Below are 57,126 nucleotides of genomic sequence, written 5' to 3' on the forward strand. Positions count from 1 at the left end.
CATCGGCCGCTCCTTCCAACTCAGGAGCCACCTTCAGAATCGATTTCTGCCCAATTCGCAATGCCTTACAGAGAACGCTCACATGCGATTCCCCTGCCCTGGAGGGGGAGGGTCGCTATGCATGAAGCGCAGCGCAATGCGTAGCGGGGTGGGGTGACAGTCTCTCATCTCGCACACTGCCCGAGTGGAAGGATCACCCCACCCCGCTCGCGCTTCGCGCAATCGACCCTCCCCCTCCAGGGGAGGTTAAGGAAGAACAGCTACTCGATCTTTTGTCCCGCGGTAGATCCGTCGCGCTCCTGCCATTTGACCGCGAAACGGGCAAAACCGGCAAAATCGCTGCGAAGTTGAGCGGAATTCAGCGAAATGCCGATGTGGTTTGAGCTACCAAGCCTGCCACATTCCGCGTATCCTGTTAGGACCGAACCGGCCGGTTGGCGGGGACTGGCGATTCGAGATCTCGGAGGAAGACCCGCGGAGAAGTCGTGATGGCTAAAGGTACGGTCAAGTGGTTCAACCCGACGAAGGGTTATGGATTTATCCAGCCTGCGTCGGGTGGCAAGGATGTGTTCGTGCATATCTCGGCAGTGCAGAAGGCCGGTCTGTCCACCCTCAACGAGGGACAGACGGTGGAATACGAAGAGATCGCAAACCGGGGCAAGACCTCCGCAGAGAACCTCAAAGTATAAGCCCGCGCCAGCCTTTGCTGCCTCCCGGATCCGTCCGGGAGCTGGGCCAAGAAAATTTCAGAAGACGGCCAGTGCATTCGACGACAGGCGTTGCGACTGCACAAGGATAGCTATTTTTCCCGTGAAGACCGCGCATCCAACGCCACAGCACTGACAATCGCGACGGCATTTCGTCAGCCCACCGGCAACGGTGCGTCGCGCTTGATCTCCTCCATCACCGCATAGGTCCGCGTCTCGCGCACGCCCGGCATCGACAGCAGAGTCTCGCCGAGGAACCGTCGATAGGCGGTCATGTCTGCCAGCCGCGCCTTGACAAGATAGTCGAAGCCGCCGGCAACCATGTGACATTCCAGCACCTCGGGCGCCAGCTTCACTGCGCGCGCAAAACGCTCGAAATTATCGGGCGTGGTCTTGTCGAGCAGCACCTCGACGAACACCAAGAGACCGAGGCCAAGCCGGTGCGGGTTGAGGCGGGCGCCGTAGCCTTCGACAAACCCCTCGCGCTGCAAGCGCTTCAGTCGCTCGCCGATCGAGGTCGGCGACAGCCCGATGCGCTCGGCGAGCTCGACATTGGCAATGCGCCCATCCTCCTGCAAGATCGAGAGGATTTTCCGGTCGATTCGGTCAAGTTCCATATCTTACGGGGCCAAATAGCCAATGATCTTCATTTTCTAAGGCAACTTGGCTAAATTGTCTATCGAGCTACGGTAACGCGGGCCTTATCCTGGATTTCAGCCACAGGACACGCCATGCCGAACATCCCACCGCCCTTCTCCGCGCCCTACGCGGCCGATGATAGCGAGATTGCCGGCCGCCTCTTGCCGGCGTCGCATCTCAGCCCGCCGCAGGAGGCGCGGATCGACCGCACCGCGACGCGGCTGATCGAGGCGATCCGCAAGCGCGACGACCGGCTCGGCGGGGTCGAGGACATGCTGCGGGAATTCGCGCTCTCGACCAAGGAGGGGCTCGCTTTGATGGTGCTGGCCGAGGCGCTGCTGCGCGTGCCGGACGCGCGCACCGCCGACCAGTTCATTGAGGACAAGCTCGGCGAGGGCGACTTCATCCATCACGAAACCAAGTCCACCGCCTTCCTGGTCAATGCCTCGGCCTGGGCGCTCGGCCTCTCGGCACGGGTGATCCAGCCCGGCGAGACGCCTGACGGCACCATCGGCCGGCTGGTGAAGCGGCTGGGGGCGCCCGCCGTGCGCACCGCCACGCGCCAGGCGATGCGGCTGATGGGCAATCATTTCGTGCTGGGGGAGACGATCGAGCAGGCCCTCGAGCGCGGCCGGCCGCGCTCCGGCCAGAAGCCGCGCTATTCCTTCGACATGCTCGGCGAAGGCGCACGCACGGCGGCGGACGCCAAGCGCTATTTCGACGCCTATGCGCGCGCGATCGAGACCATCGGCAAGACCGCGGACAACCATCCCCTGCCCGATCGGCCCGGCATCTCGGTCAAGCTCTCGGCATTGCATCCGCGCTTTGAGGCGATCAGCCGCGAACGTGTGATGCGCGAACTGGTGCCGCTGCTGCTGGACCTCGCGCAGCGCGCCAAAGCCCATGACTTGAACTTCACCGTCGATGCCGAGGAAGCCGACCGGCTGGAGCTGTCGCTCGACGTGATCGCGGCAACACTCGCCGATGGCTCGCTGAGCGGCTGGGACGGATTTGGCCTGGCGATTCAGGCCTATCAGAAGCGCGCGAGCGCGGTGATCGACTATGTCGATGCGCTGGCCCGCGCGCACGACGGTAAGCTGATGGTGCGGCTGGTGAAGGGCGCCTATTGGGACACCGAGATCAAGCGTGCACAGGAGCGCGGGCTCGACGGTTATCCCGTGTTCACGCGCAAGGCGATGACGGACCTGAACTACATCGCCTGCGCTTCGAAGCTGCTGGCTTTGAGGCCGCGCATCTTCCCGCAATTCGCCACCCACAACGCGCTAACCGTCGCGACTGTGCTCGAGCTTGCGCAAGGCAGTGGCGGCTTCGAATTCCAGCGCCTGCATGGCATGGGCGAAGCGCTGTACGAGCAGCTTGCCAAGGACTATGCTGACATCGCCTACCGCACCTATGCGCCCGTCGGCAGCCATCGCGACCTGCTCGCTTATCTGGTGCGGCGGCTGCTCGAGAACGGCGCCAATTCCTCCTTCGTGGCGCAGGCCGCTGATTATCGCGTGCCGGTGTCGGCGCTGTTGCAGCGCCCGGCCGGTGCCATCGAACGTCCGCAACAAGCGGTTCATCCCAGGATTCCGCTGCCCCGCGATCTCTTTGCACCGGAGCGCCGCAATTCGCGCGGGGTCGAGTTCGGTGAGCGTGCCGCACTCGACCAGCTGCTGGCCGACGTCAGGGCTGAGGCGATCGATCTCAAGCCCATCCCAGATGCGACACCGGATCGGGCCAACGCAGCGGTGACTGCTACGCGCGCCAGCTTTGTCGCCTGGAGCCGGACGCCGGCGGCTGCGCGCGCGGCGGCGCTGGAACAGGCTGCGCATCTTTTGGAGAGCCGCAGGGCCCATTTCATCGCGCTGCTACAAGCGGAGGGCGGCAAGACGCTGGACGACGCGCTGTCGGAGCTGCGCGAGGCCGCCGATTTCTGCCGCTATTATGCCGCGCAGGGCCGCAAATTGTTCGGCGTTGACGCGGCCATGCCCGGTCCGACCGGCGAGAGCAATGCGCTCGCCATGCGCGGCCGCGGCGTCTTCGTCGCGATCTCGCCGTGGAATTTTCCGCTCGCGATCTTCCTCGGCCAGGTCACAGCGGCGCTGATGGCCGGCAACAGCGTTGTCGCAAAGCCTGCCGAGCAGACGCCGCGCATCGCGCGCGAGGCCGTAGCCCTGCTGCACGAGGCTGGCATCCCCAAGAGCGCGCTGCATCTCGTCACCGGCGACGGCCGCATCGGTGCCGCGCTGACCGCGCATGCCGACATCGCGGGAATTGTCTTTACCGGCTCGACCGAGGTTGCTCGCAGCATCAACCGCGCGCTCGCCGCCAAGGACGGACCGATCGTGCCGCTGATCGCGGAGACCGGCGGCATCAACGCCATGATTGCGGACGCGACCGCGCTGCCCGAACAGGTCGCCGACGATGTCGTGACCTCTGCCTTCCGTTCCGCCGGCCAGCGCTGTTCGGCGCTGCGGCTCTTGTTCGTGCAGGAGGACGTCGCCGACCGCATGATCGAGATGATCGCGGGCGCGGCGCGCGAGCTCAGAATCGGCGACCCAAGCGATGTCGCGACCCATGTCGGGCCGGTGATCGATCGTGAGGCCAAGCAGCGTCTCGATGCACACATCGCGCGAATGAAGGGCGAGGCGCGGCTGCACTTTGCAGGGCACGCACCGGAGGGCTGCTTCGTCGCGCCGCACATCTTCGAGCTCAAAGAAGCCAGCCAGCTCACCGAGGAGGTGTTTGGGCCGATCCTGCATGTCGTACGCTACCGCGCCGAGAATCTGGGACGTGTCCTGCAAGCGATCGAGCGCACCGGCTACGGCCTCACCCTCGGCGTCCACTCCCGCATCGACGACACCATCGAGGCCATTATCGATCGAGTCCAGGTCGGCAACATCTACGTCAACCGCAACATGATCGGCGCCGTTGTCGGCGTGCAGCCGTTTGGCGGCAATGGCCTGTCCGGAACTGGCCCCAAGGCCGGCGGCCCGCACTATCTCGCGCGCTTTGCCACCGAGCAGACCGTGACCATCAACACCGCGGCGGCCGGCGGCAACGCTGCGTTGCTTGCGGGGGAGGAGTGAGGCCCTGCAGCGGGCGCCGTTGCATCCTGCCGAAACATCGGTCTAATGCTCCCACGAGGCGCCCGCGCCAATTCCAGCGCGCGGGAAACGACAAGAGCGAGGGAGCAACGCCGCGATGGAAAAGGGCATCTTTGCCGGGCTGAAGGTTCTGGACTGCGCGAGCTTCATCGCAGCGCCCGCGGCCGCGACCGTGCTGTCGGATTTCGGCGCCGACGTCGTCAAGATCGAGCCGCCCGGCACCGGGGATCCCTACCGCAATCTGCCGAACCTTCCGGGCTATCCGACCGGTGAGCACAATTTCGCCTGGCTGCTGGAAGCCCGCAACAAGAAGAGCATCGCGCTCGACCTCTCCAAGCCGGAAGCGCAGGCCGTGCTCTATAAGCTGGTGGCGGAGGCCGACGTCTTCATCACCAATATGCCGCCGCCGGTGCGCGCCAAGCTCGGCATCACCTATGACCACCTCGCCCATCTCAACGACCGGCTGATCTACGCCTCCTTCACCGGCTATGGCGAGAAGGGCGAGGAAGCCAACAAGCCCGGCTTCGACAGCAATGCCTATTGGGCGCGCTCCGGCCTGATGGACCTCGTCCGCGCCGATACCGACACGACACCGGCCCGCTCCGTCGCCGGCATGGGCGACCATCCCTGCGCCATGGCCTTCTACGGCGCCATCGTCACCGCGCTCTATCAGCGCGAGAAGACCGGCAAGGGCTCGCATGTCGCTTCCAATCTGATGGCCAATGGCGTCTGGGCCGCGAGCGTGCTGGCACAGGCAAAACTCTGCGGCGCCAAGTTCGGCGAGCGGCGCCCGCGCGAGCGCGCGCTGAACGCGGTGGCCAACCACTACCAGTGCAAGGACGGCCGCTGGCTGATCCTGTCCCTGCTCAACGAGGAGCGGCAGTGGCCGACGCTGGCGCGCTGCCTCGGGCGCGAGGACTTGATCGACGATCCACGCTTCGCCACCAAGGCCGACCGTCACGCCCGTTCGGTCGAGCTGATCAAGATTCTGGACGACACCTTCGCCACCAAGGATCTCGCCGAATGGCGCAGGATCCTCGACGGCAACGGCCTCGTGTTCGGCGTCGTTGCCATTCTCGACGACATCCCCAACGACAAGCAAATGCTCGACAATGAGGTTCTGGTGCCGTTCGAGAACGACACCATGCTCACCATCAACAGCCCGATCTGGATCGACGGCGCCAGGAAGGTGCAGCCGCGCAAGCCGCCCGCTGTTGGCGAGCACAGTGACGAGATTTTGCGTGGGGCGGGATACGACGAGGCGGCGATCAAGCAGCTGCGGGGTACGGGGGCGGTGGGTTAGGAGCCGCGCTCGCACGGCATCGTCATCGCGAGCGCTGCGAAGCAATCCAGAATCCCTCCGCGGATGCATTGCTGGATTGCTTCGCTATGCTCGCAATGACGGTGTGAGACCGTCTCGGTATAATGATCGGCAGCGCATCCCGTCCGCCTGCGAGGTCCCATGCCCAGCTACCGCCTGCACTACTTCCCCGAATCCGGCAACAGCTACAAGCTGGCGCTGATGCTGACGCTTTGCGGCGAAAAATTCGAGCCGGTCTGGACCGATTTCGGCGGCGGCGTCACGCGCACCGCGGAATGGCGCAGGGCGGTGAACCCGATGGGTGAGATCCCCGTGCTCGAAATCGACGGCGTGAAGATGACGCAGACCGCGCCGCTCCTGCTCAAGCTTGCCGATCAGTACGGGCGCTTTGGCGCTGATACGGACGAGGAAAAATTCGAGCTGTTGCGCTGGCTGTTCTGGGACAACCACAAGCTCACCGGCTACATGGCGACCTATCGCTTCATGCGCGCCTTCACCGCGAAAAACGATCCGCAGGTACTGAAGCATTTTCGCCGACGGCTCGAGGACTTCCTCGGCATCCTCGATGGACACCTCCAGCACAATGAATTCGCGATCGGCGCAAAGCCGACGGTCGCCGATATCTCGATGATGGCCTATCTGCATTATCCGAGTGACGAGCACGGCTTCGACTTCGCGGCGAGCCATCCGGCGATCCACGCCTGGCTCGGCCGCATGGCCGCACTGCCCGGCTGGAAGCCGGCCTATGAACTGCTGCCAGGAAAGCGGATGACGAATTACGCCAAGTGAGGGCGCCGACTACCGCAAGGCCAGCCAGCCGAGCGTAAACAGGATCCCGCCGATGATGACCACCATCGCGACCGCCCAGGTGCTAACGCGGATGCTGCCGGTGACCTGCTTGGCTTCCTCGTTGTGCGCAATCTTGCGATTGCGCTCCTTGTTGGCTTCGCTCGGATCCGTCATGGGTCATCCAAATCGGTTTAGCGCGTCTTGATGAAGCACATGCCGATGCGGCGCGAGGCCGCGGCAGCCTGACAGGTGAGGCCTTTAGCACAGCTCCATGACGTAAAACTCTTGTCCGTCGTTCCCGATCCCGCATTTTGCAGGGAACAATGCGCCCCCCAGCCGTCCTGATATTCGCTCCCGGCCAGCTCGCGGCCACCGCGGGTCTGTGGCCGGCTGGCAAATCCGCGTGAGAAATCGGGACGTTTGCCCGCGGCGAATGCAGTCAGGATGTCGCGGCGGCGGAGCTGGTCACCGAAGAAATGCGGCGATGCCGGCACGTTGGCGGAGTTCGAGGACTTGTCCGCAAGCCAATCCATGCCCGGGAAATGGAAGCCGCCGATGCCGCGGGTCTGGTGGCAGCCGGCACAAGTGACGTCGTTGAGACGGCGCTGAAAGCCCGCGACCGAGCGGACGTTCTGCAGATCGATGCCGCGCGCGGCAGCCTGGTTCAAGGCACCGACCACGTCGTCATCGCCGAAGACGGGAACGTCGCCGCCCTCCCCTCTTCCTTCTCCTTGCATCATGCCGAACTCTGGCTGCAACGCTGAGGCATCGAGGCCGGCAGGTGTCGGCACCACCGCAGACGTCGCCAGGAATCTTTCCGGAATCAGCACCGTGCCGCGATCGAACTTTCGCAGATTTTCGGGCGCGAGCAGCCAATCCCTGAACTCGCGCCGAAGCGCATCGTCGGCAAGGATTCGGTCGCGGTCGATTTGGTTCTCCAGCGTCGCTTCCTCGAACGTTTTCCTCGCAGCGTCGTACTTGAACACCTTGAGTAGATAGTCCGAGCTAAAATCGTGCAGCGCCGATTTCGGCGCGACGGAGACCTGGATGTTGGTCTCGATGCGGTCGAGCATGGCATCGTGAGGCGAGGAGCGACTGCCGATCAACTCCTGCCAGTCGCCATTGTCGAGCCAGCGCCGCGCGATCTCGGCGCAGCTGACCGGCTTGTTTCCGTCCGTCTGGCCCGCGTCGCGCGCCTTCATCACCAGATTGAGCGTCATCGGCAGGCGCGTTGCGGTCTTGCCGCCCTCCGGCCTGCTTTCGTAACGCGCGAGACGGTAGATCAGCCGGATCTCACCGCAGGACTCTTCCGAGACATAGGCGCGGTCCATACGGTTGACGATGCCGGCCAGCACGAAACGCGTGTCGCGCGATCTCAGATTGGCTCGGTCGAACAATTGCACGTCAAAGCCTTCGCCGACGCCGATGGTCTCGCCCGGATAGGTCGCCTTGTACCGAGAAATGTAGCGGTCAAACTCCGCATCGATCGCCGGCGGAATCGCTTTGAGCTGCGGCAACGACGAGAACAGCAGGTCGGTCGTGAGCGGGATGTCGGCGTTCCGCTCCGGCCTTAGCAGGCTCGCGATCGTGAGAGCATCGCTCTGATCGAGCCGGCGCAACAGATCAGGATCGGTGATCGCCGTGCCGCGCGCCAATTGCACGTTCTCCGCCGCAGAAAGCGAGACGACACCGCCAAACAATGCGGCGGCAGCAACGACAATTCGCAAGGCGCGGCTCATGCCCCAAGTAACACCGCGGCGACCAGCCTATTCAAGCAAAAAGGCGCCTCACGCAGTGGTGAAGCGCCTTTTCGAAGGCCGGATATGAGGGCTCAACGCGCGACGATCAGGCCCTTGCTGGTGACAACCACCCAGCGGCCGTCCTGGCGGCGGATCGCATCGACGCGGCCGACGCCGGGGATGGGATCGCCGGGATATACCTCGTAGAGGCCGTCGCGGCCTTCGATCAGCGCGCCGCCATTGGCGGCGTTGCGCAGCCTCCAGCCTTCGATCGTCGGCAGGCGGCCGACCTCGGTCTTGGGCGCGGCGGGTGCGGGCGCAGCGGCGGCGGTGGCAACCTGGGTCGGCGCGATCGAGCCGGTGGTCTCCTTGGCGGACGCGGCGGCTGCGGCCGGCGCGAGGGCCGCCGGCGGCGCGGCGCGGAGTTTGTCGACGGCCTCCGACAGTTTTGCGATCTTGGCCAACGGCTCGGCCTGCGCCTTCTCGAGCTTGTCGAGGCGGTCGTTGGTCCGGTTGAACTGGCTCACGTCGGTCTTGGAGGAGCGCTCGACATTGGCCTTCAGCGCGACGAGGTCGGCATCGATCCGCGCGACGGAAGCGTCCAGCGCGCTGGTATCGGCGACCTGTACCGGCGCCGGGGCCGTGGCGGCAAAGTGCATCATCCCTGCGGTCGCGAGCGTGCCGCTGATCGCGCCGACGCAAGCAGCGATCGCCACCACCGCAGCCATCGCCGACAGGCGGCGCTTGCCGCCGACTTCGCGCGGCTCCTCCGCCTTCACATGCGGGGCAAAGTCCTCGCGATCCCAGGAGCGTTCCGATGGCGCCATCACGATCAGCTTGCCGGGCTCCGGCTCGGGCTTGGATTCAGCCCTGGACTCCGCCTTGGACTGAGCCTTGGGTTCAGTCTTGGATTCGAACTTCGGCACCTCGATCCTTGATGTCTCGATTTTTGGCGGCTCGATCTTGACCGGGTCGGGCTTCGGCGGCGCCTCGTGGTCAGGGGCGATCGAGGGGGCGTCGATCCCGGCAGCCTCGACCGTCTGCGAGGCGCTTGCTGCGGCTTCGACGGCGCCATGATCCAGGGAGGCCTGCTCGGGCATTGGTTCGCTCACGGCTCAAATACTCCAGTCTAGGTTGACCTTTTGGTAACTTTCATTGCTTGCGAAATCCTTACCTGGGACCCGCTTACCGAAATTTTAGGAACTCGTCCGAGGCCGAATTTGGCCGGGAAAGTGGAACCGGCGTGGCGACGTGCAACAAATTGTCAGCGGAGGCGGCATTGGGGCGCATTGCGCCCGTAGAATTCACTCGCGAGGCAGGGCGCCTCTCCGACGTGGTTCTGGCCTTGGCCAGTACCGGCGAGATCACATCACCACGGGCGCATCCGGCAGCTCGTTCGAATGCGGTCTTTGCGGCGGGAAATGCCGCGCCAGTTCGCGCGACACGGCCTCGATGCCAGCGATCACGCCGCGCTCGAACTGGCCCGCCCTGAACTCGGTCTCCATCGCGCGGCAGATGCTCTCCCAGCGCTCGGCTCCAACCTTCGCGTCGATGCCGCGGTCGGCGACGATCTCGACGTCGCGGTCGGCGAGCAGGAGATATATGAGAACGCCGTTGTTGTGCTCGGTGTCCCAGATGCGCAGATGCGAGAACATGTCGAGCGCGCGCGCGCGCGCCGGCTGGTTGCGGAACAGCGGCGCACCGTCGAGCGCGCCTTCGACGACGAAGCGGACCTGGCCGGAATGGATGGCTTCGCCCCGCTTGATCGCCTGCTCGATGCGGTCGAGCACGGCCTGCGGAAAAATCCGTTTCGCCCGCCAATGATGCTGCACGAGGTGTCTGGTGATGCGCTTGATGCTCATGACCTACCAACTCCCCGAGGCGCCGCCGCCGCCAAAACTGCCCCCGCCGCCGCTAAAGCTGCCGCTATCGCTGTCGCTCGATGAGCCGCTGCTCCAGCCGCCCGATGAGGAGCCACTCGACCAAGAGCCGCCACGCGGCGACCCCGTGCTTGGTCCCATCGCCGAAAACAGATCGGCGATGAACCCGATGATGAAGCCGAGAACGCCGACCGCCAGGGCGAGGGTGAAAGAGCCGAGAATGAGCCAGGTCAGCGCTGCGATGATGCCGCCGGTCGCCAACGATCCGAGCAGCCGGCCCAGCATGGCCCGGAAGACCCCGCCGACCCCGATCGAGGCGAACAGCGTCACAAGGAAGACCGGCGCGAGGTCGTCCAGATGGCCGAAGCTGACAGTCGGCGATGGAACCGGCAGCGGTTCGCCATCGATGACCCGCATCATGCGATCGACACCGTCCGAGATGCCACCGCTGAAATTGCCGGTCCTGAATTTCGGCGTGATGACTTCATCGATGATCCGCCTCGACGTGACGTCGGTGAGCGCGCCTTCGAGGCCATAGCCGACTTCGATGCGCAAATGCCGGTCGTTCTTGGCGACGATGAGGATGGCGCCGTCGTCGACCTTCTTGCGTCCGATCTTCCAGGCCTCGGCAACGCGGATCGAGAACTGCTCGATCGTCTCCGGCTGTGTGGTCGGCACGATCAGGACAGCGAGCTGGCTTCCCTTCCGATTCTCGAAGTCGCGCAGCTTTTGCGACAGCGTAGCGATCTCGGCGCTCGAGAGCGTGCCGGTCTGGTCAACCACGCGGCCGGTGAGTTGGGGCACGGCGACGTCGGCGTGGACGGGGAGCGCGAAGGCGAAGAGAAGTGCGACGGCGAGAACAAACGAGGAGAAGACCGAAAGGGCCCACCACACCCTCGCTGTCATCGCCCGGCTTGCCGTCTTCGCTGACGCTTCGCCGGCCCAATACCGAGGTGCCCGGCGAAGCCCTTGGAGCCGGGACCGGGCGATCCAGTATTCCAGAGATGGCGGCGAGATACGGAGAGGCCGCGGCGAGCTGGATTCCCCGATTTCGCGGGGAATGACGGCGGTGATTGGGGCTTGGCGCATTCGCGAATCGACGCGCCTACTTCGACGGCGCTGGAGCCGGGTTGAAGTCCACCTTCGGCGCGGTCGAGATCTCTTTCTCGTTCTCGACCGAGAAATTCGGCTTCTCCTTGTAGCCGAATGCCATCGCGGTGAGGTTGGTCGGGAACGATCGGACCGTGATGTTGTACTCCTGCACGGCCTTGATGTAGCGGTTTCGCGCCACCGTGATGCGGTTCTCGGTGCCTTCGAGCTGCGACATCAGATCCTTGAACAGGGCATCCGATTTGAGCTGCGGATAGTTCTCTGTGACGACGAGGAGCCGCGACAGCGCGCTGGAGAGCTCGCTTTGGGCGGCCTGGAATTTCTGGAAGGCGGCGGGATCGTTCAGCACCTCCGGCGTTGCCTGGATGCTGCCGACCTTGGCGCGCGCATTGGTGACGCCGAGCAGCACGTCCTTTTCCTGCTGGGCAAAACCCTTCACCGAATTGACCAGATTGGGGACGAGATCGGCGCGGCGCTGATACTGGTTCACGACTTCGGACCAATTGGCCTTGATCTGCTGGTCCTCGCTCTGGATCGCGTTGTAGCCGCAATTGGCCAAGCTCAGCGAGGCCAGCGCTGCCAGCACGGTCAGGATCTTGCGCATCAAATTTCTCCCGGTGGAATCTGGCGCAAACTACCAGATTGGGCGCGTGAGAAAAGCAGCCGACTGACGCAAGCCTCTTGCCTATCCCCCGACGACATAGTCAACTCGGATAAAACAAGAACGGAAACGGCAAGGGGAAAGCGATGAGCTCGTTCGAGACCATCCTCGTGGAGCGACCGGAGCCGCCGATTGCCCGGATCGTGATGAACCGGCCCGACGCGCGCAACGCGCAAAACCTGCAAATGACCTACGACCTCAACGGCGCCTTCGATGCGGCCGTGCAGGACGACGCGGTCAAGGTGATCATCCTCGCCGGCAACGGTCCGCACTTTTCGTCCGGGCATGATCTGCGTCCCGGGGCTAAGAATGCCGCGGGCGTCGATTTTCCGCCGATCGGAAATTGGGGTGGCTTTGCCGAGCCCAATGCTCACGGCCGCTTCGCTCGCGAGCAGGAAATCTATCTCCAGATCACGCGGCGCTGGCGCAACCTCGCCAAGCCGACTATCGCCGAAGTGCACGGCAAGTGCATCGCCGGCGGGCTGATGCTGGCCTGGGCCTGCGACCTCATTATCGCCAGCGACGATGCGCAGTTCTGCGACCCCGTCGTCACCATGGGCGTCTGCGGCGTCGAATGGTTCGTCCATCCCTGGGAGCTCGGCCCACGCAAGGCCAAGGAGTTCCTGTTCACCGCTGATAGCTGGAGCGCCCAGGAGGCGCATCAGCTCGGTATGGTCAATCAGGTCGTGCCACGCGCGGAGCTGTCAGCAAGCGTGCTGGCGCTGGCGCGCCGGATCGCGACGAAACCGTCCTTCGCGCTGAAGCTGACCAAGGAGGCCGTCAACCGCTCGATGGACGTGATGGGCCAGCCCGCCGCGATCGACCAGGCCTTTGCGCTGCATCAGCTCTGCCATGCCCACAATCTCCAGGAGTACGGCATGATCGTCGATCCCTCCGGCCTGCATCCCTCGGTGCGCAAGCCGCCGGCGGCGGAGTAGACACATGGACCTCAATCTCAGCGACGAGCAGCGCCTGCTGCGCGAGAGCGCGGAACGCTTCGTAGCCGAAAGCTACGATGCCGCTCACCGCCGCACGATGGCAAGCGATCCGCTCGGCTTCAGCCTGGCCGTCTGGAGGCAGTTCGCCGAGCTCGGCTGGCTGGCGTTGCCGCTTCCTGAAGAGTTCGGTGGGCTTGGCGGCGGCGCGATCGATGTCGGCATCCTGATGGAAGCTTTTGGCCGCGGGCTGGTGTCGGAGCCCTATGTCGCAACCGTGGTGCTAGGGGCCGCGCTGATCGCTAGATGCGGCACCACGGCGCAAAAGCAGGCGAGCCTGCCCAAGGTCGGGGACGGATCACTGAAGCTCACCTTGGCGCATTCCGAGCGCACGGCGCGGTTCGATCTCGCTAAGGTCGCAACCAGCGCCAACAAGACGTCGCAGGGCTGGCATCTGGCCGGCAAAAAGATCGCGGTGCTCGACGGGCATGCTGCCGACGAGATCATCGTCTCCGCACTCATGCATGACCATCACGGACCTTCCGGGCGGATCGGCCTGTTCGTGGTGCCGGCGGCGGCACCGGGCCTCACAATCTCCGACTACGCTCGCCTCGGCGGCGGACGCGCCTGCAACATCGAGCTGTCGGACGTGCAGCTGCCTGCGGACGCCCTGCTCGGCGACGGCAGCGATGCTCTGCCCGCGATCGAATGGGCCGTCGACCGCGCCATGGCCGCCCTAGGTGCGGAAGCCGTCGGCATCATGCAGACGCTGCTCGACACCACGCTGGAATACACCAAGATCCGAAAGCAGTTCGGCCGTCCACTTTCCGCCAACCAGGTGATCCGCCACCGCCTCGCCGACATGGCGATGCAGGTCGACGAGGCGCGCTCGATGGCGCTGCGCGCCGCACTGAAAGCCGACGCCGAACCCGTTGAGCGCGCGCGGGCTGCGTCGGGCGCGAAGGCCAAGATCGGCAAGTGTGCGCGCTTCGTCGGCGAGCAATCGATCCAGCTCCATGGCGGCATGGGCGTCACCGAGGAGCTCGAGGTCGGCGCCTATTTCAAGCGGCTGGTCGCCTTCGACACGCTGTTCGGCGGCAGCGCGCACCACTATGCCCGTCACGCCCGGCTTGGCCGTACCAAAGTGCCGGCCTGATACGAGGAGCGCATCATGGACCTGTCGTTCAATGCCGAGGAGCGCGCCTTCCAGGACGAGGTGCGCGGCTTCATTGCGAAAAACCTGACCGAGGAGATGAAGCGCGCAACCGCGCTGACGCCCTCGGTGTTCTCCGATCCTGACATCGGCAAGGCCTGGCAGCGCGCGCTGCACCGGCAGGGTTGGGGCGCGCCGGGCTGGCCGGTCGAATATGGCGGGCCGGACTGGACCCCGGCGCAGCGCTGGATCTTCGAGACCGAATGCGCACGCGCCGGCGTGCCGAACGTCAACGTGATGGGCGTGAAGATGGTCGGCCCCGTCATCATCGGATTCGGCAGCCCCGAGCAGAAGAATTTTTATCTGCCGCGTATTCTCTCAGGTGACGATTATTGGTGCCAGGGCTATTCCGAGCCAGGCTCGGGCTCCGATCTGTCGTCGCTCAAGACGCGCGCGGTGCGCGACGACGACGACTACATCATCAACGGCACGAAAATCTGGACCACGCATGCCCACCACGCCAACCGCATGTTCGCGCTGGTGCGCACCAGCGACGGGCCACGGCAGCAGGACGGCATCAGCTTCATCCTGATCGACATGAAGACGCCGGGCATCACCACGCGTCCGATCCTCACCATCGGCGGCGACCACGAGGTCAACCAGGTGTTCTTCGACGACGTGCGCGTGCCCGTCGCCAACCGCGTCGGCGAGGAAGGCAAGGGCTGGACCTATGGCAAATATCTGCTCGAGTTCGAGCGCGGCTCCGGCATCGCCTCGGCGAAGCTGCGCGAGGGATTGAAGGCGATCGCGGACCTTGCCAAGTCCGACCTCACGGGCCGCGCGATCGACAGCCCTGACATCGCAACGCGCATCTCCGAGGTCGAGGTCGACATTGATGCGCTTGAAATGACCGAGCTGCGCGTGCTCTCGGCGCTGCAGACCGGACAAAATCCCGGCGCGGTGTCGTCGATCCTGAAGCTGCGCAACAGCGAAATCCGGCAAGCCGTGACGCGGTTAGGGGCCGACGTGATCGGTCACGACGCCCTCGCGGTGGAGCCGATGCGGCCGCTCTACAGGCTCAACCACGAGCCGCCGATCCCGGAGGAGATGCTGACGGTGATCCCGGAATATCTCAACGGGCGAGCGTATACGATCTTCGGCGGCACGTCGGAGATCCAGCGCGATATCATCGCGAAGATGATGCTGGGGATTTGAGGCCTGTAGCCCGGACGGAGCGAAGCGCAATAGGAGTTACGGCTCGCTCATCCGTCATTGCGAGGAGCGCTTGCGACGAAGCAATCCAGAATTTTCCGCGGAGAAAATCTGGATTACTTCGCTGCGCTCGCAAAGACGGTGCACCTGAAATATTAACCACCCGCCTTCGCGTCCCGGATCGCCTGCCAGATCTTCTGCGGCGTCAGCGGCGTGTTGAGCTGGGTGATGCCAAGCTCGGCGAGCGCATCCATCACGCCATTGGCGACGCAGGGCGGGCCGCCGATGGCGCCGGATTCGCCGCAGCCCTTGGCCCCGAGCGGATTGGTGCGGCAGGGCGCGGAATCGTCGAGCGTCACCACAATCGGCGGCACGTCGTCGGCGCGCGGGATGCAGTAGTCCTGGTAACTCGCGGTGAGGAGCTGACCGTCGGCATCGTAGGACACGCCCTCATACAACGCCTGACCAATGCCTTGCACAACGCCGCCATGGATCTGCCCGGTGACCAGCATCGGGTTCACGGCAACGCCGACGTCGTCGACGGTGGTGTAGCGCACGACGCGGGAGACGCCGGTCTCGGGATCGATCTCGACCTCGCAGATATGCGTGCCGTTCGGCCAGCTCGGTCCGTCCACCTCGCCTTCGGAATCGACGCTGAGCTTGGCGCCGCTCTCCTTCTCGGCGAGATCGAACAGGCTGATGCGGCGGTCGGTGCCGACCACGGTGAGCATGCCGCCCTGATACTCGATGTCCTCGACCGAGGTCTCCAGCACGTTCGCGGCCTTCTCGCGCGCCTTCTGGATGAGGTCATTGGAGGAGACGGCCACGGCCGTGCCGCCGACGAACAGCGAACGGGAGCCGACGCTACCAAAGCCCATGGCGAGATCAGTGTCGCCTTGGACGACGTCGATCTTGTCCATGGGAATGCCGAGGGTGCCGGAGATCATCTGGGTGTAGGTGGTCTGCAAGCCCTGCCCCATCGCCATGGTGCCGGAATGCAGCACGACGCGGCCTTGCGAGGTCGCGTGCAGGCTGACCTTCTCGGTATGCGCGCGCCCGCCAGTCCATTCGATATAGGAGGTGAGACCGCGGCCGTAGAGCAGGCCCTTCTTCCTGGCCGCCTTCTTGCGCGCGGCAAAGCCGTCCCAGTCGGCGAGCTTCACGGCGCGGTCGAGCATGTGCGCAAAGGCGCCGGAGTCATAAATCTGGCCCGCGGCGTTCGTATAAGGCAGCTGCGCCGGCTTGATGTAGTTGGCCTTGCGGATCGCGCGCGGATCCATGCCGATCTTTCGCGCAGCCGCGTCTAACAGGCGCTCGACGATGAAGACGGCTTCGGGACGGCCCGCACCGCGATAGGCGCCGACGGGTGCGGTGTGGGTCATCACCGACTTCACCTCGAAATGCACCAGCGGCAGATCGTAGACGCCGGTCTGCACGAACGGCCCGAGCACCAGCGGGATGATGTTGGCCGCACCCGAGGAATAGGCGCCGGTGCAGCCGATCGACTTGACGCGATAGGCCAGCACCTTGCCCTTCTCATCCAGCGCGAAGGAAGCGGTCGAGGTGAGATCGCGGCCATGGGTGCCGCCAACGAACTCGTCAGTGCGGTCGCCGCGCCAGCGGATCTTCTTGTTCAGCTTGGTCGCGGCATAGGCGACGATGCCATCCTCGGGATAGAGGTTGGTCTTCTGGCCGAAGCCGCCGCCGATGTCGCCGACCAGCACCCGCACGCTGTCATTGGGACGCTTGAGCACGGCCTCCGCCAGCACGTCGCGAGTCGAGGCCGGTGTCTGCGACTGCACGTGCAGCAGGAGCCGTCCCGTCTTCTTGTCGATTTCGGCGATGGTCGAGCGCGGCTCCATTGCGGATGGAACGAGGCGTTGGCTGACGAGATCGAGCTCGACCGTGTGCGCCGCTTTGGCAAAAGCCTCGTCCACCTTGGCGGCATCGCCATAGCTCATCGCGCCGACGATGTTATCGGGCGCTTCCGGCCACACCACGGGCGCACCGGGCTTTACGGCCTCCACCGGGTCGACCACCGCAGGCAGCACGTCGTATTCGACCACGATCGCTTCGGCCGCGCTCTGCGCCTCCACGCGCGAGGCGGCCACGACGGCGGCAACCGCTTCGCCGGCGTAGCGCACGACTTCATGGGCCAGCAGCCGGCGCGGGGGCACCGTCATCGGCTTGCCGTCGGGACGTTTGAAAATGTTCAGCGTCGGAATGCTGCCGATGTCGTCCTTGACGAGGTCGGCGCCGGTATAGATCGCGGTGACGCCAGGCATCGACGCCGCGGCGCTGGTGTCAATCGAGACGATCTTCGCGTGCGCATGCGGCGAGCGCAGCACGTGCAACCACAACGCGCCGTCTGCCGGTTTGTCGTCGATGAATTGCCCCTTCCCGGTGAGCAGCCTAAGGTCTTCCAAACGCTTGACGGGCTGTCCCGCTCCGAAACGCAAATTGCCGGGAAGAATGTTCATTCCGTTATGTCCTTGAAATCCGGAAAACGACCGCGGCGGTTTTAGCCGATTTTGCAGTCGATACAACCGAGCCGCAGCACATCAGCATTGCGTGCCACGCCCCCATTGGCCGCGCAGATTGCCACGTCAGGAACGCTCGATGTCGATGATGCCCACATTCACGTCGCGGGTGTCCGAGCCCCGCTTGACAGTGAGGCGAATGGACTTCCCGGCGCCGGCCTGCTCCAGCGCATCGGTCAAGTCGGAGAGGCGCCTCACCGGCTTGCCTTCGACCGCGGTGATGATGTCTCCGACCGCGCCAGTCGACAAGTTGACCCCGCGAATCCCCGCCCGCTCCGCAGGGCTGCCGGGGGCCGTCCGCACCACGATCACGCCTTGGACGCCAAGCCGCGTCGAAACATCCTCGCTGGCGGCCACGATGCCGATGCCGGGGGTCGGCACGCGACCGTTGCGGATGAGTTCGGGGACAATCCGGTTCACGACATCGACCGGCACCGCGAAGCCGATGCCGGCGTTCGAGCCGGATGGCGATATGATCGCCGTCGTGACGCCAATCAGCCGGCCTGCGGAATCCAGCAGCGGCCCGCCTGAATTGCCTGGGTTGATCGCTGCATCAGTCTGGATGACGTTGGCAATCTCCCGGCCGCCATGGGTCGGAAGCCTGCGCTTGAGAGCACTGATGATGCCGCTGGTCATGGATTGATCCAGCCCGAAGGGATTGCCGATCGCAAAGGCGGATTGCCCGACCTTCAGATCGTTCGAACTGCCGAGAGCCACCGGCGGAGGGAGTTCACGCACACTCCGGATTCGCAGGACCGCAAGATCGTAATTGGGAGCCGTACCGACCAGGTCAACCTGGGCTACCTCTCCCGACGCAAAGCGCACCGCCATCTCGCCGCCATTGGCCACGACATGATTGTTCGTCACAAGGTGCCCCTCGGCGTCCCAAACGAATCCCGTGCCGGAAGCGCCGCCCTGGCCCTCCTCACCCATGAGAGGACTAGCCGCCGATCTCACCGCTACCTGGACAACCGAAGGCGACACGCGCTCGAAGATGTCGATCGTGGCCTTTTCGGCCTCCGACAGCGGCCCGCGCTGCTCGACGGCTCGCGCGGCGGGAGTGGTCCACGGCGCATGCTGGATTTTCGCGGCAGTGACCACGAGCAGCAGAGCGGCCAGGGCTGCCGCGGCAATTCCGTAGCGACGATTCATGGGTGATCACCGCGGTGTACTGAAGACAATGCTCAGAATGCTCATGCCTGAGGTGGCGGATCTCGCTCACGCAGCAACGTCGCAAGCGCCTGGAAGTTTCCTGATCGAAGCAGATAGGAATAGGTCGGCTTGCGGCAGCATCTGGGGGCATATTGCCGCGTGACAATCGGCTATGCCAGCTCCCGCAACGCCGCTTCCACGATCCTGCGCTGCTCGGCCGTCAGCGCGGCCTGCGGCGGCACAGGGTCGGCGACGTCGTAGCCCTGGATCGAAAGCCCCGCCTTGATGCAGGCGGCGAGATTAAAGCGGGCAAAGGCCTCGTTGATGCGCCACAGCCTGCGCTGAAGCTTCATGGCCTCCTCCCAGCGACCAGCCCTGCACAGTTCGTACAGCGCAACGCTCTGGCGCGGGATGATGCAGGCCGGGCCTGCCATCCAGCCGAGACCGCCGATCAGCATCACCGCGACCGGGATATGGGCGGAGGCCGCGAACACCCGCAAGCCATCGCCGCAGCGGTTCATGATCGAGAGCAGCCGGCCGGTGTTGGTCGAGGCGTCCTTGATGTAGCCGATGCGCGGATGCTCGGCGAGGCGCGCGATGACATCGAGGGTGAGGTCGGAGCGTTGGAATTGCGGATTGGTGTAGATCACGATGGGGATGTCCACGGCATCGGCGATGGCGCGGAAGTAGGATTCGACCTGGGCATCGGCGAGCGGGAAATACGCCTCCAAAATCGCCAGGATGCCGTCGGCACCGAGCTTCTGGTACGCTTTCGCCTGCGCCACCGCGTCCGCGATCGAGGTTGAAGCGACGCCCGCGACCACCGGCACGCGGCCCTTGGCCGCCTCGATCGTGGTCTGCACGATCGCCATGCGCTGCGCGGCATTGAGATAGGCGAACTCGCCGGTCGAGCCCAGCGGCGTCAGCCCGTGCACGCCGGCGGCGATTAGATCGTCGCAGAGCTTGCCGAGGACTTCGGTGCGCACCGTGCCACCGGCATCGACGGGCGAGACGAGATAGGGAAAGACACCGTGGAATTCGGACATGTCGGGCGTGGACCCCGGTCAATTGGTTTGCGCCTGAGGCGTATTACCAACGCCTGCGCCGGCGATCAAACCCTGAGAAGGCGCACCCGCGTGCCCCAGGGATCGACGGCCTCCAAGCCGTCCGCAAGCGCCCTGACCCGTGCGCCAACCTTGCGTAGGCGCTCCTCCTGGGCTGCGAGGATGTCCTGCTTCTCGGTCACCAGCGAGAACCAGGCAAGACCGGTCATTTGATCGTCGCGTTGGCCGGCACCCTGGCTCTGCCAGACATTCATGCCGAGGTGATGATGATAGCGGCCCGAAGACAGGAACGCGGCGCCGCTGCGGCGGCGGGTCGGGTCGAGGCCGATGCTGGCGTGATAGAAGCTCTCGGCCTGCGCGAGATCGCCGACGCGCAGATGCATGTGGCCGATGCGCAACCCTTCCGGCGCACCGGCATAGTCGGCCACGCGTGTATTGGTCAGCGACAGCAAGTCGGGGATGTTGAGCTCGTCGGTTGCCATCTTCACGCCGCCCTCGCTCCACTGCCATTGCGAGGGATCGCGGTCGGCATAGACCTCGATGCCGTTACCTTCGGGATCGTCGAGATAGACGGATTCGCTGACAAGGTGATCGGCAAATCCCGACAGCGGCACGCGATGTGCGGCGGCATGCACCAGCCAACGCGCGAGATCCTTGCGCGTCGGCATCAGGAAGGCGGTGTGATAGAGGCCGGCGGCGTTGCGCGGCTCGATTGCGGCATTGGGACGGGCTTCCAGCACCAGCAGCGCGAGGCCGGCCGTGCCGAGCTTCGCGCCAGTCGCCGAGCGCTCCATCACGGTGAGCCCGATCACGTCGCGGTAGTAATCGGCGAGCTTGTCGAGGTTCTTCACCCGGAGCGTCACCATGCCGACCCGCATCGGCGTTCGGCTGGCATAGGTCGGGCCACCGCCCTGCGCATTGCCTTCGGCGCGCGCCGCGGCAGCCGCCGCCATTGCGAGAGAGGCCGCGCCGGCGAGCTGAAGCAGGGTGCGGCGGGTGAGATCGATGCTCATTCAGTCAGGGCTCGCGGAAATGGTTTGACGCCGTACAGCGCAATGTCGGGCCGGTTGCTACACGTTTCCGTGAGTGGGTCCCAATCACATGTTCGTCGGCCGGCACTGACGCTGCCCTGGCCACCCGGCCAGTTTCCGGATTGCCTGCGACATCCCAGATTGAGCACAGCTACAGGAGCCTGCCATGACCGACCCAACTCCTCTGTCTTCACTGTCGTCCGCGCTCGCGGACATGGTGGCGCGCACCGCACCGTCCGTCGTCTCCGTCTACTCGCATCGCTCCCGCGCGAGCGGCTTCGTGTGGAAGCCAGGCCTGATCGTCACGGCCGACGAGGCCCTCGCCGACGAGGGTGCGGTCGAGATCGGCCTTCCCGACGGCAGCCGAGTGGCCGCCGCTATCGCCGGTCGCGACCATACGACCGATATCGCGCTGCTGCGCACTGAGGCCGCGATTGCCCCGGTCAAGCTGACCACATCGGTCCCTGCGCTAGGCACGCTGTCGATCGTTGTCGCCACCAATCGCGATGCGCCGAGTGCGGCGCTCGGGATGGTATCGGCGTCCGGCAAGAGCTGGCGCTCCTTACGCGGCGGCGACATCGATGCGCGGATCGAGCTCGACGTCCGCCTGCGCGGTAGCCAGCAGGGCGGCCTTGCGCTCGATGCATCGGGTGAAGCCTTCGGCATGGCCGTGCTCGGCCCGCGGCGGGTGCTGGTGATCCCGACGGCGACGATCGAGCGCGTCGCGCCGCAGCTCGAGGCGCGCGGCCGCATCGCGCGCGGTTATCTCGGCGTCGGGCTGCAGCCGGTGCGGCTCGACGACGGTATCGGTGCGATGGTGATGAATGTCGACAAGACCGGGCCTTCGGCCGCGGCCGGCATCCGCCAGGGCGACGTGATCGTGGCGGTCAACGACCAGAAACTGTCCGGCGTGCGCGCGCTGTCGCGGACGCTGGGACCTTCCAGCGTCGGCGCGGTGGTCGATGTCGCAGTTCGCCGCGGCGGCGAGCCGGTCAGCTTCAAGGTCACGGTCGGCGAGAGGCCGGAGGCGTGAGCGAGGACAACGCGCCGGAGATCGTGCTCGCGCTGGAGATCGACGACCCAGCCCTCGCCGATCGGCTGGCCAAGCTGCTCGGCAACGTCGCCGGACTTCGCCTCGTCGCGCCTGGCGAAGCCGCCGCGGCGACGATTGTTGCCCGCGATCCGCGCATCATGCCCGGCGACATCGCGCTGACCCAGCGCGAGCTCGACGTGCTGGCGCTGATGGCCGAGGGCGCCTCCAACAAGATGATCGCGCGCCAGCTCGGCATCTCCGTGCACACCGTGAAATTCCATGTCGGCTCGCTGCTCGACAAGCTGGATGCCACCGGCCGCACCGACGCGGTCGCGCATGCGGCGCGCCGCGGCGTGATCGAGCTGTGACACCACCAATTCACGTCGCTAGTGCCGCCTTGAAGCTGAGCTGGACGGTGAGGCCCGGCGCATTGTCATGCAGCGCGATCTCGGCGCCATGGAGGCGCGCGACTGCGGCGACGAGACTGAGACCGAGGCCATTGCCCGGCGTATAGCGGCTCTGCTCGAGCCGGTAGAAGCGCTTGAACACGTAATCGCGTTCCTCCGCGGGAATGCCCGGGCCGTCGTCGGCGATCGCGATCACCGCGCCGCCATCGGCGCTGCGGCAGGTGACGGTCACCTGCCCGCCTTTGCGGCCGTGCTTGATCGCGTTGTCGACGAGATTGGCGATGGCATCGAACAAGAGGTCGCGGTCGCCGGTCACCGGCACCTCGCGGTCGCTGGCGAGACTGAGCTTTGTGGCGACCTGCTCGGCGGCGGCATCGTAGAGCTCGACGACCTCGCCGGCGATCTCGGCGAGGTCGAGCCCGCGGAAGGCGCCGGTGCGGGCCCGGGTCTCGATCTCCGATATCCGGGTGATGGAAGCGAACATGCCGAGCACGGCGTCGAGATCGGCGATGGTGTCGCCGATCAGCGCCGCATCCGCCTCGCTGTTGCGCGGGGTGTGATAGGCCTTTTCCAGCCGTCCGCGCATGCGCGTCAGCGGGGTGCGCAGATCGTGGGCGACGTTGTCGCTGACCTGTTTGACCTCCCCCATCAGCGTCTCGATGCGGTCGAGCATTTGATTGAGGTTTTCCGCGACGCGGTCCCATTCGTCGTTGCTGCCGCGCAGGGGAATGCGCTGGTCGAGGCCGGCGAGCATGATGGCGCGGCTGGTGGCGTTGATCTGCTCGATCCGCCCGACCGTGCGCCGCGTCACCAGCACGGCCGCGAGCCCGGCGAGCACCAGAAGCAGCACGGCGACCGCAGCGATCGCGAGCTCGATCATGCGCGCGAAGGCATCGTGATCGCCGGCCTCGCCGAGCCGGCTCTGCACATAGGCGAGCGTGCCGAAATAGACGTAAGCCATGATCGCCGCGACGATCAGCCCGAACGCCGCGATCGCGATCAGCGCGAGGCGGAAGGTCGAGGAGCGGAGCGTCTTAGCCAGGAGCACGGAGGCAATATCCGATGCCGCGGATGGTGTGGATCAGCGGATAGGCTTGGGCATCGTCGACCTTGCGGCGAACGCGCCCGACATAGACGTCGATGATGTTGGTGGAGGGATCGAAATGCAGGTCCCAGACGTGCTGGAGCAGCATTGCGCGGGAGACGACGCGGCCCTCGTTACGAACGAGATATTCAAGCAGCTGGAATTCGCGCGGCAGCAGCGGGATCTTGCGGCCGCGGCGACTGGCGCTGCGTGCGATCAGGTCGACGGCGAGATCGCCGACCCGCAGCAGCGTCTCCTTGGCGATGGTCTCGCTGCGGCGGCCAAGCGCCTCCAGCCGTGCGAGTAGCTCGACGAACGAGAACGGCTTGACGAGATAATCGTCGCCGCCGGCGCGCAGGCCGCGCACGCGATCATCCACCTCGCCAAGCGCGGAAATGATCAGGAACGGCGCAGCGATGCCGTCGTCGCGCAATTGGCGCATCACGGTGATGCCGTCGATATCGGGCAGCATGCGGTCGATAGTGATCACGGCATAGTCGCGCGCGCCGCCCTGGTGAAGCGCTTCGCGGCCCGTGCCGGCAAGATCGACCTCGTAACCGGAGGTCGTCAGTTCCTCGACGAGCTGGCCTGCAGTCTCCGGATCGTCCTCGACGACCAGGATGCGGCGGTGACCTCCGGTCATGACGAACTCCGCGCGACGATCGCCACCAGACTATCCCGTTCCGGGGCTGAGCGGAACTGCCCGGTGGCGACCGCGACAATGGTGCGGTCCGGCGATGCTAGTACCAATAGTCTCCGCACACATTGACCCATCGCCAGCCATAGGGCGTCCAGCTCCTGCGCCAGCAGCCGTCGTCGTAATAGCTGGCGTAGATGAAGGGCGCGCCAAAGAAGGCGAACCGGTGGAAGCGATGATGATGATGGAAGAACGCATGCCGGCCGATGAAAGGCCTGCCGTGCCAGCCCGTGCCGGCAAACCGCGGTCCAAAGGCGGCACGGGTCGCGAGCGGAGCAGCGGCAAAGCGCGGCCCGATGGCGGCGCGGGCGGCCATTGGCGAACCGGCGAAGCGCGCGCCACCGAAATGAGCGCCGCCCATGCCGCCCACTCGCATGCCCCCGCCACCCATGCCGCCACCACCGACATGCATGCCGCCACCCCCGAAGTGGCCACCGCCGCCAAACCCGCCATGTCCGCCACCGCCGGCGCGGGCAAGAACGGGCGACGCGACCGCCAGCGTCGCGGCAACTGCCGCTGCGGCGAGGCCTGTGAGAAGCCTGTGTTTCATCGGAAAATCCTCCCTACAGTGCGGTGGTCACACAGCCGCACTCGAAGGTTCAGAAGAGGAGAACGCGCCGTCTCCTTCAACTTACAAATGCGCCAGATTCTGACGCGCGTGTTAGGGAGGCGGGCCACCGCTCTCTCCTCGTCAGTTGCAAGCAGCTCTTGCGACGAAGCAAATCCAGACTGTCCAGTGGAGGCAGTCTGGATTGCTTCGCTACGCTCGCAATGACGACGCGATAGAACTCGCTATCCGTGGAGCAGATCGCCTCTCCCCGATGGGCGAGGAGAGACTCACACCCGCTTGCCGCCGTTCTTCTCGGCTGCACGTCGCAACGCCTCCGCAAGCGCGCCGCCGCCGGAGGATTCCTGCTTGCGCGGCGCCGACGAGGTCATGCGCGCGCTGTTGCGCGAATTGTTGTCGCGCTGCATGCCGGGCGCGTCCTTCTTGGCGCCGACCTCGTCATCCAGCCGCAGCGTCAGCGAGATGCGCTTGCGGGCGACCTCGAAGTCCAGCACCTTCACCTTGACGATGTCGCCGGGCTTCACCACCTCGCGCGGATCCTTGATGTAGGTCTTGGACATCGCCGAGATGTGCACGAGGCCATCCTGGTGCACGCCGATGTCGACGAAGGCCCCGAAGGCGGCGACGTTGGTCACAGTGCCCTCGAGGATCATGCCCTTCTTGAGATCCTTGATCTCCTCGACGCCTTCCTTGAACACCGCGGCCTTGAACGCCGGGCGCGGGTCGCGGCCGGGCTTTTCGAGCTCGCGCAGAATATCGGTGACGGTCGGCAGACCGAAGGTCTCGTCGACGAAATCCTTCGGCTTCAGCGTGCGCACGATATCGCTGCTGCCGATCAGCGCCTTGATGTCGCTCTTGGTCGCCGCGAGAATCCGGCGCACCACCGGATAGGCTTCCGGATGCACGCCAGAGGCGTCGAGCGGATCCTCGCCGCCGACGATGCGCAGGAAGCCCGCACACTGCTCGAATGCCTTCGGCCCGAGCCGCGGCACGTCCTTGAGCGCCTTGCGCGATTTGAACGGGCCGTTGGCGTCACGGTGCGCCACGATGCTCTGCGCAAGGCCTGTGCCGACGCCCGACACGCGGGCCAGTAGCGGTGCGGAGGCAGTGTTGACATCGACGCCGACGGCGTTCACGCAATCTTCGACCACGGCATCGAGCGATTTGGCGAGCTTGGCCTGGCCGAGGTCGTGCTGGTACTGGCCGACGCCGATCGCCTTGGGCTCGATCTTGACAAGCTCGGCGAGCGGGTCCTGGAGCCGCCGCGCGATCGAGACCGCACCGCGTAAGGTGACGTCGAGATCAGGCAATTCCTCCGAGGCGAAAGCCGAGGCCGAATAGACCGACGCGCCCGCTTCGGACACGACGATCTTGGTCATCTTCAGTTCGGGCAGGCCTTTGACGAGGTCTGCCGCGAGCTTGTCGGTCTCGCGCGAGGCGGTGCCGTTGCCGATCGCGATCAGCTCGACGCGATGCTTCAGCGCGAGCCTGCCTAGGGTCGCCAGCGACTCGTTCCATTGCCGCTGCGGCTCGTGCGGGTAGATTGCGGTGGTGTCGACCACCTTACCGGTCGCATCGACAACCGCGACCTTGACGCCGGTGCGGTAGCCGGGATCGAGCCCCATGGTGACGCGGGTGCCGGCGGGCGCGGCGAGCAGGAGGTCGCGCAGGTTCGAGGCGAACACCCGGACGGCCTCGGTCTCGGCCGAATTCCACAACCGCATGCGCAGATCGATGTTGAGATGCACCTGGATCTTGGTGCGCCAAGCCCAGCGCACGGTGTCGATCAGCCAGCGGTCGCCGGGGCGCTTCAGGTCGGCGATGCCGAACCGCTTCATGATCTTCAGCTCATAGGCGCTCGGCACGCCCGGCGGCGGCGCCTCGGCCTCGGCCTGGATCTGGAGGTCGAGGATCTCTTCCTTCTCGCCGCGGAACATCGCCAGGATGCGGTGCGACGGCAGCTTCGTCAGCGGCTCGGAGAAATCGAAATAATCGGCGAACTTCTCGCCCTCGGTCTTCTTGCCGTTGCGCACCTTGGAGACCATGCGCGCATTGGTCCACATCTCCTCGCGCAGAGCGCCGATCAGATCGGCGTCCTCGTCGAAACGTTCGACCAGGATGGCGCGGGCGCCGTCGAGCGCGGCAGCGGCATCGGCAACGCCCTTCTCGGCGTCGACAAAGGCTTCGGCCACGGCCTTGGGATCATTGCCAGGCTCTGCCATCAGCTGATTGGCGAGCGGCTCGAGGCCGGCTTCCTTGGCGATCTCGGCCTTGGTGCGGCGCTTCGGCTTGAACGGCAGATAGATGTCTTCGAGGCGCGCCTTGCTGTCGGCGGCAAGAATGCTGGCTTCGAGAGCCGCGTCGAGCTTGCCCTGCTCGCGGACCGATTCGAGGATGGCCTTGCGGCGGTCTTCAAGTTCACGCAGGTAAACCAGGCGCTCCTCCAGGGTGCGCAATTGCGCGTCGTCGAGCGCACCGGTCGCTTCCTTGCGGTAGCGGGCGATGAAGGGAACCGTGGCGCCGCCGTCGAGCAGCGTCACCGCTGCCTCGACCTGCTCGGCACGAACCCCAAGCTCCTGCGCAATTTTCTGGTTGATATTTGCCACGCGAGAATTCCTCTATCCTAGCACGCGACACGGCGGCGAACCACCGGCCACGGGACGCCGCTTATGAACCAACCGGGGTTGATTCATCAAGGTGCAGCGGACGGCCGTCGACAGAGGATTTTTTGTTGAACCGATGCGATCTCGCCACATTCGTGGAGATGGCGAAGACGGCGCACAAATTCCGCTGTCGTCCTGGCGGAGACCAGGACTCACCGCTAGTCTGTCGATCACGGCCGGAAGCAATACCGAACGACGAATCTTCGCCAAATTGCTCCCTGGGGTAATGGGTCCTGGCTTTCGCCAGGACGACGACGGGGATTGACAGGCGCCAAGCTTGGACGACTGTTTTGTCTGCCGGACCACCGAACCCCCAAAGAGAAGTGCGATGCAGACGACATCGGTCGACGCCATCAGGATCGCCACCAAGGGCCCCGGCGACGTGTCCGGCCTCATCAGTATGATCAGCTCAGGCGCGATCGATCCAAGCGAAATCCTCGCAATCCTCGGCAAGACCGAGGGCAATGGCGGAGTCAACGATTTCACGCGGGAATATGCTGTGGCCGCGTTGTGCGCGGCGCTTGCGCCGCGGCTCGGCCTGTCTCCAGAGGAGGTCGAGCAGCGCATCGCCTTCGTGATGTCGGGCGGCACCGAAGGCGTGCTCAGCCCGCATATCACGGTGTTTACGCGGCGCGACGTCGAGGGGCGGCCGGCGGGCATGTCCGGCAAGCGCCTGAGCATCGGCATGGCACACACCCGTGATTTCCTCCCCGAGGAGTTCGGCCACTCGGCACAGATCACCGAGACGGCGAAAGCCGTGAAGGCGGCGATGGCGGATGCCGGCATCACTGACTCTGCCGACGTTCATTTCGTGCAGATCAAGTGTCCACTGCTCACCAGCGATCGCGTCGAAGCAGCCAACGCTCGCGGCAACAAGACGGCGACGACCAGCGCCTATGGCTCGATGGCCTATTCGCGCGGCGCCTCCGCGCTCGGCGTCGCGGTCGCGCTCGGCGAGATCGCGCCTGACGTCGGCGACGAGGACGTGCTGCGGCGCGACGATCTGTTCTCGTCCGTTGCCTCCACTTCGGCCGGAATCGAGTTGATGCACAACGTCGTCATCGTGCTCGGCAACTCCTTGTCTTCAGCAAGCGCGTTCGAGATCGGGCATGCCGTGATGACCGACGCGATCGATGCCCCGGCGGTGGTATCGGCGCTGAACAGCGTCGGGCTCGGCGTGGCGCCGCAGGCAAAGACGGGTCGCGAACTGGTCAATATCTTCGCCAAGGCGGAGGCTTCACCGAGCGGCAGCGTGCGCGGCTTTCGCCACACCATGCTGGAAGACACCGACATCAGCGCCACCCGCCACGCCCGCGCTGCGGTCGGCGGCCTGATTGCGGGACTTGCCGGCACCGGCGCCATCTACATCTCCGGCGGGGCCGAGCATCAGGGACCGCCGGGCGGCGGGCCGGTTGCAGTGATCGCGCGACTGTCGGATTGAGACGATCGGCAGCTCTGCGCCTCCACCTCTCCGCCCCATGCAACCCTGCCCCCCGCGCCGGCTCAGTTGATTCACGAAGATCCTTGCGAAAGGAAAGGTAGCGCCGCATCAAGAGGATTTTGCCGACATGACTTTGCCGATGAGCTGGAATGAATGGGCGCAGCACGACGGCGTGGCGCTGGCCGCGCGCGTCCGCAACGGCGAGCTGACGGCGAAGGAACTGGCGCGGCAGGCCGCGGCGGGCGTCGCCAAGGTCAATCCGGCGCTGTCGGGCGTGGTCGAGCTGTTCGAGGACGTGATCGCCGATCCCGCCAAGGACGGCGCCAACCTCTCCGGCCCGTTCGCCGGCCTGCCTTTCCTGATGAAGGATCTGGGACCGACCATGAAGGGCCGCCTCCAGGAGATGGGTTCGCTCCTGATGCGCGGCAATCGCGCGGACGCCGATACCTTCCTGACCGGCAAATTCCGCCAGGCTGGCCTCAACCTGATCGGACGTACCACGACGCCGGAATTCGGCGTCTGCAGCTCGGCCGACAATCCCGCCGTCTATGTCACGCGCAATCCCTGGAATACCGACTACACCACTTGCGGCTCGTCGGCCGGCAGCGCCGCGATGGTCGCGGCCGGCGTGGTGCCGATCGCGCATGCAACCGACGGCGGCGGCTCGATCCGCATTCCCGCGGGCGTCAACGGCAATATCGGGCTCAAAGTATCGCGTGGCGTGTTCTCGCTCGCACCGCACATGTCCGATCTCACCGGCCTCGTCTCGATCCAGGGCTGCCAGTCGCGCAGTGTGCGCGACACTGCCACCTTTGTCGATCATGCAAGGGGACCTGCCCCCGGCGAGTTCATGCCGTTCTGGACCACGGCGCAGCCTTATTCCGAGATGATCAAGCGCGATCCCGGCAAGCTCCGGATCGCGCTATCGCACACCTGGGGCGATTACACCGCAACGTCGCACATCGCCACCGAGCTGGAGAAGACCGGCCGCTTCCTCGAAGGGCTCGGCCATCACGTCGACTATGCGCTGCCCGAGCTCGATTTCCGCGCTGCGTTCGCGGCGCAGACCACCTGCTACATCTCGAACTTTGCGGTGGTGATCTCCAACATGCTCGCCGCGCGCGGGCTGGAGAAGCCGCCGGAAGATCTGATCGAACCCATGAACATCCGCATCTGGGAAGCCGGCCGACACACGAGCTTCGCCGAGCGCGCGAAGATGCAAGGCGTATTCAACACGGCCTCCCGCGGCTTCGGCGCTTTCTTCGAGCAGTGGGACGTGATCCTGACGCCGGTCACCGCGCTGCCGACGCCGAAGGTCGGCACAAAGGAATATCTCACGATCTCCGACAATCCCGACGTGCTCGACTGGTTCGGCAATCTCTGGCGCAATTTCGCCTTCACGCCGCTCGCCAATCTCTGCGGCATCCCGGCGATCTCGCTGCCAATGGCGACCCACGAGCACGGCCTGCCGCTCGGCATCCAGGCGATCGCCAAGCAGGCCAATGACGGGCTCTTGCTGCAACTCGCCGCCCAGATCGAGCGCGCGCTCGACGGCAAGTGGAACGGCGGCAAGAAGCCGAAGGTGCATGTGGGCTGAGTGCCGCCGCAAGGAAGCTGGCGACGGATTCCTCGCGGCCCATCCTTCGAGACGCCTGCCGTTGGCGGGCCCTCAAGATGAGGTCATCCTCGCAGCGCGATCTTTGACCCTCATTTTGACCCTCATGGTGAGGAGCGCCGCCTTACGGCGCGTCTCGAACCATGAAGGCCCTGCAATGGCGCGACTGCCATCAATTCTTCACTGCCGGAATCTCCTCCGTCGGCTGCTGCTGGCCCTGCTTGTACATCGTCAGCGCCTTGTCGAGCGCCTCGCGCAGGGCAAGCGCCGCGGCCACGCTGCAACGCAGGTGCGCGGTCTGGACCACGTCGACCCTGACTGCGGCGCCGACCGGCATCAGGAGATTCGCGGCAAGCTCGATCTGGATCGCGCCGTTATGATGGCCGAAGCATGAGGCGCCGTCGAAATAGATGATCGGCGCCCGCTCCGAGCTGGAGGTCGAAATGGTGACGGGCCCCTGGGCGGTCGAGGGTGTTTCGGGGTCGGTCATGGGCGCTCCTTGCGGATAGGTCGAACGAACGAAGCACCCACCATCGTCGCTTCGGCCGCCTCTGTCGAGACCAAACCGGCCTTGCAGGACCGTGCGAAGGTTACATGCGGGGTTTTGCGCGATGCGCGGCACTGGTCTAGAACGTCGCTATGTCTTGCTCATCGACCACGCTTCCCTTCGAGGAACTCGCCGAGGCCATCAAGGGCCGGCGCTCCGATTACGGCCATATCAGCGGGCTCCAGCTCGACCGCTTCGCGCCCGGTGAGGCCTGGTCCAGCCTGCCTTACCGTCCCGTCTTCGTCGGCGACACCGAGACCGGCGTTCTGCATGGCGGTGTCGTCACCGCGATGCTGGACGAGAGCTGCGGCATGGCGGTGCAGCTCGCGCTCGACGGCACGCGCGCGATCGCAACGCTCGACCTGCGGATCGACTATCAGAAGCCGGCAACGCCGGGCCTCGATATCAAGGCGCATTCCGTCTGCTACCGCACCACACGCTCGATCGCCTTCGTCCGCTCCACCGCCTATCAGGAGTCCGAAGACGATCCGGTCGCGACCGCGACCGCCTGCTTCATGATCGGCGCCAACCGCACCAACATGCTCGCGGACCGGAGAATGGATTCGCGCAGCATTCCGACGCTGGAGGCGCCCGAGGATCCGGATGGCCCGTTCGCGAATAGCCCGTTCGCGCGCTGCCTCGGCATTCGCGTCAACGGAGACGCCACGCTGACGATGCCGTTCTCGCCGAAGATCATCGGCAATCCGATCCTGCCCGCGATCCATGGCGGCATGACCGGCGCTTTTCTCGAAACCACCGCGATCGTCGGCGTGGCGCGCGAGCTCGGCACTGCGGCGCCACCCAAACCGATCGGCCTCACCGTCAACTATCTGCGCTCCGGCCGGGCGCTCGACACCTTCGCCGACGTATCAATTGTGAAGCAGGGGCGGCGCATCGTCGCCTTCGAGGCGCGGGCCTGGCAGGACGATCCGGACAAGCCGATCGCCACGGCCTTCGGTCATTTCATGTTGCGGCCAACGCCCGGAAGTGACGAGGAATAGGCGTATTTCACTTGACGGGCGGGGCGCAGGACACAACGATAGCGCGTTCCCGCGAGAGGTATTGGGTTGCGGCATCCGCTCGACATCGTCGCCATGTTCGCCGCACTCTGGCTGCTGGCATCGATGGTGCTCGACGCGCTGACGCCGAAGGAGCTGACGGCGGTGATGATCGCCATTGCGATCGGGCCTGCCATCGTCATCACTGCCGTGTTCTATTATCTGCGCTGCCCACGGACGGATTTCGCGGTGATGTTCGCGGCGCTCTGGCTGATTTCGGACGTTGCCATTGCCTTCATCTCGCCGAAGGCGCTGCCGCATTTGCTGATCGTGCTCGGCTTCGTGCCGGCGCTGCTGATCGGCACCGTGCTGCACTGGCAGCGCTTCCAGCACCGCCACGAGCGGCTACCGGTGCCGTCAGCCAAGCGCAGTTAACGCGGCAGCAGATTCGTCTTCGCAAGGTCCAGCACCTCGTCGCCACGACCGTTCATCACGGCGCGCAGCACCCAGAGGCTGAAGCCCTTGAGCTGCTCGGGCGTGATGGTCGGCGGCATCGACAGCTCCTGCTTGGCGGTGACTACGTCGAGCAGTGCCGGCCCGTTATGAGCCAGCATCTCCTTCATCGCGCCGGGCAGCTCGCCGGGGTCTTCGACGCGTTGGGCAAAGATACCCATCGCGCGCGCCATCGCCGCGAAATCCGGGTTCTCCAGATCGACATTGGTATCGACGAACCCCGCGGCCTTCATCTCCAGCGCGACGAAGCCGAGCACGCCGTTGTTGAAGACGACTACCTTCACCGGCAGCTTCATCTGCGTCAGGGTGATCAGATCGCCCATCAGCATGGTGAAGCCGCCGTCGCCCGACAGTGAGATCACCTGGCGGCCGGGTTGGGAAGCCTGCGCGCCGATCGCCAGCGGCATGGCATTGGCCATCGAGCCGTGCACGAAGGAGCCGATCAGCCGACGGCGGCCGTTCATGTCGAGATAGCGCGCGGCCCACACCGTGGGCGTGCCGACGTCGGCGGTGAACACGGCATCGTCGGACGCATGGTCGCTGATGACTTTTGCCAGATATTGCGGATGGATCGGCTTGGCTCCCGGCGTCCCCCTGGCGAGCTGGTCGAGACCCTCGCGCGCCTTCTTGTAGTGCGCGAGGGCATCGTCGAGATGCCTGCGCTGCGTCTTGGTCTTCAAGAGCGGCAGCAGCGCCTCGATGGTCAGCCGGACATCGCCGACGAGGCCGAGATCGATCTTGCAGCGCCGGCCGAGATTTTCGGGGCGGATGTCGATCTGCGCGACCTGGCAGTCGGTCGGGAAGAACTGCTTGTAGGGGAAATCGGTGCCGAGCATCACCAGCGCGTCGCAGGCGTGCATGGCCGCGTAGCCCGAGGAAAAGCCGATGAAGCCGGTCATTCCGACGTCGTAGGGATTGTCGTATTCGACATGCTCCTTGCCGCCGAGCGCGTGCACGATCGGGCTCTTGAGCGTTTCGGCAAGCTGCATCAGCGGCGCATGCGCGCCGGCGCAGCCACGGCCGCAGAACAAGGTGATGCGTTCGGCACCGTTCAAGAGATCCGCGAGCGCTTGCAACTCACCCGTCTGTGGCACGACTTTCGGCGCTGCCGGCGTAAGCCCGCGCGTCGTCGACAGCGCGCGCTTGTGCGGGCTGCGAAAAGCGACATCGCCGGGTATGGCGACGACGGCGACACCGCGCAGGCCGACCGCCGCACGGATCGCATTCTCCAGCACGTAAGGAAGCTGGCTAGGGTCGGAGACCAGCTCGCAATAATGGCTGCATTCGCGGAACAAGTTTTGCGGATGCGTTTCCTGGAAATAGCCGCCGCCGATCTCGGCCGAGGGGATCTGCGCCGCGATTGCCAGCACCGGAACGCGACTGCGATGCGCGTCGAACAGGCCGTTGATCAGATGCAGATTGCCGGGGCCGCAGGAGCCGGCGCACACCGCAAGGCTTCCCGTCATCTCGGCTTCGCCGGCGGCGGCAAACGCCGCGACCTCTTCGTGCCGGACATGGATCCAGTCGATGGTGCCGCGGCGGCGCAGCGCCTCGGTGAGGCCGTTCAGGCTATCGCCGACGATGCCATAAATGCGCTTGACGCCGGCCTGTTCGAGCGTCGCCACGAACAGATCGGCTATGTTGTTGATCGCCATGTCGGTCTCCTGAACTCGCTGGTGCAGCAAGATAGGATAACGCAGGACCGTGACGGCATCACGGCTTGTTTATTGGCGGCTCAGGCTTGCGCAATCGCCCGATCGTACGCCGCGATCGTCAACTTTGCGCGAGCGGCAACGTCCGTCGCCGTCATGCCGGGCTTGTAGAGGCTTGAGCCGAGCCCGAACGCCGTCACGCCGCCCTTGATGTATTCGGCAAAATTCTGGTCGGAGACACCGCCGACAGCGGCGATCATCACGCCGGCCGGCAGCACGGCGCGGATCGCGGCGATGCCGGACGCGCCGAGCACGCTCGCCGGAAAGAACTTCAGGCTCGATGCGTCGGCGCGCGCCGCCAGAAGCGCTTCGGTCGGCGAGAACACGCCGGGCATCGTCACCATGCCGTGCTGATGCGCGCGCGCCAGCACTCCGGTATCGACATTCGGCGAGACCATCAGCTTGCCGCCGACGTCGTTGAGACGATCGACGTCTGCGGCCGTCAGCACAGTGCCGGCGCCGATCAACACGCCGGCGGGCGCGAGCTTCGCAGCGGTGGCAATCGAGCGGAACGGATCTGGCGAGTTCAGCGGGATCTCGATTGCGGTCATGCCGGCCTCGATCAGAACGCCGACGATCGCCTCGGTCTCCTCCGGTTCGACGCCGCGCAGGATCGCGACCAGCGGACGCTTCATCGGCGGAAAGGCAACGCTCATTTCAAGATTCCTCTCATTTCATCCAGATCGCGGCGGCCGCCATCGAAAGACCGCGGCGAACGGCTTCATCGGCGTCAATCGGCTGCACGGTGACTGCTAACGCCTCGAAGGCGAGCCGATACAGCGTCGCGAGCCGGCCGGAGGCAATCAGCGTGACGCCGGCTTTCGGGACGGCGCCGGAAAGGCCCGCTGCGAGCTCAACGCCAATGAGGGTACCCGATACCGTTTCGCGCGCCGCGGCCGGCGTGCCGCCGAACAGGAGCTGCCGCGAGCGCGCGGTGAACAGAAGATTGGCGGCGAAGGCCGGCGCCTTGAATGCAGCAACCACCGCCGCCTTGAAGCTTGCGACGTCCTCGGCGTCATCGGCTCCGACGACCGCGAGCGACAGGATCGTCTCGCGCGAGACGACACTGAAGAGCTCGCCGGTCATGAAGGTCGAGAAGTGCTCGACAATGCCACCCTTCACGCGGACCCATTTCGAATGCGTGCCGGGCATGCAGACCAGCGCCTCGCCGGCGGCATCGAGTCCGAGCGCGCCGAGCAATTGCGTCTCCTCGCCGCGCATCACGTCCGGCGTGTTTGCATCGCGCTGCGCGATGCCCGGCAGGATGCGGATGTCGCGCAGCTCGCCCGGTACGAGCGCAGCCTGCTTCAGGATGGCGGCAAGTGGCGCCGGCGTGTCGACATAGCCGGCCTCGACCCAGCCCGTCTTGGCACCGGCCATGCCGCAGACGAGAACCGGCAGATGATCCGGCGCTTCGACGGCTGCAAGATGCGATTGCAGCACGGCAGGGAAGCCGGTCTTGGCCGCAGCCAGCATGCCCGCGCCGCTGCGGCGTTCCGCCAGCACCTGACCGGCACGATCGATCAGCCAGAGCCGAAAGCTGCTGGTGCCCCAGTCCACCGCGACGTAGGCGGGTTCGGTCATTCGAAACTGTCCTCGTCTTGCAGCTAAGACGTCGTCTCGCGACAATGAGACGACATGTTGCAAGTCTGTGCCGAGATACCGGCTATTGCGAGGGCAAACCAGCCCTTTCTCATCGATTTGAAGCCCCGCCGCGCTGGCACACCGCTTGCTGAAGCTTCGCCACTCAACTCCGTCAACGCGCAACAAGACGCGTCAACATCAGATGAGGAAACCCATGGAGATCGGCTATTTCACGATGCCTTCGCATCCGCCGGAGTGCGGCCTGAAGGAAGGGAACGACTGGGACCTGCAGGTCATGCGCTGGCTCGACGAGCTCGGTTATCAGGAGGCCTGGGTCGGCGAGCACCACACCGCGCCCTGGGAACCCAACCCGACGCCGGATCTTCTAATCGCACAGGCGCTGATGCAGACCAAGAATCTTCGCATCGGACCGGGCGGCTTCCTGCTGCCCTACCATCACCCGGCCGAGCTCGCCAATCGCGTCGCGATGCTCGATCATCTCTCCGAGGGCCGTCTCAATTTCGGCGTCGCGGCGAGCGGCCTGCCGAGCGACTGGGCGATGTTCAACGTCGACGGCATGAGCGGGCAGAACCGCGACATGACCCGCGAGGCGCTGGAGATCATCCTGAAGCTGTGGACCGAGCCGGCGCCCTTCACCCACAAGGGCAAGTTCTGGACGGTGACCAAGCCTGACACGATGTTCGACTTCCTCAAGCCTCACATCAAGCCGTTCCAGGCGCCGCATCCGCCGATCGGCGTCGCCGGGCTTTCCAAGAATTCGGACACGCTAAAACTGGCGGGCGAGCGCGGATTCATTCCGATGAGCCTCAACCTCAACCCGGCCTATGTCTCGAGCCATTGGGATTCGGTCGAGATCGGCGCCGCCAAGACCGGACGCAAACCGAACCGACAGGACTGGCGGCTGGTGCGAGAAGTGTTCGTTGCCGATACCGACGAGGAAGCCTGGAAGCTCTCGACCGGCGACATGATGGGCCGGATGATGAGCGAATACTTCCTGCCGCTGCTCGGCCATTTCGGCTTCAAGGACTACCTCAAGCACGCGCCTGACGTGCCCGACAGCGACGTCACCGTCGAATATTGCGCCAAGCGGAACTGGATCGTCGGCTCGCCGGCGACCGTCGCCGAGAAGATCGAGAAGATCTACGACGAGGTCGGCGGCTTCGGCGTCCTCCTGGTGTTCGGCTTCGACTACAAGCACAAGGCCGAAGCCTGGCATCATTCGCTGTCGCTGCTGAAAAACGAGGTGATGCCGCGCCTGACGCATCTCGGCTCGGCGCGCAAGGCGGCTTGACCCGGTATGGGTGCGGCGCGATCGTGCCGCACCCACCCAATCTCGGAGATTTCCGCGTGACGGTCGACGCCAAGGATTTCAAGCAGGCGATGCGCCAATGCGCCGGCGCGGTTGCGCTGGTGACGGTCGGCGCCCAGCACGGCAAACGCACCGGACTGACCGTGACGTCGGCCTGCTCGCTCTCTGACAATCCGCCGTCGCTGATCGTCTGCGTCAACCGTAGCGCCAGCGCACACGGGCGCATCCGCGAGGAAGGCGCATTTGCAATCAACTTCCTGCACGAGGATCACGCCCTGCTGGCGCTGACTTTCAGCGGCCAGAAAGGCGTCAACGGCGACGACCGCTTCGCTTTCGGACAATGGACGCGAGGCAAGACCGGCGCGCCGGTGCTGACGGACGCGGTCGCGGCTTTCGACTGCGTGCTGGCGCAGGAGTTCGAGACGAAGACGCATTCGATCTTCATCGGCGAGGTGCGCGGCGTGTCGCATGCGGATGCCGCCAAGCCGCTGGTCTATCTGCGCGGTAATTTTCACAGGCCGCAGGAGATCCGCGAGGGCGTGACGATTGGCGACATCGATGCACGGCATCTGAGCTGGACGGATTTTTCGTGACGGCGGCAGTGGCGGTGTGCTCTCTCGCCCCGCTCGCGGGAGCGGCTCGTTTTCTCGACACTACTGCGTCGTCTCGATCTTCAGCAGCTTGATCTTGCGATAGAGCGTCGCGCGGCTGAGCTTCAGCGCGCGTGCTGCCTCGGTGACGCGACCACCCTGCCTGCGCAGCGCCTCGACGATCGTGGCGCGCTCGGCCGCTTCGAGATCCGGCTCCGCCTTTCCGAACCGCGGCAAATCGAGATCGGCATCGGTGATGACACCGTCCTCCGCGGTGCAGCCGGCAAGCCGCAGCACGTGGCGGAGTTGGCGCATGTTGCCGGGGAACGGATAGGCCACGAGCTGCGACCAGGCTTCATCCGAGACTCGGCAGTTCGGCGCCTCCTCGCGTGCGATCTGCCGAATGACGTCGTCGCGGTCGGCGCGCTCACGCAACGCCGGCAATCGCACCTCCATGCCGCGCAGGCGGAAATAGAGGTCGGCGCGGAAGGCGCCCTCCTCGGCCATGCGGCCGAGATCGCGGTGGGTGGCGCTGATCAGGCGGATGTCGACGGCGACAGGCTTGAGCGCGCCGAGCGGCCAGACCTCGCGGTTTTCCAGCACGCGCAGCAAGCGGGTCTGGAGCGCGATCGGCATGTCGCCGATCTCGTCCAGGAACAGCGTGCCGCCATCGGCCTGCACGATCAGGCCTTTCGAGCCGTCGCGCCGCGCGCCGGTGAAGGCGCCGGCCTCGTAGCCGAACAGCTCGGCGTCGATCAGGCTCTCCGGCATCGCCGCGCAGTTCAGCGCGACATAATTGTTGCGCGCGCGGTTGCTGGCCGCATGAATGGCGCGCGCGAACACGTCCTTGCCGACGCCGGTCTCGCCATGCAGCAGCACCGGCAGATTGTGGTCACTGACGCGCTTGAGCCGTTTCACGCTTCTGATCAGTCCGGGGTCGCCACCGGCGAGCCGGTGCAGCGCGACGAAGCGATCGACGGAGCCGTCGCCGCGCGGGGCCGGCCGACGCGCCCTCGCACGCAACGGCGGCGCGACACGGCCCCGGCCTAACGGACTGCCGTCGGCCCGGCGCAGCTCGACGATCTCGTCCGCGCCGCGCGCTGCGTGACGAACGAACCTGACATAGCGTGATAGATCGATGCCGGACGCGATCATGCCGTCGGTCAGGCCCAGCAGCGCACGCGCCGAACGGCAGGCGCCGACGATGCGCCGATCATCGTCATAGGCGAGCAGGCCGCGGCCGCCGTCTCCAGGCACGGTCGCAACCCAGGCGTCGCGGAAATGACCGCGGAAGATCGCGTCCTCCATTCGCCGCGCCGCAGCCATCGTCACCGCGAGCGCAAGCTGATGCGCGGCGCGGCTGAGGTCATCACGACACGACGTGATGTTGACGGCGCCAGCAATGCGACCCGCTTGGTCGAACAAGGGCGTCACCGCGCAGGAGAAGATGCTCCACTGCTCGCGAAAATGCTCGTCCCGATGCACCAGGATCGGTTTCTGCTCCGCAAGGCAGGTGCCGAGTCCGTTGGTGCCTTCGAAGGCCTCCGAAAAATTGGAGCCGGTGTAGACCTTCCAGCGCAGGAAGATGTCGGCGTCGGCCTCGCCCGGCAACCGGCTTAACAGCATGGTCGCGCTCGCGTCCGCGAGATTGACGCAATAGCCGGCCTCGCGCAGCACCGTGGCGAGATCGTCGAGCTCGGGCGTTGCGAGCCTGATCGTCTCCTCCATCGGCTCGGCAACGTGACGGATCTCGGCTTCGGTCAGCGTCTGCGGCGGCCCGCGGCGGGCGGGATCGAGCTTGTGATTGACCAGGCAGCGCCGCCAGGAATTGGCAATCCGCGAAGAGGCATCGACGTCGGCCACGTGATTGGCGACGGACAAGACACGGGCGACATGGTTCGAGGCCGAAAGGCTGGCCATCGCGGACGTCTCCACCCTGTATTATTGTGCAAAGTCTGGCACTGCGGGCGGGGATGTCAATCGGGAACCGGGAACGTACGCGGCGCGGTCAAAATTGCTGCACCGCGCTCACCACGTATCGATGCACGGCCGCTTCTTGCCCGTCCGCGCGGGCGGCTTCGGCACTGAGCGCAGGCCCGCCATGATCCAGCGCCGCGTCTCGGCGGGGTCGATGACGTTGTCGATCTCGAACACGGAGGCAATCGAAACTGCCTTGCCGTTGGCATAGAGCTCGGCGACCTTGTTGCGGTAGTAGGTCTCGCGCTCTGCGGGATCGGCGATCGCCTCCATCTCCTTGCGGAAGCCGAGACGGACATAGCCCTCCAGCCCCATGCCGCCAAACTCGCCGGTCGGCCAAGCCGCGGTGAAGAACGAGGCGTGGAAGCCGCCGCCGATCATCGACTGCGCGCCGAGCCCGTAGCCCTTGCGCAGCACGACGCCGAATAAAGGCACGGTGAGGCTGGCGCCGGTCACGAACATGCGCGAGACGTGGCGCACGATCGCGGTCTTCTCCGCTTCCGGGCCGACCATGAAGCCGGGTGTGTCGCAGAGCGAGACGATGGGCAGATCGAAAGCGTCGCAGAGCTGGAGGAAACGCGCGGCCTTGTCGCCGGCATCGGCATCGATCGCGCCGCCGAGATGGCGCGGATTGTTGGCAATCAGGCCGAACGGCTTGCCCTCGATGCGGATCAGCGCGGTGATCATGCCGACGCCGTAGTCGCGGCGCAGCTCCAGCACGGAGCCCTTGTCCGCGACGAGCTCGATCACGCGGCGGATGTCGTAGACGCGAAGACGGTTTTCGGGGATGGCGCGGCGGAGCAGGCGCTGGTCGGCGGCCTCCCAATTCGACACCGCGCCCTGGAAATAGGACAGGTATTTCTGCGCAACGCGCGTTGCCTCCTCTTCGTCTTCGACGAGGATGTCGATGACTCCGTTCGGCGCCTGGAACGAGACCGGCCCGACCTCGGCCGGATGATAGACGCCGAGCCCGCCGCCCTCGATCATTGCCGGGCCGCCCATGCCGATCGAGGCGCTCTTGGTCGCGATGATGACGTCGCAGCAGCCGAGCATCGCAGCATTGCCGGCGAAGCAATAGCCGGAGACGACACCGACTACGGGCACGAGGCCGGACAACCTTGCGAACTGCACGAAGGACGGCCCGTCCAGGCCGGTCATGCCGAGCCGGTCGGTGTCGCCGGGCCGGCCCCCGCCGCCTTCGGCGTAGAACACCAGCGGCACGCGCCAATCCTCCGCCAGCGTCAGCATGCGGTCGATCTTCTTGTGGTTCATGTGGCCCTGCGTACCCGCGAGCACGGTGTAGTCATAAGTCACGACGATGCAGCGCCCGCCTTGCGGGCCGAACTTCTCGGCGTTGACGGTGGCAATGCCCATGACGAGGCCGTCGGCCGGCGTGTTCTTGATGAGATCGTCGAGCTTGCGCCGGCGGCGCTGGGCCGCAATCGCGAGGCTGCCATACTCCATGAACGAGCCGGCGTCGACGAGCTGGGCAACGTTCTCGCGCGCGGTGCGCTGGTTGGTGTTGCGGCGGCGTTCGACCGCGGCGGGGCGGTTCTCGTCGAGCGTATTGGCCTGACGGGCGATCAGCTCCGCGAGGTCGGGACGGATGTGATCGAGATCGATGTCGGCTTCCGCCGCCGTGCTATCCGCCGCGACGTCGAGCGGTTCCAGAAAAAGAATCGGCTCGCCATGCATCAGCGTGAGGCCGTCGGCGGCAGCGAGCTTCATGACCCGGCCACCCTGCTCGGCCATGACGAGGTGCTCCATCTTCATGGATTCGATCACGGCGAGCTGCTGGCCGGGGCGGACGATCTCGCCTTCCTTCACTTGGACGGTGACGATGGTTCCCTGCAAGGGGGCCGCGACCATCACCGCCCCTTCGGGCACGACTTGCGCGACGTTCGCCTCGGTGCCGTGAGCGCTGCTTCGCTCGCTCGCGGCAAAGTACAGCGGCTTTGCAGCACCGTCGGATGCGTCCACGAGCTTGCCGATATTGCGGTCGATGAAATCGGTCGCGATGCGGTTGATCCTGAAATCGGGATGCGCAAGCACGGCCTGAAGGAAGGCGATGTTGGTGACGACGCCGTCGATCCGGAACTCGCGCAAGGCGCGCGAGGCCTTCGCGACAACGTCGTGCCAGGCATCGACTGGCGTATGCACGATGACCTTCGCCAGCAGCGAGTCGAATGCCGCGCTGGTCTTATAGCCGGCATAGCCAAAGCTATCGACGCGAACGCCGGGCCCTGACGGCGGCTCGAACACGGCAAGCACGCCGCCGGTCGGGTGCGTCGCCCCCGTTTCGTCCAGCGTCTCCATGTTGACGCGAAGCTGCATGGCATAGCCGCGCGGCTTCGGAATATCCACTTGCGCAAAGCCGATCGAGGCGAGCGTCGCACCTGCGGTGACCGCGAGCTGAGCGCGGACGAGGTCGAGGCCGAGCACCTCTTCCGTCACGGTGTGCTCGACCTGGAGCCGCGGATTGGCCTCGATGAAGGCAAAGCTGTCGTCGGCGCTGCCATCGACCAGGAACTCGAACGTGCCGAGGTTGTCGTAAGAGGCCGCCGCGGCGAGGTGCTTTGCCGCCTCGATGATGCGGCCGCGCAAGCCATCGCTCAGCGAGGGACTCGGCGCGACCTCGATCAGCTTCTGGTGCCGGCGCTGGATGGTGCATTCGCGCTCCCAGAGGTGAGAGATCGCGCCAAAGCGGTCGCCGATGATCTGCACCTCGATATGGCGGGCCTGCCGGATCAGCCGCTCGGCATAGACACCGTCGAAGCCGAACGCCGCCTTGGCTTCGGACTGGCAGCGCGCATAGGCTTCCGCGAGATCGGTGGCATTGTCCACGACGCGCATGCCGCGACCGCCACCGCCGGCCATCGCCTTGATCACAATCGCGGCGCTGCTGCCGAGCGAGGCGAAGAAGGCTGTGATCTCCTCCAGTGAGGACGGCCCGCTGGTGCCCGCGATGATCGGCACACCGCAGCGCTTCGCCAATTGCCGTGCCGCAACCTTGTCGCCGAACAGCTCGAGCGCTGCCGGCTTCGGCCCGACGAAAGCGACGCCCGCGTCAGCGCAGGCTCTTGCGAATGCCGCGTTCTCGCTGAGAAAGCCGTAGCCGGGATGCACGGCATCGCAACCGGCCGCTTTCGCTGCCGTCACCACCGCATCGATGTCGAGATAGGCCCGCGCACCACGGCCGGCGATCTCGATCGCATCGTCGGCAACACGCACATGCAGCGACAGCGCATCGTCGGCGGGGTGGATCGCAACGGTCATGATGCCGGCCTCGGCCGCGGCGCGCGCGATGCGGATGGCGATCTCGCCGCGGTTGGCGATCAGGAGCTTCTTGAACGACATGCAACGGTCTCCTTGCCCGCGAGGCCCGGCGCGGGTCGGCAGGTTCGATGATCCTGCTTCTTCACTTTAACCGCAGCGGTCAAGAGCGAGAAGGACGGTCGCAATGACCGCTCCCGCAGGCCGGAATTTCGATCCAGTCGCATGCGCCGTGACGAGGCCAATAGTCCACGTCACGGCAGACGGATCGGCGACGATCAGGCCGCCCGCACGCCCGCAACGAAGACGCTGACCTCGTTCTCCAGCGATTGCAGCTTCTGCGTCAGCCGGCCGCTCGATTGCAGCACGAGACCGGCGGCCTGGCCTGTCGCCGCCGTGGCATCGGTGACGCCGGAGATATTTTGCGAGACCTGGTCGGTACCGGCGGCCGCCTCCTGCACGCTGTGGGCGATCGCCTGGGTCGCAGCGCCCTGCTCCTCGACCGCCGCTGCGATCGACGAGGAGATCTCGTTGACCTCCATGATGGTTTTGCGAATGCTCTCGATGTTGCCAACCACCTGGTTGGTCTCGGCCTGGATCGCGGTGATCTGCGCCCCGATCTCGTCGGTCGCCTTGGCGGTCTGGCTCGCCAGCGATTTCACTTCGCTCGCGACCACCGCAAAGCCCTTGCCGGCTTCGCCGGCGCGCGCTGCCTCGATGGTGGCGTTGAGCGCGAGCAGATTGGTCTGCGAGGCGATCTGATTGATGAGGTCGATGACCTCGCCGATCTTGTGCGCGGCGGCGGCCAGTCCCTGCACGGTGTCGTTGGTGCGCTGACCATCGGCGGCGGCCTTGTCGGCCACGCTGGCGGCCTGCGCGACGCGCTGGCTGATTTCGGCGATCGAGGACGACAGCTCGCCGGCGGCCGAGGCCACCGTCTGCACGTTGCTCGAGGCCTGCTGGCAGGCGGTGGCGACGAAGCTCGCGCGGTCGGTCGCCTTGTTCGCGGTCTCCGCCATGCCCTGCGCGGCCTGCTGCATCGCGCGCGCCTCGTTGAAGACATCGCGCACGACAGCCTGAACGCTTGCCTCGAACTTGCCGGCAAGATCGGCCATCGCCCTGCGCTTCTCGTCGTCGGCCTTCTGCTTCAACTCCTGCTGCTCGTCATGCATCCGGCTGACCGCCGACGCATTGTCCTTGAATATGGCGAGCGCCTTGGCGAGCCCGCCAACCTCGTCGCGGCGGTCGGTGTAGGGCACATCGAACGCGCTATCGCCGGCGGCGAGCCGCTCGGTCAGCCCGGTGATCCTGGCCAGCGGCCGGGTGACGCTTCGCCCAATCAGGAAGGAGGCGCCGAGGACCAGGACCAGCACGGCGAGGCATAAATAGCCGAACGTCATCGCATTCTGGCGGAAGACGGCGTCGACATCATCGAGATAGATGCCGGTACCGATGATCCAGCCCCAGGGCGCAAAGCCCTTCACATAGGAGATTTTCCCGACCGGCTGGTCGAACCCGGGCTTCGGCCAGAGATAGCCGTAGAAGCCCGCGCCCTGCTTGTTGACGACGTCTACGAAGCCCATGAACAGCGCGTTGCCCGCGGGATCCTTCATCCCGGAGAGGTCCTTGCCGTCGAGCTCGGGCTTGATCGGGTGCATGACCATCTTGGGGGCCATGTCATTGATCCAGAAATACTCGACCTTGTCATAGCGCAGGCTCTTGATTTCGGCCATTGCCCCGGCCTGGGCCTGCTCGCGCGAGAGTTTTCCTTCGCTCTCGAGCTTCTGGTAATGCGCCAGGATGCCGTAGCCGACATCCACCATGTGCTGCGTCTTGGCCTGACGGTCGGCGATCATCTGCGCGCGCAGGGTGGATAGCGCGAGCGGCACCAGCGCGACCATGCCGAGGAGGCTGATGCCGACAATCAGGACCAGCTTGAAACTGATGCGGGAGAAAATCATCGGTGCTCGCAGGAATTGGAAGGGCAGATATGTCAGTTTATCCTGCGCTCCTTAGCAAAGCTTTAAGCATTGGCTTTCCCAAGTCTCCGCAAAATTGCGTGGGGACGAGTGCAGGTGCACCACCCGGCTTCGCGGGCCTGCAAAGCTGGCTTGCATCCGAGATTGAAGCTTCTCAAATCTAGAAGACCTCGATATCGCCCCTGCGAACGTTGACTTGCAGAGGGCTCTGGCAGAAGCATCGGCGCAGATGATCAACGCCAGCCGTGGCGTGAGCACAGCCGAAGGCCGGAGCCTCAATGCATCAATCGACATATACCGGGTCTCTCAACCTTCCCGCGCTGAGCGCGGCGGAGCGGCTCTTCATCTGGGGATTTCGGGCGAAAGCACGCAGCGGAAGCGCCGTCCCGACGGCCGCCGAGATCAAGCAGGTGTACGACCATTTTCGCGTCGGCGATGCCGTGCCCTCGCTGGAATCCATCATCGAGATCTTTGCGTGCACGGCGCATACGGCGATCGAAGTGCACTGCCCCACCTGCCCGCGCATGTCCGATAGTGAGCACGGAGTCCTGCGGGCGATTGCCGCGGCCCAGCAGGAGCGCATCGACGTCGCGCGCGAGCAGTTCGAGTGCTGGCTGCCGCCGGAGGGAGCCGATTGGGCGCTGGCGCCGGTGCGCGGGCTTGCAACGATCTTCCGCATGGCAGGTCTCATCCTGCCCGACCGGCACGTCCGCTCATTCGCGCATGATCGGACGATGGCTATGAAAAGCTGGTTTGTGGGCAGTCCGACGCTGCACTGACGTGTGCTGACATTTTGACGGCTTCTAGTCGCATCCGGAGCGGCCTTGCGCTATCAACGTCGCCATGGAGAGGCGGAGCTCGACGCCTTCCATAAAACCTCCAGACGATCCCGGCGCGACCACCGCTGGAATCGTCGTTTCTCGCATATCCACCTAGCCACCCTTCTTACCCAGCACGAGGTCGATTGTGTGGGCGGCGATCTTGCGCAATTGCGGCTCGTCGCCGAATGCACGTTCGAGCACGGCGAGACCGCGCGTCACCGCAACGATGTGCAGGGCTGCGGCGGCGGGGTTGCCGCTGAACTCGCCACGTTCGGCGCTGGCCGACAACGTGTCCTGGACCAGAGCAGTGATGCGCGAGACGAGGCCTGCAAAAGCCTGCCGCGCCTCTTCATCCAGCCCTTCGCCTTTGGCCGCGCCGAGCTCCATCAAGCCACGCGTTGTCGGACATCCCCGCGGGGGGGAGCCGGAGCGGAAGTTGCTGATGGTCAAGTCGAAGAACGCGGTGAGGCGTTTGCGCAATGAGCCCGTGCCGAGCGCCCTTTGCAGGACGACGAGATAATCGCCTGCATAGCGTTCATAGGCTTGCAAGAACAGCGCCTCCTTGCTGCCGAACGCATTGTAGAGGCTGCCGCGCTGGACGCCGGCATCACGCGCGATGTCCGACAGCGACGTGCCGCGCACACCCTTGCGCCAGAACTGCTCGAACGCGATGCGCAGGACGTCGTCGTGGTCGAACTCGCGCGGTCTCAATGGCGATCCTCTTTAACTGCCGGTCCTGACTTGGCGATAGTATTTGACAAGGTGTCAAGAACGTGATTTCTTGACAACTACGTCAAAAACAAATTGATCGCCAGCATCGTCTATGCGCCGGCCCGCTAGCAGGCGGTCGCGCCGAAAACCAAAAGGGCAATCCCGATGCCTCTGCTCCACATCTCGATGCGCGCCGGCAAGCCGGAAGCCTATCGGCAGGCGATCCTCGACGGTCTCTACGGCGCCATGCGCGAGACGCTGAACGTGCCCGAGGGCGACCAATTCATGACTATCAGCGAGCTCGCGCCCGCGAATTTCCGCTGCGGCAACGCCTACGGCGTCCAGCGCAGCGATGACGCCGTGCTGATCCAGATCACGGTGTTCGCCTCGCGCACCGCAGAGCAGAAGATGGCGCTGTATCGCCGGATCGCGGACCTGCTCGGCGAAAGCCCGGGCATCCGGCCCGCGGACGTGTTCGTGAACGTGCTCGATGCGCCCAAGGAGAACTGGTCCGTCGGAAACGGCATCGCGCAATTCGCCTGATTGGTACGAGTTGCAGCTTCAGCCTGCAACGCACGCCTCCATGATTCCATCCAGCTCCGCCTTCGAGAGCACCCCGAGCTCGGCGATGAAAACGATGCGTGCTCGCGGCACGCCTGGTGCCGGCGCTTCACCCGGCACCAGCGTGGCGCGGCCGGAGGCGAATTGAAACACCATCAGGCGGCCGGGCTGCTCGATAGTCTCGAACAGACCTTTGGCGCGCGCCAGCTTTGGCGCAAGGCGGCTGATGGCCTGCTGCAAACGCGGCAGCGAGATGGGCTGCTCCGAGGTCCAGCTCAGCGTCTCGAAGCGCTCCTCGGCGGGACGTTTCGGCCCGGGCTCGCGCAGCGCGGGCGCGCGGTCGACATTCGCAGGAAACAGCAGCGCGGCAGGAATCTCGCCATGGTTCGCATCGACGACCGCGGCAGGGACGCGCTGTGCCCGGATGGCCTCGCGCATGCGCAGCCCTGCGCTGGCATCCGCCAGATCCAGCTTGGTCAACGCCACGATATCGGCAACGCGCAATTGCGACCGCTGGAGCGCATCCTCCAGGGAGGCCGTCGGTGCCGTCGCATCCATCACGCTGAGCACCGTCTCTAGCGGCGCCTCGCGCAGGATCACCGGATCCATCAGATTGCGCGCAATGTCGGCGGGATCCGCGACGCCGCTGGTCTCGATGACGATATATTCGGGCTTAGGATCACGCCGCAGCAACGTCGACAGCGTGCGCAAGAGATCTCCTTCGAGCGAGCAGCAGATGCAGCCGTTGGCGAGGCTAACCACGCCGTCGCTCGCACCGGCGATCAACTCGGCATCGATGTTGATCGCGCCGAAATCGTTGACCACGGCGGCAATGCGTCGCCCGTCCGCATGCGCCAGCAGATGGTTCACGACCGTGGTCTTGCCCGCCCCCAGAAAGCCCGTCACCAGGAGGATGGGGACCGGCATGAATCAGCTCCCGATGACGGGCCGGCGCACGGGGCGGCCGGGCCGCGCCGCCACGTCCAGCACGCCGTCACTGATCAGCGGCTCGCCGCTGACGATCAGATGCCGCACGCCTTCAGAGGGACGGTTCATCGCCGTGAATGTCGCGCGGTCCGAGAGCTTCTCGTAGTCGAACACGACGATGTCGGCATCCGCGCCCCTGTCGAGCCGGCCCTTGGCGCGCATCGCCGGCGTGCTCTGCGACAATATCTCCGCGGGGATCAGCGCGCATTTGCGCACGCCTTCGAGCAGCGACACCGTCTTGCGCTCACGCACCCATTCGCGGATGAATTTCGTGAAGCAGCCGGCCGAGCGTGGATGCGAGGTGGCATCATCCGGCAAGGGCCAGGCATCGCCGGTGTAGGTCGAGCCGTCAGGCAGCGTCCACGGCATCGCGTCGGAGGCAATCGCGCCGCCGGGATACAGCACCGACAGGTCGAGCAGGTCGCGGTGATGCGCATTGTTCTCGGTGTCGAGAATGTGCCAGAGCACCAGCGAGGACGGCTCTTCGGCTTGCGCCTTGAGCAGCTCCTCGCGGTCGCGAAAGCGATGGCCGTCAGTCACCCGCTGCACCGAATCATAGCCGGTGCCGTTGCGCTCGACGAACTCGGGATCGCTGAAGAAGGCGGCGGCGAGCACGGTCGAGCCCGTGCCGTAAGGATAGGCCTCGACCGTGATCGGCAGGCCCTGCGCCTGCGCCTTCTCGACCAGCACGCGGCAGCGCTCGATGTCGGTCTTGCTCGATGAATTGAAATGGCAGATGTGCATGTGCGCGCCGGTGGCGCCGGCATAGCCGATCAGGCGGATATAGGCTTCCGCCGCGCTCTCAGGGTCGATGCGCGACATGAAGGCGACGTGGGTGAAGGTCGGCACGTCCTTGGCGGCCGCGAGCTGGCAGACCGCGGTCAACTCCTGCACCCCGGCGCCGGGCGCGTATAGGCGTTCAAAATGCCGATGCCGATGCCGCCCTCGTTGAGACCGCGCGAAAGGCGATCGAGGATGCCGGCGACCTCCGCATCGGTCGCGACGTTCTCGATCCAGCGGCGGTCGCGCATGGCATTGCCGAAAGCCTCCAGCGAACTCTCCGCATTAGAGCCCGTCATCGCGCCGATGCGCGCAAATGCCCAGTTGGCGGCGGCGCCGTAATTCAGCACGCGCCCCTTCCTGGCCTGGCGTTCATACCAGGATGCGACCGGCAGCACGCCGGCCTCGAGATCGAGCGTCGTCGTCACGCCGTCGAAGGCCTGCATGCGGTCGGCCGGGACCGACTGGCCATGCGCGTGCAGATCGATGAAGCCGGGCGCGACCACGAGGCCGGTCGCGTCGATCACCCGCTCGGCGCTGCCGAGCGAGGCGCCGACCGCGGCGATCTTGCCGTCCACCACCGCAACGTCGCCGATGGCGTCCATCCCGCTGGCGGGATCCACTACCCGACCGCCAGAGATCACCAAGCCGCTCATGTCGAAACTCCTCCGCGCTGATATCGCATCAAGGCAGATTCCGCGGGCAACGACCACCTCCACCGAGGCCGACGCATCATGCTTCCACGGAAGGTCGTTTGGCAGCAGATCACGGACGCGCGCTTGCAGCCCCGCGGCATGTTGTGCCCGAGCTGTGCTCTCCTCTTCACACCCTCTCGAAATAAAGGGCGCAGGGAAGGCCGGGCGCCGGCTGGCACCCATAAGACCCCTGCGCTGAACGAATGCACACGCAATGCACAGGGGAGACACAGGGCAGCCGAAACCAGGCCTTCCCTGCGCGATGGTTTAACGGCCTATGCCGCGCTCTCCCGGGAGCCGAATTCGTTCTGGCCTCCCTCGCCCTCGCAGAAGTCACGGACACCGCGCCGGTTGACGCCAATGCCGCATCCGCAAGAGCTTGACCGTAGCAACGACGGCCAGGACCACACGGTTTCGCCGTACGCGAGCCATCCGGCTCCGCCAAAAGGCCTCGCCGGATATGGGCGCCGTCCGTCTTCGCAGGACGTGCCATGCTCACGAGGTTCATCTCGCCCTGCACGCAACAAGCCCGCCTTTAACGCCGCCCGCGTCCACCGCAACTCCAGCCCGCGTTCGTGACGACGTACGACCGCCCCTTTGGAGGGCCGGAATGGGCGACACATACGACAAATCCGAATTTCGGTAAAGTGGAATATTTTTGCAAGGAAGGCTTGACGCCAATTTAGCTGTTTTGCCCGACGTCGGTGGGTCCCATCCGAGCCGCCGCCGATACCGCGCGACGGCGCGGCAATTTTTACGACCGGGGCTAGGTTGCTATGCCGCAAGGGTGTCGGAGGGTCATCATTGAAACGACGCCAGCCGGTTCCAGAACTTCACCGGACGCTCGCACGTCCTGCGGCAGCGGACGCGGACGCCATGATCATGCAACCAATCGCGAAGCGGCTCCGCCGTCTTCTCGCCTCCATTGTCATTCAGGGAGCTAGCCGGGGCGGCGTTACGGTGGGCAAAGTTCCCAAAGGTTCCTGTGATCATCCGACGTCTCCTGCAACGCGACTCCCGTCATGCCGTTTCCCGCCGCGCTCTGCTCGGCGGATTTGTGTCGGCAGGGAGTGCCCTCGCGCTCGGCGGATGCGCCGGCTTGGGTGCGACCGGCGCGCGCTTCGACGCCTCGTCCCTCTCGATCGACCCCACATTGCTTGTCACCACCACGCGCAAGCCCGTGAGCGGGGGTCGCACGAAACCCTGGTTCGGGCCGGAGCGTGCGACCAGCATGACGGTCGCGCGGGCGAAGCTCGTGGCGCCGGACGAAAGCCGTCTTTCTCTTGCCTCTGTTGGACTTGGCGATTGGCGCCTGGATCGGGTCGAGCCGGTGTCGGCCGACGTTGCCGATCTCGTTGCGCAGGCTGGCGGAGGAGACGTGCTGATCTATGTGCACGGCTTCAAGCAGACATTCGAGACGGCGGTGCTGGACGGTGCCCATCTCTCCGATGGGATCAAGTTCCGCGGCCGGACCATGGTGTTCTCCTGGCCGTCCAAGGCAGGATTGTTCGACTATGCCTATGACCGCGACAGCGCGATGTGGTCTCGCGACGATTTCGAACGCGTGCTCTCTGCGCTGGTGTCGGCCCCAAGCGCCGGTCGCGTGCACATCGTTGCGCACAGCATGGGAACCATGCTGACGCTCGAGAGCCTGCGTCAGCTCTATGCCCACTACGGCGACACCGTTGCGAGCAAGATCGGCTCGGTCGTGTTTGCTGCGCCCGATATCGACATGGACGTATTCTCGTCGGCGATCCAGCGCATCGGCCCGCTCGCCGGCAAGATCACCGTGATTGCTGCGACGAACGATCGCGCATTGGCGCTGTCGGGACAAATCGCAGGTGGAATGACGAGGGTCGGCGCCGCCGAGAAGGCTGCGATCTCGCGGCTCGGTGTGCGGGTGATCGATGCGTCCCAGGAAGGCTGGGGCATCGTCAACCACGATCTGTTTCTGTCGAATGCGGAAGTGCAGCGGGTGATCCGCCGCTCGATCGACGGCACGACGGCGTAAGGGAGCGCGGTGCCAAGCCACGCCAAAAGCTTGCTCAAGCGCTCGTTGCGGCTTCGAGCAGTAAAACGGCCGATTTTGGAGTGCCCAGCTCGTAGGCAAATGGCGCTCCCTAGGGGAATCGAACCCCTGTTTCAGCCTTGAGAGGGCCGCGTCCTAACCGCTAGACGAAGGGAGCGTGAGGGTTAGCCAATAACCTCGAAATTTGTCCGCCGCAAGGACCCAGCAGCCGTTTTAGGGCTCATTGGCAAATTTCAACATTCCGGCGGGTTTCAAGGTGTGGGCATCGAAGGTGCGGAGCTCGGTGGCGCCGCCGATGTCCAGTGTGACCACGAGGCGATCGCCCGCGACGCCGGTGGAGACGATCCTGGCGCCTTTCGGCAGGGTGGCGATGACGTCGCCGGCCACCTCGACCGCCCTTCCCTCCGACTTGAAAAGACGGTAGCCCACCGCGATCAGGACGGCGCAGATCGCCAGCGCCGTGGTCAACCCCGCGATCAGCATCATCCGCCGCACCCGCGCGAACAGCGCGGCCTGCTCGGGGGTCGGTTCGGGAACAGCGGTTTCGGTCGTCATGGAAAGCTCGGGCTCTGCGCAAAGGTTGGAGGTTGTCGTCGCCGGCGACGAGGGCTCGGTCCGGCTCGACAGCGTGCTGGCGGCGCACCTTACCGAACTGTCGCGATCGAGGCTGAAAGCCCTGATCCTGGCGGGCGCAGTACACCTGAAGGCCTCCGCGGTCCGCGACCCCGCTTATCACGTCAGTCCCGGCGATACGATCACAATCGACGTGCCGGAGGCGGCGCCGGCGGAGCCGAAGGGCGAGGATATTGCCCTCGACATCGTGTTCGAGGACAACGACATCGTCGTCATCAACAAGCCGAAGGGCCTGGTCGTACACCCCGCGGCCGGGCACGAGACCGGCACGCTGGTGAACGCGCTGATCGCCCATTGCGGCGCCTCCCTCTCCGGCATCGGCGGGGTCCGCAGGCCCGGCATCGTGCACCGGCTCGACAAGGACACGACCGGGCTGATGGTGGTCGCCAAGAACGACCTCGCCCATGCCTCGCTGTCCGCGCAATTCGCCGACCACGGCCGCACCGGCGAGATGCGGCGCGGCTACATGGCCTTCGCCTGGGGCGTGCCGAACCGGCATCGCGGCACGGTGGACGCGCCGATCGACCGCCATCCGCATGCGCGCGAGAAGATGGCGGTGCGCCAAGGCGGCCGCGAGGCGGTGACACATTGGGAAATCCTGGAGAGCTTTGCCGGCCGCGATGGCAAACCCGTCGCTGCCCTGCTCGCCTGCGAGCTCGAGACCGGGCGCACCCACCAGATCCGTGTCCACCTCGCCCATATCGGCCACCCCCTGCTGGGCGACGCGGTCTATGGCCCGCATTTCAAGACCAAGGCGAACCAGCTCGGGCCTGAGTCGCAGGCAGCCCTGACGGCGCTGGGGCGACAGGCCTTACATGCTTACCTGCTCGTATTTGAGCACCCAAGAACCGGAGAATTACTGCACTGGGAGGCGCCGCTGCCGGAGGATTTGCTTCTCCTTCGAAGCTGCCTCAAAGCGGCGCTATGACGCAGCCCCTTTCAGAAAGCCTTTACATTACAAAAAGTTATAGCTGCCACACGGGGACGTGACGTCAGCAATCCTTCCCTTTTCGACCCCCGATAGGATATATTGCGCCTGCGTTGAAATTGACCAACGCGGAACATCGCAGCCCGACCGGCTTTGACACAGCGGTCGTCTGCCTGGCCCGCCGCTATCGGGGGCCTGAACCTTTTGGAGGGCGCACTATGGCCCGTACCGCTGCTTTGCCGGTCCTCAATGGAGAATCCGGCCTTTCTCGCTACCTCGCCGAGATCCGCAAGTTTCCGATGCTGGAACCCCAGCAGGAATACATGCTCGCCAAGCGTTGGCGCGAGCATGACGATCGCGACGCGGCGCACCAACTCGTCACCAGCCATCTCCGCCTCGTGGCCAAGATTGCCATGGGCTATCGCGGCTACGGCCTGCCGATCTCCGAGGTCGTCTCGGAAGGCAATGTCGGCCTGATGCAGGCGGTGAAGCGATTCGAACCCGAGAAGGGGTTCCGTCTCGCCACCTACGCGATGTGGTGGATCAAGGCGTCGATTCAAGAGTACATCCTGCGTTCCTGGTCGCTCGTGAAGATGGGCACCACCGCGAACCAGAAGAAGCTGTTCTTCAACCTGCGCAAGGCGAAGAGCAAGATCAACGCGCTGGACGAAGGCGATCTCCGCCCCGACCAGGTCGCTACGATTGCCAAGCGGCTGGGCGTGACGGATCAGGACGTGATCGACATGAACCGCCGTCTCGGCGGCGACGCCTCGCTCAACGCGCCGATCCGCGACGACGGCGAAGCCGGCGAATGGCAGGACTGGCTGGTCGACAATACGCCCAACCAGGAAGCCATGATGGCGGAGCACGAGGAGTATGATCACCGCCGTGACGCGCTGAACGGCGCCATGGGCGTGCTCAACCCGCGCGAACGCCGCATCTTCGAGGCCCGCCGCCTCGCCGATGAGCCGATGACGCTGGAAGACCTTGCTGCCGAGTTCGGCGTGTCGCGCGAGCGCGTCCGCCAGATCGAGGTCCGCGCCTTCGAGAAGGTGCAGTCCGCGGTCAAGGGCACGATCGCAAGACAGGAACAGGCTGCGCTGGAAGCTGCGCATTAAGCGGGCTTGCGCGCTAAAGGATTGGCGGATCGAAAGAGACGAAAAGCCGGCGGCAACGCCGGCTTTTTTGTTTGGGTGGTGAAGCGCAGTACTGCGGGATCGCCGGATGTGGTGTTAGTGGCCTGCCCTTTTGAGCGGCGGGTTGACTATCGCGGACGCTGTGCAACCTCTATCGCTGCCATTAACAGGTTTGCGGCGACGTCTTTGCCGAAAGTGTTGACCCGTGATCGGACCTTCGTCCGGCTCGCTGACCTCGAAGATCACATTCCCTCCGCTCGAAAGGACTTCCAGTCGGACACCGTCGAAAGAAATGTCGCTGGCCCACTGATATTCCACAGCGCGTTCTTCGAACGTCAGTATTCCCATGCCTGATGCATATGCTGGATTGAGTGATCAACCTCACCCAACGTGGGTCGAAACCGAGCTTGCCTTGAACCCGCGCGTCCGGTCAACCGACCCAAAATGACCGGGCGACAACAATCAAGCCAATGGACGCACCGTGTCGATCATCCTGCAATCCACCGTCGGCGGCTTCGAAGCCCAGTTCCTGCGCAAGCTGCCGCTGGTCGAGCAGGCGATGCGCGAGCACGGGCTCGAGCCGTCGGAATTCGTGATCTCGAAGGATTATGCCGGCACGGCGACGATCCCGCTGATGGGCCCGTTCTTCTACAGCTACAGCGTGTTCTTCGGCGAGGAGCAATTCACCGTCACCGAACCGAACGACGTGGTGTTCCTGGATTATTTCTTCAAACGCGTGCTGGCCGCAGACGGCCCGCCGGTGGTGCCGCGGCGGCCGGGATTGATCCAGCGGCTTTTCGGCTGGATGTCGCCGGCGGTTTAGCTCGTCCCGGCCGCTGGTCATTCACCTTCCGCAAGCGGGGCGAGGAGCGCACTTGCTACTCCCCCCAAACCCTCGCCAGCGTCGCGAGCCAGCAGCCTTCGCAATAGCGGGCATCCTTGTAGTCGATCCAATTGTGCGCGTAGACGCGATCGGCCGGGATGCCGTAGCGCATGCGCAGCACCTTAACGAGGATCTTCCAGGCCGCGACCTGCGCCTCGGTCGGCCCGGCCGCGACGTTACGATAATTTCCGGCGAACTCGACGCCGATCGAATTGTCGCGCACGACCTGGCGATAGGTCGACCTGTTGTCGATGTATTTGTTGTCGTTGCGGTTGGCGCCGTCGCCATGGGTCGGCACCAAATTCTCCGCCGCCGCCCAATAGACCGTGCCGTCGGTCTCGACCCACACCGTGACCCCGCGCCGGGTCGGGTTCTTCGCCTGCGCCAGCGCGCCGCCCCGCGCCGAACCGGCCGGCCCCTCGGTCTGGTGCACGATGATGTTGCGCCAACGGTTTGCGCTGTCGACGTCGCGCCATGGTGCCAGCCACACGATCTTCAGGCCGGGAATCTCGGGCGTGCCGGAGGCGCGCGCGAGTTTTTCGAGCTCGGCATCCTCAGCGGCGGCGGGGATGGTCAGATACAGAGCGGCGAGAACGGCCGCGAGCAGGCGGGACATCGTGATGCGGGTCCAATGCGACCCCTGATGTAGCACGCCCTTACGCGAAGTTGTGCGCGGCCTCACCTCGACCGATCGGCTCGGGCGAGAGCGGCGGGGCCGGATCGTAGACGGCAAGATCGTTCTTGCCGTTCTTCTTGGCAGCGTAGAGGGCGTGGTCGGCACGCGCGATCAGGCGGTCCGGGAATTGACCGATGCCGCGGTCCCACTGCGCAACCCCAATCGAGATCGCGATCGGAATGTCGCGGCCGGTGCAGGCCGCGGCGTCCTGACGGCAGACCTCGAGCACGCGGCGGGCGATCGCGGCAGCCTCGCGCAGCGACGACGACGGCAGCACGATGCAGAACTCGTCGCCGCCGGTACGAGCCAGCATGTCGCCGGGCCTTAGGCGCGTCTGCGCCATCAGCGTGAAGTGCTTCAGGCAGGCGTCGCCCGCGGCATGGCCATGGGTATCGTTGATGGTCTTGAAGCCGTCGAGATCGATCACCAGCAGCGAGAACGGCGCGCCGCCGCGCTCCGAGCGCGCGCATTCCTCGGTCAGGCGCTGCAGCAGATGCCGCCTGTTGGCGACGCCGGTGAGATCGTCGAGCAGCGCGAGGTCGGCAACCTCGTTGCGCAAGCTGTCCATTGCCAGCAGCAGGAAACCGAAATTCAGCGTCATCGACAGGAACAGCAGCCCCAGCACCATGACGGCATGGGTCTGGCCGCCGGCCCGCGCCGAGAGATCGTGGCCAAGCAGATTGCCCACCATACGGGCGGACAGGATCGCGATGATGCTGAGGATGACGATGCCGGACAGCCGCGCGCCGGGGCTGACACGCCCCTCCGGCGACAGCAGGAGGCGCAGCGCCAGCATCAACGGCAAGGCTTGGCCGAGCGTGTAGCTGAGCATGCGCAGCTGCATGTGCTCGAAGCCGACCGTAAAGACCACGACGCCGGTGAGGCTCAAGCCTCCCGTTGCGGTCATGAGAGGCCACGAGACCGGCCGGTCATAGAAGCGCTGAATGCCCATGGCGGCGAGGCAGCTCGCGGCAATGACGCCGGCTGCGCCGAGCAGAAGCGGCAGGGGCGAGGCGACGAACAGACGGATCAGGGCCGTCATGGCGCCGGCCGCGCCGACGAAGGACGAGGCCGTCCAGAATCGCGCGGCTGCGAATTTCGGATAGGAGCGCGTCACGTAGGCCCAGATCACACCGAGCGCCAGGAAGTTGACGACGAAGACCGTCCACAATGTCGGTACGTTCAGCATGGCGCGTGCAGCACGCGCAGCGTCGCGCCCCCCGTCCCTGGCA

At 65.3% G+C, this 57,126-nt stretch carries 49 protein-coding genes, 1 tRNA gene and 1 pseudogene; 22 read left to right on the top strand and 29 right to left on the bottom strand.

All coding sequences use genetic code 11. The features are described 5' to 3' along the window. The first annotated feature begins 488 nt into the window (after positions 1-488). Positions 489-689, top strand: a complete 201-nt coding sequence (locus IVA96_RS00490) for a cold-shock protein (protein WP_008563500.1) — start codon at positions 489-491, stop codon at positions 687-689. 173 nt (positions 690-862) lie between these two features. Here IVA96_RS00490 and IVA96_RS00495 read toward each other — a convergent pair whose 3' ends face one another. Beyond that, positions 863-1,324, bottom strand: a complete 462-nt coding sequence (locus tag IVA96_RS00495) for an Lrp/AsnC ligand binding domain-containing protein (RefSeq protein ID WP_018643717.1) — start codon at positions 1,322-1,324, stop codon at positions 863-865. Between the two features lie 114 nt (positions 1,325-1,438). On the opposite strand from IVA96_RS00495, the gene putA reads away from it, so the two are divergent. The 3 genes from putA (at position 1,439) to IVA96_RS00510 (ending at position 6,566) form a co-directional block, all read left to right on the top strand. Beyond that, on the top strand, positions 1,439-4,438 hold the full coding sequence (gene putA, locus IVA96_RS00500) for a bifunctional proline dehydrogenase/L-glutamate gamma-semialdehyde dehydrogenase PutA (protein WP_247414906.1): 3,000 nt from the start codon (positions 1,439-1,441) through the stop codon (positions 4,436-4,438). Between the two features lie 115 nt (positions 4,439-4,553). Further along, on the top strand, positions 4,554-5,759 hold the full coding sequence (locus IVA96_RS00505) for a CoA transferase (RefSeq protein ID WP_247414908.1): 1,206 nt from the start codon (positions 4,554-4,556) through the stop codon (positions 5,757-5,759). A gap of 159 nt (positions 5,760-5,918) precedes the next feature. Next, positions 5,919-6,566 carry a glutathione S-transferase family protein gene (locus tag IVA96_RS00510; RefSeq protein ID WP_247277420.1) on the top strand — a complete coding sequence of 216 codons (648 nt, stop codon included), beginning with the start codon at positions 5,919-5,921 and terminating at the stop codon, positions 6,564-6,566. 9 nt (positions 6,567-6,575) lie between these two features. Here IVA96_RS00510 and IVA96_RS00515 read toward each other — a convergent pair whose 3' ends face one another. The 6 genes from IVA96_RS00515 to IVA96_RS00540 all read right to left on the bottom strand — a co-directional run bounded on the left by IVA96_RS00515 (position 6,576) and on the right by IVA96_RS00540 (position 11,899). Next, positions 6,576-6,740 (bottom strand): hypothetical protein, encoded by a 165-nt coding sequence (locus tag IVA96_RS00515; protein ID WP_247277421.1) that lies wholly within the window; start codon positions 6,738-6,740, stop codon positions 6,576-6,578. A 17-nt stretch (positions 6,741-6,757) separates the two neighbouring features. Further along, positions 6,758-8,305, bottom strand: a complete 1,548-nt coding sequence (locus IVA96_RS00520) for a hypothetical protein (protein ID WP_247414910.1) — start codon at positions 8,303-8,305, stop codon at positions 6,758-6,760. Positions 8,306-8,397: 92 nt separating this feature from the next. Continuing rightward, the gene (locus IVA96_RS00525; RefSeq protein WP_247415102.1) at positions 8,398-9,405 is read right to left on the bottom strand and encodes a hypothetical protein; all 1,008 of its coding nucleotides are present in this window, start codon (positions 9,403-9,405) and stop codon (positions 8,398-8,400) included. Between the two features lie 264 nt (positions 9,406-9,669). Continuing rightward, positions 9,670-10,167 carry a TPM domain-containing protein gene (locus tag IVA96_RS00530; RefSeq protein WP_247414912.1) on the bottom strand — a complete coding sequence of 166 codons (498 nt, stop codon included), beginning with the start codon at positions 10,165-10,167 and terminating at the stop codon, positions 9,670-9,672. A 3-nt stretch (positions 10,168-10,170) separates the two neighbouring features. Further along, complete coding sequence (locus IVA96_RS00535) at positions 10,171-11,091, bottom strand: YgcG family protein (RefSeq protein WP_247414914.1); 921 nt, start codon at positions 11,089-11,091, stop codon at positions 10,171-10,173. 199 nt (positions 11,092-11,290) lie between these two features. Beyond that, positions 11,291-11,899, bottom strand: a complete 609-nt coding sequence (locus IVA96_RS00540) for a LemA family protein (protein ID WP_247277425.1) — start codon at positions 11,897-11,899, stop codon at positions 11,291-11,293. Positions 11,900-12,042: 143 nt separating this feature from the next. On the opposite strand from IVA96_RS00540, the gene IVA96_RS00545 reads away from it, so the two are divergent. Genes IVA96_RS00545 through IVA96_RS00555 form a run of 3 tightly spaced genes read left to right on the top strand, consistent with a single transcriptional unit; the run spans position 12,043 to position 15,259 of the window. After that, positions 12,043-12,894 (top strand): enoyl-CoA hydratase, encoded by an 852-nt coding sequence (locus tag IVA96_RS00545; RefSeq protein WP_247414916.1) that lies wholly within the window; start codon positions 12,043-12,045, stop codon positions 12,892-12,894. A 4-nt stretch (positions 12,895-12,898) separates the two neighbouring features. Beyond that, positions 12,899-14,047: an acyl-CoA dehydrogenase gene (locus tag IVA96_RS00550; RefSeq protein ID WP_247414919.1), complete on the top strand. Its 1,149-nt coding sequence runs from the start codon at positions 12,899-12,901 to the stop codon at positions 14,045-14,047. A gap of 15 nt (positions 14,048-14,062) precedes the next feature. Continuing rightward, complete coding sequence (locus IVA96_RS00555) at positions 14,063-15,259, top strand: acyl-CoA dehydrogenase family protein (RefSeq protein ID WP_247414921.1); 1,197 nt, start codon at positions 14,063-14,065, stop codon at positions 15,257-15,259. A gap of 152 nt (positions 15,260-15,411) precedes the next feature. Here the strand turns inward: IVA96_RS00555 and IVA96_RS00560 are convergent, their stop codons facing one another. The 4 genes from IVA96_RS00560 to IVA96_RS00575 all read right to left on the bottom strand — a co-directional run bounded on the left by IVA96_RS00560 (position 15,412) and on the right by IVA96_RS00575 (position 21,025). Further along, positions 15,412-17,736, bottom strand: coding sequence for a xanthine dehydrogenase family protein molybdopterin-binding subunit (locus tag IVA96_RS00560; protein ID WP_247414923.1), 2,325 nt, complete (start codon positions 17,734-17,736; stop codon positions 15,412-15,414). 126 nt (positions 17,737-17,862) lie between these two features. Further along, a complete protein-coding gene (locus IVA96_RS00565) occupies positions 17,863-18,948 on the bottom strand; it encodes a trypsin-like peptidase domain-containing protein (RefSeq protein WP_247414924.1) in 1,086 nt (361 codons plus the stop codon). 170 nt (positions 18,949-19,118) lie between these two features. Further along, a complete protein-coding gene (locus IVA96_RS00570; protein WP_247414926.1) occupies positions 19,119-19,994 on the bottom strand; it encodes a dihydrodipicolinate synthase family protein in 876 nt (291 codons plus the stop codon). Positions 19,995-20,059: 65 nt separating this feature from the next. Further along, positions 20,060-21,025: a VOC family protein gene (locus tag IVA96_RS00575; RefSeq protein ID WP_247414928.1), complete on the bottom strand. Its 966-nt coding sequence runs from the start codon at positions 21,023-21,025 to the stop codon at positions 20,060-20,062. A 184-nt stretch (positions 21,026-21,209) separates the two neighbouring features. Here IVA96_RS00575 and IVA96_RS00580 point away from each other — a divergent pair, with 184 nt between their 5' ends. Beyond that, the gene (locus IVA96_RS00580; RefSeq protein WP_247277433.1) at positions 21,210-22,076 is read left to right on the top strand and encodes a S1C family serine protease; all 867 of its coding nucleotides are present in this window, start codon (positions 21,210-21,212) and stop codon (positions 22,074-22,076) included. After that, a complete protein-coding gene (locus IVA96_RS00585; protein ID WP_247277434.1) occupies positions 22,073-22,444 on the top strand; it encodes a helix-turn-helix transcriptional regulator in 372 nt (123 codons plus the stop codon). The genes IVA96_RS00580 and IVA96_RS00585 overlap by 4 nt, the downstream gene beginning before the upstream one ends. A 10-nt stretch (positions 22,445-22,454) precedes the next feature. On the opposite strand, the gene IVA96_RS00590 is transcribed toward IVA96_RS00585, so the two are convergent. The 4 genes from IVA96_RS00590 to IVA96_RS00605 form a co-directional block, all read right to left on the bottom strand. Further along, complete coding sequence (locus IVA96_RS00590; RefSeq protein WP_247277435.1) at positions 22,455-23,531, bottom strand: HAMP domain-containing sensor histidine kinase; 1,077 nt, start codon at positions 23,529-23,531, stop codon at positions 22,455-22,457. Continuing rightward, positions 23,518-24,210, bottom strand: coding sequence for a response regulator transcription factor (locus tag IVA96_RS00595; RefSeq protein ID WP_247277436.1), 693 nt, complete (start codon positions 24,208-24,210; stop codon positions 23,518-23,520). The genes IVA96_RS00590 and IVA96_RS00595 overlap by 14 nt, the downstream gene beginning before the upstream one ends. A gap of 97 nt (positions 24,211-24,307) precedes the next feature. Continuing rightward, the gene (locus IVA96_RS00600) at positions 24,308-24,814 is read right to left on the bottom strand and encodes a hypothetical protein (RefSeq protein ID WP_247277437.1); all 507 of its coding nucleotides are present in this window, start codon (positions 24,812-24,814) and stop codon (positions 24,308-24,310) included. Positions 24,815-25,101: 287 nt separating this feature from the next. After that, positions 25,102-27,438: a Tex family protein gene (locus IVA96_RS00605; protein ID WP_247414931.1), complete on the bottom strand. Its 2,337-nt coding sequence runs from the start codon at positions 27,436-27,438 to the stop codon at positions 25,102-25,104. Positions 27,439-27,823: 385 nt separating this feature from the next. Between IVA96_RS00605 and IVA96_RS00610 the strand changes: the two genes are divergently transcribed. Beyond that, a complete protein-coding gene (locus IVA96_RS00610; protein ID WP_247414932.1) occupies positions 27,824-28,936 on the top strand; it encodes a ring-opening amidohydrolase in 1,113 nt (370 codons plus the stop codon). A 127-nt stretch (positions 28,937-29,063) separates the two neighbouring features. Then, positions 29,064-30,533 (top strand): amidase, encoded by a 1,470-nt coding sequence (locus tag IVA96_RS00615; protein ID WP_247277440.1) that lies wholly within the window; start codon positions 29,064-29,066, stop codon positions 30,531-30,533. A 190-nt stretch (positions 30,534-30,723) separates the two neighbouring features. On the opposite strand, the gene IVA96_RS00620 is transcribed toward IVA96_RS00615, so the two are convergent. Next, complete coding sequence (locus tag IVA96_RS00620; protein ID WP_247277441.1) at positions 30,724-31,041, bottom strand: hypothetical protein; 318 nt, start codon at positions 31,039-31,041, stop codon at positions 30,724-30,726. Between the two features lie 149 nt (positions 31,042-31,190). On the opposite strand from IVA96_RS00620, the gene IVA96_RS00625 reads away from it, so the two are divergent. Beyond that, positions 31,191-32,099 (top strand): PaaI family thioesterase, encoded by a 909-nt coding sequence (locus tag IVA96_RS00625; RefSeq protein ID WP_247277442.1) that lies wholly within the window; start codon positions 31,191-31,193, stop codon positions 32,097-32,099. Positions 32,100-32,165: 66 nt separating this feature from the next. Further along, positions 32,166-32,531, top strand: coding sequence for a hypothetical protein (locus tag IVA96_RS00630; protein WP_247277443.1), 366 nt, complete (start codon positions 32,166-32,168; stop codon positions 32,529-32,531). Here the strand turns inward: IVA96_RS00630 and poxB are convergent. The 3 genes from poxB to IVA96_RS00645 form a co-directional block, all read right to left on the bottom strand. Then, positions 32,528-34,264: a ubiquinone-dependent pyruvate dehydrogenase gene (gene poxB, locus IVA96_RS00635; protein ID WP_247414935.1), complete on the bottom strand. Its 1,737-nt coding sequence runs from the start codon at positions 34,262-34,264 to the stop codon at positions 32,528-32,530. The two genes, IVA96_RS00630 and poxB, sit on opposite strands and share 4 nt — an antisense overlap. 80 nt (positions 34,265-34,344) lie before the next feature. After that, a complete protein-coding gene (locus IVA96_RS00640; RefSeq protein ID WP_247414937.1) occupies positions 34,345-34,977 on the bottom strand; it encodes a 2-dehydro-3-deoxy-6-phosphogalactonate aldolase in 633 nt (210 codons plus the stop codon). Between the two features lie 13 nt (positions 34,978-34,990). Beyond that, positions 34,991-35,905, bottom strand: coding sequence for a 2-dehydro-3-deoxygalactonokinase (locus tag IVA96_RS00645; RefSeq protein ID WP_247414939.1), 915 nt, complete (start codon positions 35,903-35,905; stop codon positions 34,991-34,993). Positions 35,906-36,119: 214 nt separating this feature from the next. Between IVA96_RS00645 and IVA96_RS00650 the strand changes: the two genes are divergently transcribed. Both IVA96_RS00650 and IVA96_RS00655 read left to right on the top strand, forming a co-directional pair. Beyond that, positions 36,120-37,217 carry an LLM class flavin-dependent oxidoreductase gene (locus IVA96_RS00650; protein WP_247414941.1) on the top strand — a complete coding sequence of 366 codons (1,098 nt, stop codon included), beginning with the start codon at positions 36,120-36,122 and terminating at the stop codon, positions 37,215-37,217. A gap of 56 nt (positions 37,218-37,273) precedes the next feature. Next, a complete protein-coding gene (locus IVA96_RS00655; protein ID WP_247414943.1) occupies positions 37,274-37,828 on the top strand; it encodes a flavin reductase family protein in 555 nt (184 codons plus the stop codon). A 60-nt stretch (positions 37,829-37,888) separates the two neighbouring features. Here the strand turns inward: IVA96_RS00655 and IVA96_RS00660 are convergent, their stop codons facing one another. The 3 genes from IVA96_RS00660 to IVA96_RS00670 all read right to left on the bottom strand — a co-directional run bounded on the left by IVA96_RS00660 (position 37,889) and on the right by IVA96_RS00670 (position 45,036). Then, positions 37,889-39,745, bottom strand: coding sequence for a sigma-54-dependent Fis family transcriptional regulator (locus IVA96_RS00660; RefSeq protein ID WP_247414945.1), 1,857 nt, complete (start codon positions 39,743-39,745; stop codon positions 37,889-37,891). 108 nt (positions 39,746-39,853) lie between these two features. Next, on the bottom strand, positions 39,854-43,159 hold the full coding sequence (locus tag IVA96_RS00665; protein WP_247414947.1) for a carboxyl transferase domain-containing protein: 3,306 nt from the start codon (positions 43,157-43,159) through the stop codon (positions 39,854-39,856). Positions 43,160-43,353: 194 nt separating this feature from the next. Further along, on the bottom strand, positions 43,354-45,036 hold the full coding sequence (locus tag IVA96_RS00670; RefSeq protein WP_247277451.1) for a cache domain-containing protein: 1,683 nt from the start codon (positions 45,034-45,036) through the stop codon (positions 43,354-43,356). 296 nt (positions 45,037-45,332) lie between these two features. Here IVA96_RS00670 and IVA96_RS00675 point away from each other — a divergent pair, with 296 nt between their 5' ends. Next, the gene (locus tag IVA96_RS00675; protein WP_247414949.1) at positions 45,333-45,833 is read left to right on the top strand and encodes a hypothetical protein; all 501 of its coding nucleotides are present in this window, start codon (positions 45,333-45,335) and stop codon (positions 45,831-45,833) included. A gap of 153 nt (positions 45,834-45,986) precedes the next feature. On the opposite strand, the gene IVA96_RS00680 is transcribed toward IVA96_RS00675, so the two are convergent. Then, positions 45,987-46,586 carry a TetR/AcrR family transcriptional regulator gene (locus IVA96_RS00680; protein ID WP_247414952.1) on the bottom strand — a complete coding sequence of 200 codons (600 nt, stop codon included), beginning with the start codon at positions 46,584-46,586 and terminating at the stop codon, positions 45,987-45,989. A 165-nt stretch (positions 46,587-46,751) separates the two neighbouring features. Between IVA96_RS00680 and IVA96_RS00685 the strand changes: the two genes are divergently transcribed. Then, positions 46,752-47,129, top strand: coding sequence for a tautomerase family protein (locus IVA96_RS00685; protein WP_247277454.1), 378 nt, complete (start codon positions 46,752-46,754; stop codon positions 47,127-47,129). 18 nt (positions 47,130-47,147) lie between these two features. On the opposite strand, the gene IVA96_RS00690 is transcribed toward IVA96_RS00685, so the two are convergent. Both IVA96_RS00690 and IVA96_RS00695 read right to left on the bottom strand, forming a co-directional pair. Next, a complete protein-coding gene (locus IVA96_RS00690) occupies positions 47,148-48,074 on the bottom strand; it encodes a GTP-binding protein (RefSeq protein WP_247414954.1) in 927 nt (308 codons plus the stop codon). Positions 48,075-48,077: 3 nt separating this feature from the next. Beyond that, positions 48,078-49,570 (bottom strand): annotated as a pseudogene (locus IVA96_RS00695) (amidohydrolase family protein). Positions 49,571-50,594: 1,024 nt separating this feature from the next. Between IVA96_RS00695 and IVA96_RS00700 the strand changes: the two are divergent. Then, positions 50,595-51,620: an alpha/beta fold hydrolase gene (locus IVA96_RS00700; RefSeq protein ID WP_247414955.1), complete on the top strand. Its 1,026-nt coding sequence runs from the start codon at positions 50,595-50,597 to the stop codon at positions 51,618-51,620. A gap of 100 nt (positions 51,621-51,720) precedes the next feature. Here IVA96_RS00700 and IVA96_RS00705 read toward each other — a convergent pair. Together IVA96_RS00705 and IVA96_RS00710 are read right to left on the bottom strand one after the other, a co-directional pair. After that, positions 51,721-51,795 (bottom strand) — tRNA-Glu (locus IVA96_RS00705). 56 nt (positions 51,796-51,851) lie between these two features. Continuing rightward, positions 51,852-52,193, bottom strand: a complete 342-nt coding sequence (locus IVA96_RS00710) for a hypothetical protein (protein WP_247414957.1) — start codon at positions 52,191-52,193, stop codon at positions 51,852-51,854. On the opposite strand from IVA96_RS00710, the gene IVA96_RS00715 reads away from it, so the two are divergent. From IVA96_RS00715 to IVA96_RS00730, 4 genes are all read left to right on the top strand, one after another. After that, positions 52,192-53,199 (top strand): RluA family pseudouridine synthase, encoded by a 1,008-nt coding sequence (locus tag IVA96_RS00715; RefSeq protein WP_247414959.1) that lies wholly within the window; start codon positions 52,192-52,194, stop codon positions 53,197-53,199. The two genes, IVA96_RS00710 and IVA96_RS00715, sit on opposite strands and share 2 nt — an antisense overlap. Positions 53,200-53,417: 218 nt before the next feature. Further along, positions 53,418-54,317: an RNA polymerase sigma factor RpoH gene (rpoH, locus tag IVA96_RS00720; RefSeq protein ID WP_157328162.1), complete on the top strand. Its 900-nt coding sequence runs from the start codon at positions 53,418-53,420 to the stop codon at positions 54,315-54,317. A 21-nt stretch (positions 54,318-54,338) separates the two neighbouring features. Further along, positions 54,339-54,689 carry a hypothetical protein gene (locus IVA96_RS00725; protein WP_247277460.1) on the top strand — a complete coding sequence of 117 codons (351 nt, stop codon included), beginning with the start codon at positions 54,339-54,341 and terminating at the stop codon, positions 54,687-54,689. A gap of 127 nt (positions 54,690-54,816) precedes the next feature. Continuing rightward, complete coding sequence (locus IVA96_RS00730) at positions 54,817-55,158, top strand: hypothetical protein (RefSeq protein ID WP_247277461.1); 342 nt, start codon at positions 54,817-54,819, stop codon at positions 55,156-55,158. Between the two features lie 55 nt (positions 55,159-55,213). Here IVA96_RS00730 and IVA96_RS00735 read toward each other — a convergent pair whose 3' ends face one another. Together IVA96_RS00735 and IVA96_RS00740 are read right to left on the bottom strand one after the other, a co-directional pair. After that, complete coding sequence (locus IVA96_RS00735) at positions 55,214-55,840, bottom strand: peptidoglycan recognition family protein (protein ID WP_247415104.1); 627 nt, start codon at positions 55,838-55,840, stop codon at positions 55,214-55,216. Positions 55,841-55,874: 34 nt separating this feature from the next. Next, the gene (locus IVA96_RS00740) at positions 55,875-57,083 is read right to left on the bottom strand and encodes a GGDEF domain-containing protein (RefSeq protein WP_247415106.1); all 1,209 of its coding nucleotides are present in this window, start codon (positions 57,081-57,083) and stop codon (positions 55,875-55,877) included. Positions 57,084-57,126 lie beyond the last annotated feature (43 nt).

This window comes from Bradyrhizobium sp. 159 (genome assembly GCF_023073795.1).
GTDB lineage: Bacteria > Pseudomonadota > Alphaproteobacteria > Rhizobiales > Xanthobacteraceae > Bradyrhizobium.

What these genes read in the sequence shown, in the direction of transcription:
- IVA96_RS00505 (WP_247414908.1), top strand. Translation starts at nt 4,554, where the DNA reads ATGGAAAAGGGCATCTTTGCCGGGCTGAAGGTTCTGGACTGCGCGAGC.
- IVA96_RS00665 (WP_247414947.1), bottom strand. Translation starts at nt 43,159, where the DNA reads ATGTCGTTCAAGAAGCTCCTGATCGCCAACCGCGGCGAGATCGCCATC.
- IVA96_RS00580 (WP_247277433.1), top strand. Translation starts at nt 21,210, where the DNA reads ATGACCGACCCAACTCCTCTGTCTTCACTGTCGTCCGCGCTCGCGGAC.
- IVA96_RS00550 (WP_247414919.1), top strand. Translation starts at nt 12,899, where the DNA reads ATGGACCTCAATCTCAGCGACGAGCAGCGCCTGCTGCGCGAGAGCGCG.
- IVA96_RS00510 (WP_247277420.1), top strand. Translation starts at nt 5,919, where the DNA reads ATGCCCAGCTACCGCCTGCACTACTTCCCCGAATCCGGCAACAGCTAC.
- IVA96_RS00570 (WP_247414926.1), bottom strand. Translation starts at nt 19,994, where the DNA reads ATGTCCGAATTCCACGGTGTCTTTCCCTATCTCGTCTCGCCCGTCGAT.
- IVA96_RS00560 (WP_247414923.1), bottom strand. Translation starts at nt 17,736, where the DNA reads ATGAACATTCTTCCCGGCAATTTGCGTTTCGGAGCGGGACAGCCCGTC.
- IVA96_RS00525 (WP_247415102.1), bottom strand. Translation starts at nt 9,405, where the DNA reads ATGCCCGAGCAGGCCTCCCTGGATCATGGCGCCGTCGAAGCCGCAGCA.
- poxB (WP_247414935.1), bottom strand. Translation starts at nt 34,264, where the DNA reads ATGGCGATCAACAACATAGCCGATCTGTTCGTGGCGACGCTCGAACAG.
- IVA96_RS00535 (WP_247414914.1), bottom strand. Translation starts at nt 11,091, where the DNA reads ATGACAGCGAGGGTGTGGTGGGCCCTTTCGGTCTTCTCCTCGTTTGTT.
- IVA96_RS00685 (WP_247277454.1), top strand. Translation starts at nt 46,752, where the DNA reads ATGCCTCTGCTCCACATCTCGATGCGCGCCGGCAAGCCGGAAGCCTAT.
- IVA96_RS00660 (WP_247414945.1), bottom strand. Translation starts at nt 39,745, where the DNA reads ATGGCCAGCCTTTCGGCCTCGAACCATGTCGCCCGTGTCTTGTCCGTC.
- IVA96_RS00540 (WP_247277425.1), bottom strand. Translation starts at nt 11,899, where the DNA reads ATGCGCAAGATCCTGACCGTGCTGGCAGCGCTGGCCTCGCTGAGCTTG.
- IVA96_RS00610 (WP_247414932.1), top strand. Translation starts at nt 27,824, where the DNA reads ATGCAGACGACATCGGTCGACGCCATCAGGATCGCCACCAAGGGCCCC.
- IVA96_RS00615 (WP_247277440.1), top strand. Translation starts at nt 29,064, where the DNA reads ATGACTTTGCCGATGAGCTGGAATGAATGGGCGCAGCACGACGGCGTG.
- IVA96_RS00740 (WP_247415106.1), bottom strand. Translation starts at nt 57,083, where the DNA reads ATGCTGAACGTACCGACATTGTGGACGGTCTTCGTCGTCAACTTCCTG.
- IVA96_RS00645 (WP_247414939.1), bottom strand. Translation starts at nt 35,905, where the DNA reads ATGACCGAACCCGCCTACGTCGCGGTGGACTGGGGCACCAGCAGCTTT.
- IVA96_RS00670 (WP_247277451.1), bottom strand. Translation starts at nt 45,036, where the DNA reads ATGATTTTCTCCCGCATCAGTTTCAAGCTGGTCCTGATTGTCGGCATC.
- IVA96_RS00520 (WP_247414910.1), bottom strand. Translation starts at nt 8,305, where the DNA reads ATGAGCCGCGCCTTGCGAATTGTCGTTGCTGCCGCCGCATTGTTTGGC.
- IVA96_RS00690 (WP_247414954.1), bottom strand. Translation starts at nt 48,074, where the DNA reads ATGCCGGTCCCCATCCTCCTGGTGACGGGCTTTCTGGGGGCGGGCAAG.
- IVA96_RS00675 (WP_247414949.1), top strand. Translation starts at nt 45,333, where the DNA reads ATGCATCAATCGACATATACCGGGTCTCTCAACCTTCCCGCGCTGAGC.
- putA (WP_247414906.1), top strand. Translation starts at nt 1,439, where the DNA reads ATGCCGAACATCCCACCGCCCTTCTCCGCGCCCTACGCGGCCGATGAT.
- IVA96_RS00600 (WP_247277437.1), bottom strand. Translation starts at nt 24,814, where the DNA reads ATGAAACACAGGCTTCTCACAGGCCTCGCCGCAGCGGCAGTTGCCGCG.
- IVA96_RS00565 (WP_247414924.1), bottom strand. Translation starts at nt 18,948, where the DNA reads ATGAATCGTCGCTACGGAATTGCCGCGGCAGCCCTGGCCGCTCTGCTG.
- IVA96_RS00555 (WP_247414921.1), top strand. Translation starts at nt 14,063, where the DNA reads ATGGACCTGTCGTTCAATGCCGAGGAGCGCGCCTTCCAGGACGAGGTG.
- IVA96_RS00710 (WP_247414957.1), bottom strand. Translation starts at nt 52,193, where the DNA reads ATGACGACCGAAACCGCTGTTCCCGAACCGACCCCCGAGCAGGCCGCG.
- IVA96_RS00515 (WP_247277421.1), bottom strand. Translation starts at nt 6,740, where the DNA reads ATGACGGATCCGAGCGAAGCCAACAAGGAGCGCAATCGCAAGATTGCG.
- IVA96_RS00650 (WP_247414941.1), top strand. Translation starts at nt 36,120, where the DNA reads ATGGAGATCGGCTATTTCACGATGCCTTCGCATCCGCCGGAGTGCGGC.
- IVA96_RS00595 (WP_247277436.1), bottom strand. Translation starts at nt 24,210, where the DNA reads ATGACCGGAGGTCACCGCCGCATCCTGGTCGTCGAGGACGATCCGGAG.
- IVA96_RS00575 (WP_247414928.1), bottom strand. Translation starts at nt 21,025, where the DNA reads ATGAGCATCGATCTCACCCGCCGCACCCTGCTTCAGCTCGCCGGCGCG.
- IVA96_RS00490 (WP_008563500.1), top strand. Translation starts at nt 489, where the DNA reads ATGGCTAAAGGTACGGTCAAGTGGTTCAACCCGACGAAGGGTTATGGA.
- IVA96_RS00715 (WP_247414959.1), top strand. Translation starts at nt 52,192, where the DNA reads ATGGAAAGCTCGGGCTCTGCGCAAAGGTTGGAGGTTGTCGTCGCCGGC.
- rpoH (WP_157328162.1), top strand. Translation starts at nt 53,418, where the DNA reads ATGGCCCGTACCGCTGCTTTGCCGGTCCTCAATGGAGAATCCGGCCTT.
- IVA96_RS00530 (WP_247414912.1), bottom strand. Translation starts at nt 10,167, where the DNA reads ATGAGCATCAAGCGCATCACCAGACACCTCGTGCAGCATCATTGGCGG.
- IVA96_RS00640 (WP_247414937.1), bottom strand. Translation starts at nt 34,977, where the DNA reads ATGAGCGTTGCCTTTCCGCCGATGAAGCGTCCGCTGGTCGCGATCCTG.
- IVA96_RS00495 (WP_018643717.1), bottom strand. Translation starts at nt 1,324, where the DNA reads ATGGAACTTGACCGAATCGACCGGAAAATCCTCTCGATCTTGCAGGAG.
- IVA96_RS00620 (WP_247277441.1), bottom strand. Translation starts at nt 31,041, where the DNA reads ATGACCGACCCCGAAACACCCTCGACCGCCCAGGGGCCCGTCACCATT.
- IVA96_RS00625 (WP_247277442.1), top strand. Translation starts at nt 31,191, where the DNA reads ATGTCTTGCTCATCGACCACGCTTCCCTTCGAGGAACTCGCCGAGGCC.
- IVA96_RS00545 (WP_247414916.1), top strand. Translation starts at nt 12,043, where the DNA reads ATGAGCTCGTTCGAGACCATCCTCGTGGAGCGACCGGAGCCGCCGATT.